Genomic DNA, 56,538 nt, shown 5'->3' on the forward strand with positions numbered 1-56,538 from the left:
TCAGCAGGTTCCGCAGCTGCCGCCGTCGCAGCGCGGCGATCCGCGGGTCGTCGCTCTCGCCCTCGGCCCCGCAGTTCCACGACCGGTTGTCGTTGGTGCCGTCCCGGTTGCCCTCGCCGTTGTCCTCGTTGTGCTTGCGCTCGTACGAGACCAGGTCGCGCAGGGTGAAGCCGTCGTGCGCCGTCACGAAGTTCACCGAGGCGTACGGCCGCCGCCCGCCCCAGGCGTACAGGTCGCTCGACCCCGACAGCCGGTACCCCAGGTCCCGTACGTCGGGCAGCGCGCCCCGCCAGAAGTCCCGCACGGCGTCCCGGTAGCGGTCGTTCCACTCCGTCCACAGCGGCGGGAACGCCCCCACCTGGTAGCCGCCCGAGCCCACGTCCCACGGCTCCGCGATCAGCTTGACCCGCCGCAGCACGGGGTCCTGGGCGATCACCGCGAGGAACGGGGAGAGCATGTCCACGTCGTGCATGGAGCGGGCCAGCGCCGCCGCCAGGTCGAAGCGGAAGCCGTCCACCCCCATCTCCGTGACCCAGTAGCGCAGCGAGTCGGTGATCAGCCGCAGCACGTGCGGCCGCCCGGCGTGCAGGGTGTTCCCGCAGCCCGTGTAGTCGGCGTAGCGGCGCTGGTCGGACTGGAGCCGGTAGTAGCCCCGGTTGTCGACCCCGCGCAGCGACAGGGTCGGGCCCAGCTCGCCGGCCTCCGCCGTGTGGTTGTAGACCACGTCGAGGATGACCTCGATCCCGGCCGCGTGCAGGGCGCGCACCATCCGCTTGAACTCGCCGACCTGCTGCCCGGCCGTCCCGCTGGCGGAGTACCCGGCGTGCGGGGCGAAGTAGCCGACCGAGTTGTAGCCCCAGTAGTTGCGCAGCCCCCGCCGCAGCAGGTGGTCCTCGTGCGCGAACTGGTGCACCGGCAGCAGCTCCACCGCCGTCACCCCCAGCCGCACCAGGTGCTCCACCGCCGCCGGGTGCGCCAGCCCCGCGTAGGTGCCGCGCAGCTCCTCGGGAACACCCGGATGGCGCATGGTGAACCCGCGCACGTGCAGCTCGTAGATCACCGAATCGGCCCAGGGCGTCTTCGGCCGGACGTCGTCCGCCCAGTCGTCGTCATCGTGGACGACGACCCCCTTCGGGACGAACGGCGCCGAGTCCCGGTCGTCGCGCACGGTGTCGGCGATGTACTGCTGCGGCCAGTCCCGGACGTGCCCGTACACCTCCGCCGGCAGGGAGAAGTCCCCGTCCACGGCCCGCGCGTACGGGTCCAGCAGCAGCTTCGCCGGGTTGTACCGGGCCCCCGTCCAGGGGTCCCAGCGCCCGTGCACCCGGAACCCGTACCGCTGCCCGGGCCGCACGCCGGGCACGAACCCGTGCCAGATCTCGTGCGTCAGCTCGCCCAGGGGGCAGCGGGTCTCCGTGCCCAGGGCGTCGAACAGGCACAGCTCCACCGCCTCCGCGCCCGGCGCCCACAGCGCGAAGTTCGTCCCCGCCACCCCGTCGGGGCCCACGTGGAAGCGGGCGCCCAGCGGGTGCGAGGATCCGGGCCACACCGGCGGTCCCGGGTGCGCGGCCGCCCGTAACACCCGCGCCTGGACCCGCTCCCGCACGGCCTCCATGTCGGGGCCGCCCCGCGGGGCGGCCCCGGTGGTATCGCTGGCGGCGGTATCCACCGCCTCTTGCTCGGCTGCGCTCGACACTGCCCGCCTCCACGGCTCCTGGGTACCGGCGGGGGGAGTGCGGCCCGGCGTCCCGGCCAGGGCCCGCCCCCGTCTGGTCCTTCACACTGTTCTGCCCGGACAGCCGTACCCGGAACGTGTCCGGCCCCCACGTTTCCCCCGGAGGGCCCCCGTCGTTGGACGGGGCGTGACACTTCTGACGAGGCGGGCAGGGGCGGGATGGGCCGCCGTGGCGGTGTGGGCGGTCCTGCTGGGCGGCCTCACCGGCTGCACCGGGGACGGCGGCTCCCCGGTCGAGGTGCAGCTGCCCGGCAAACCCCGCTCGCCCGACGAGGCCATCCGCATCACCCCCGACGACAACGCCAAGGGGGTCCCGGCCGACGGCCCGCTGCGGGTCAACGTCCCCGAGGGCCGGCTGGAGCGGGTCACGGTCACCAAGGTGGAGGACGCCCAGGAGGAGCAGGTCCCCGGCTCCATCGCGGCCGACGGGCTCAGCTGGAGCCCCGACCCGGAGGCGGGGCGGCTCGCGCTCGCCGCCAAGTACACCGTCGACGCCGTCGCCGTCGACGGGCACAACCGCCGCCAGGCCCGGCACACCACCTTCACCACCTACGTGCCCGAGGAGCGGTTCATCGGCTACTTCAAGCCCGAGAACCGCTCCACCGTCGGCACCGGCATGATCGTCTCCTTCAACTTCAGCCGGGCCGTCAAGAACCGCGCCGACGTCGAGCGCGCCGTCACCGTCACCTCCGAACCGGCCGTGCCCGTCGTCGGCCACTGGTTCGGCTCCGAGCGCCTGGACTTCCGGCCCAAGGAGTACTGGAAGCCCGGCACCCAGGTCACCGTGAAGATCAAGCTCCGTGACGTCGAGGCCGCCCCGGGGGCCTACGGCATCCAGGACAAGACCGTGAAGTTCACCGTCGGCCGCTCCCAGGTCTCCACCGTCGACGCCGCCTCGCACACCATGGAGGTCCGGCGCGGCGGCGCGCTGCTGTCCACCATCCCCATCAGCGCCGGCGCGCCGAAGAACACCACCTACAACGGCAAGATGGTGGTGATGGAGATGTTCGACGTCACCCGCATGAACGGCGCCACCGTCGGCTTCACCAGCGAGGACGGCAAGGGCGAGTACGACATCCCGGATGTCCCGCACGCCATCCGGCTCACCGCCTCCGGCACCTTCCTGCACGGCAACTACTGGGCCAGCCCCGACACCTTCGGCACCACCAACACCAGCCACGGCTGCGTGGGCCTGCGCGACGACAAGGGCGGCGGCTCCGACACCCCGGCGGGCTGGTTCTTCGACCGGACCCTGATCGGGGACGTGGTGGAGGTGGTGAACTCCCAGGACAAGACCGTGGCCCCGAACAACGGCCTGGGCGGCTGGAACATGTCCTGGGCCGACTGGGTCGCGGGCTCCGCCATCAGCTGACCCGCCGCGGCCCGCCCCGCCGGCCCGCGCTGCAATCGAGTGATCGTCAGACCGGAATGACGTAGCCCGGGAGTGTCTTCGGTCCGCCACGCCGGGCCCCGCCCGCAGCCTGGCAGGGCCATCAGCGCAGGCGATGGCCGGATTTCGTGGACGGAGCGTCATGTCAGCAAGGAACTGGACCCTCGGGCTGGCCGTGGGAGCCGTACTCGCGGCCGCCGCCGGGGCCCCCTCGGCCCTCGCGGCCGGCCCCGGCACCGCCCCGCCGCCGGCCCGCGCCCTGCGGGCCCCGCTGCCCGGCGGCCTCGGTCCGTGCGTCCCCGGCGGCACCGGCCCGGGCCAGGGCTGCCCGCCCGTATGGCCCGACCCCAACAACGGCGCCTTCACCGGCCGGGACAACGGCATCAACCTCTTCGTCGGAGGCGACATGCTGGTGCGCCGGGGAGCCGCCGAGGCCGAGGGCAAGGTCGTGGTCCTCGGCGACTTCGACATGAACAAGTCCGCCGGCGGCAACGTCTACAACGTGGGCATCGCCGGCGTCGGCTCCCGGGTCCCCCCGGCGGACGGCTCGGACTTCCTGACCACCGGCGACGACATCACGGTCGCCTCCGGCCAGCGGCTCCTCGCCGACGGCGGCGTCGTCCGCTACGCGGGCACCCTCACCGGCACGGTGACCGGCACCCTCACCCACGACACGAACGCCGCCGCCCCCTACGCCGCGCTGCGCGGGCAGCTCGGCGCCGCGAGCACCTGCTACGCCTACCCGCGGGGCGTCCCGCGCACCGCCACCGGGCGGGCCGTCTGGAGCGCGCAGGAGACCGTCTTCACCGGCGACGGCACCTCCATGCTCCAGGTCTTCAACGTGGACTTCGACCTCTCGGGCCCCGGCACCGCCCAGCAGTCCATCCGCTTCGCGGGCATCCCGGCCGGCGCCACCGTCCTGGTCAACGTCACCGGCGAGGCCCGCGCGCTGCGCGTCAACAACGTCATGCTGCCGCCCGGACTGCGCGAGCGGCTGCTGTGGAACTTCCCCGACGCCCAGGCCGTCGGCCTCGCCGGCTCGGCCCAGCTCGGCGGCAGCGTGCTCATCGGCCAGGACGCCTCCGTCGCCACGGTCTCCGTCATCGGCGTCAACGGCCGCTTCTTCACCGCGGGCAACGTCACCCACACCAGCCCCACCGAGACCACGGGCCTCGGCGCCGAGTTCCACGCCTACCCCTTCGACGGCGACCTGCCCGAATGTGCCCCCAACCCGGCCGTCACCGGCCGGGTGTCCGTGCTGAAGACCGACGACGAGGGGCGTCCGCTGCCCGGCGCCCGCTTCGAGCTGTGGCGCGAGAGCAACGGAGTGGCGGGCCTGCAGACCGCGGGCGCCAACCCCGACACCCGCGTGAGCGACTGCACCACCCCCGCCGACGGCACCTGCACCCGAGAGGAGGAGCTCGGCGGCTACTACTGGCGCGAGACGGCCGCGCCCGCCGGGTACGAGCTGCCAGCCGACCCGGTCTTCCCGCTCGTCCTGACCCGGGAGAACGCCGAGCGGGGAGTGCGCGTCACCGCCCAGAACCGCCGCACGACACCCCCCGAGCCCAGCGCCCGGGTGGTGCTGCGCAAGGTCGACCTGGAGAGCGGCGAGCCCGTGCCCGGAGGCCGCTTCGAGCTGTGGCGCGAGACCAACGGCGTCCCCGACCTCCAGACGGGCGGTCAGGACCCGGACACCCGGCTCGGCGGCGCCTGCGTGACCGACACCCAGGGCAGCTGCACGGTGGAACTGCCCGTCGGCGAGCGCTACTACTGGCGTGAGGTCGGCGTCCCCTACGGCTACGAGCGCCCCGCCGACCCGGTCACCGCCTTCGACCTGGAGGACGGCGACATCGCCCAGGGGCTCGTCGTCACCATCCGCAACCAGCGCAGGGACGTGGAGCACCCCGGCTCCATCACGGTCGTCAAGAAGGACGCCAAGACCCGCAAGCCGCTGGCCGGCGGCGTGTTCCAGCTGTGGAAGGAGACCAACAACACCGAGGGCCTGCAGACCGGGGGCCAGTACCCCGACGAGCGCATCGGTGAGCCCTGCACCACCGGCGGCAACGGGGCCTGCGCGTTCGACCGGCTCGCCCCGGGCTCGTACTACGTCCTGGAGACCGCGGCCCCCGACGGCTACGCCCTGCCCGCCGACCGGGTCACGGGTCCGCTGAAGCTGGACGGCGCCGCCGGCCGGGAGATCGTGGCCCTGGTCTTCAACAAGCGGGACAGGCACGGCAAGCCGGACCACCACGAGCCCGGCCACGACAAGCCGGGCCACGAGGAGCACGGCGAACACGACGGTCCCGGCCGGCCGGGCCACGACGAGCCCGGTCACGACGAGCACGACGAGCACGACAGGCACGGCCTCCCGGGCCTCGGCGGCGGCTGGACCGCCACCCGCGGCCGGAGCTGACGCACCGACGGCCGGTGCGCCCCGTGCACCGGCCGTCCGCAGGTCCGCCGGGTCCCCGGCGTGGCGGCGGTTGGGACGGAACGGTGACATGACCGTGCCTATTCGTAATCCCCCCATGTGATTTCCTGTCGGCAAGCGCGCGACTGTCCGTGCGCGGGGGACATGGGGAGAACACAAGTGAACGTGCAGCCGATACGCGGCCGCGTCCGCACCGGCCTGCCGGCCCTGCTGCTGGGCGCGGCCCTTCTGCTGACCACGGCGTGCAGCAACGGCGGTGACGCCGCGGGCGGCGGTGGCGACAACGGGAAGCCCGGCGGCGGCAACGCGGCCAAGGCCAACACCGAGGCCTCGAAGGCCGTGGTCAGCGTCAAGCCGGACGACGGCGCCAAGGAGGTCGCCACCAACGGCGTCCTGAAGATCTCCAGCACCGGCGGCAAGCTGACCACCGTGACGGTCGCCGACACCAAGGGCAACGCGGTCGAGGGCAAGCTGACCCCCGACGGCTCCGGCTGGGAGCCCGCCCGCAACCTGGCCTCCGCGACCGAGTACAAGGTGCACGCGGTCGCCAAGGACGAGGCCGGCCGGGAGTCCGCCAAGGACACCACCTTCACCACCCTCACCCCGCAGAACACCTTCGTCGGCCACTACACGCCCGAGGACGGCTCGACCGTCGGCGTGGGCATGCCGGTGTCGATCAACTTCACCCGCGGCATCACCAACACCGAGGCCGTCGAGAAGGCCATCACGGTCACGGCCGAGCCCTCCGTCCCGATCGAGGGCCACTGGTTCGGCAACGACCGCCTCGACTTCCGTCCGGAGAAGTACTGGGCCGCCGGCACCAAGGTCACCGTGAAGCTCGCCCTCGACGGCGTCGAGGGCCGCCCCGGGGTCTACGGCAAGCAGACCCGTACGGTCACCTTCACCGTCGGCCGCTCCCAGGTCTCCACGGTCGACGCGACGGCCAAGACGATGGAGGTCGTCCGCGACGGCCAGGTCATCAAGAACCTGCCCATCACCGCCGGCGCCCCCGCCACGACCACCTACAACGGTCAGATGGTCATCAGCGAGAAGTACAAGGTGACCCGGATGAACGGCGCCACCGTCGGCTTCGGCGGCGAGTACGACATCTCGGACGTCCCGCACGCGATGCGCCTGTCGAACTCCGGCACCTTCGTCCACGGCAACTACTGGGCCGCCTCCAGCACGTTCGGCAAGGAGAACGTCAGCCACGGCTGCGTCGGCCTCGAGGACGAGCGCGGCGCCGGAGACCCCAACACCCCGGCCGCCTGGTTCTTCGACGAGTCCCTGATCGGCGACGTGGTCATCGTGAAGAACTCCAAGGACAAGCAGATCGCCCCGGACAACGGCCTCAACGGCTGGAACATGGACTGGGCGGAGTGGAAGAAGTAGGAGGGTCGGCTCCCTGACCCGGTGGCCCGGTGCTGTGACCCACAGCACCGGGCCACTTCTCGTTAACCGCCGCTAACCTTCCCCGTATGACCATCTCTCTCGAAGTCTCCGAAGGCGTCGGCACCATCCGGCTGGACCGCCCGCCCATGAACGCCCTGGACATCGCCACCCAGGACCGGCTGCGCGAGCTCGCCGTGGAGGCGACCGACCGCGCCGACGTGCGCGCCGTCGTCATCTACGGCGGGGAGAAGGTGTTCGCGGCCGGCGCGGACATCAAGGAGATGCAGACCATGGACCACGCGGCGATGGTCGCCCGGTCCCGCGGACTGCAGGACGCCTTCACGGCCGTGGCCCGCATCCCCAAGCCGGTCGTCGCGGCCATCACCGGCTACGCGCTCGGCGGCGGCTGCGAGCTCGCGCTCTGCGCCGACTACCGGATCGCCGCCGACAACGCGAAGCTCGGCCAGCCCGAGATCCTGCTCGGCCTGATCCCCGGCGCGGGCGGCACCCAGCGGCTGTCCCGGCTGATCGGGCCCTCCAGGGCCAAGGACCTCATCTTCACGGGCCGCATGGTCAAGGCAGACGAGGCGCTCACCCTCGGACTGGTGGACCGGGTGGTGCCCGCCGCCGAGGTGTACGAGCAGGCGCACGCCTGGGCCGCGAAGCTCGCCCAGGGCCCGGCGATCGCCCTGCGCGCGGCGAAGGAGTGCGTGGACGCGGGCCTGGAGGCCGACATCGACACCGGCCTGGCCATCGAACGCAACTGGTTCGCGGGGCTGTTCGCCACCGAGGACCGCGAGCGCGGCATGCGCAGCTTCGTCGAAGAGGGCCCGGGCAAGGCCAAGTTCGTATGAGCGCAGCCGTATGAACACAGCCGCGTGAGTGAACCCCTGCGGGTGGTTTAGCGGGGCCTTAAGGCAGCCTTAAGGCGAAACGGTTGATCAACGCAGGGTGATCGGCCCCGTGCGCGCCGTCACCGCAGGTCAATGCGGGGCGCGGCGTGTCCGGTTGCCCCTCGCATATGCCCGTGCGCCCCCTCGGAAGCCTCGATTCCGCGGGGGCTATTCCCGTGGAACGGCCCGGGCGGGCGCGGTGGCCGTCCATGATGGGTGCATGGCGGGCCTGGAGGGTGTGGAACAGCCGCGGCAGCGCGCGAGCGCTATGGCCGTACGGCTTGCGGTGGCGGTCGAGGACGAGCAGGGCCTCACGGTGCTGGAGTCGTACGGCAACCCGGCGGAGGCGGAGGTGACCCTGCCGTCCATGCCGGAGTCGGCGAGCACGGCCCGCCGGCTCACCCAGAGCGTGGTGGTGCGCTATTGGGGCCTGTCGCCGCAGATCGCCGAGCACGCCGTCCTGCTGGTCTCCGAGCTCGTCGGCAACGCCGTGCGCCACACCGGGGCCCGTTCCTTCGGTTTACGGATGCTGCGCCGTCGCGGCTGGATCCGCGTCGAGGTGCGCGACCCCTCGCGGGGGCTGCCCTGTCTGATGCCGGTGCACGAGCTGGACACCACCGGCCGGGGGCTCTTCCTCGTGGACAAGCTGTCCGACCGCTGGGGCGCCGACCTGCTGCCGCGCGGCAAGATCACCTGGTTCGAGATGCGGGTCGCGGACCGCTGACCCCCGGAACGCCGGAAACCCCCTGTCGCCGAGGTGGGGCGCTGCGGGGGTTTCGTGGGCGCCGAGGACCGGTGGGGTGTGTGGCCCTCGGCGGGTGGGCTTCGCTCGGGTCAATGGGAAGCCGTGATTCCGACTATGGCAGACGTGGGCCCAAACGCCAAAAGTCCCGACTCGGACATAAGTGTGCATATCCTAAGAGTTTCCATCTAAATCTTAGGTGAGGTGGGCCACTCGCCTCGTAATCCATGAATGAATATCCACCCCTCCGCGTAATTCATTGATCGCAGAGTGAACGTTCCACCCTCGGGGCGCCACTTCCGAAGGTCCCAAACTGGGTCAATCAATACCTTCGGGGGCGTTCGCCACTTAAATGGGCAGGTGCTCTGTTACCCAGACCGCCGGACCGCCCTGCGCGCCACTGCGGCGGTCGCCGCCGGTGCCCTCACCGCGGCCTGCGGCACGGGCGGCGCCCCCATGGCTCCCCGGCCCGTCCAGGACGCTCCCGCCCGGCCCGATGCCGCCAAGCCCGCTCCGGCGCCGGCCCCCGCCCCCCGCCGGTTCCCCGGGCAGCCCGTGGAGATCGTGCACGGCCCGCGCGAGCGGCCGGAGGTCGCGCTCACCTTCCACGGCAACGGGGACCCCGCCATCGCCCGCGCCGTGCTCGCCGAAGCCGAGAAGGCGGGCGCGCACGTCACCGTCCTGGCCATCGGCACCTGGCTCGACGACCACCCCGACATGGCCCGCCGGATCCTCGACGGCGGCCACGAGCTCGGCAACCACACCCACCACCACCTCGCGATCAACTCCCTGCCCGAGGCGGAGGCCTACGCCGAGATCACCGGCTGCGCCCAGCGCCTCAAGCGCCTCACCGGCTCCATCGGCACCTGGTTCCGTCCCTCGCAGACCCAGAACGCCAGCCCCCTCGTCCAGAAACTGGCCCAGCGGGCCGGCTATCCGCACGTCCTCTCCTACGACGTGGACTCCCTCGACTTCACCTCGCCCGGCGCCGCGACCGTCGTCAGCAACGTCACCGGGACGATCCACGGCGGATCGGTGGTGAGCCTGCACTTCGGCTACGCGGACACGGTCGACGCGATGCCGCCCCTCCTCGAAGAACTCGCGCGCCGCAAGCTGCGCGCGGTGACCACCACGGAGCTGCTGACCCCATGACGACCACCCGCCTTCCCCGGAAGGCCACCGTGCTGCTGGCCGGTCTGGTCCTCGCCGCCCTGGCCGGCTGCGGATCGGCCGACAAGGCGCCCGCCGAGGCACTCGGCTCCAAGGGGCCGGCCAACCCCGTCAAAGCCGTGCCCGCCGTACCGCCGGGGCTGGCCGGGATGCCCCCGGTGCTCGACCCGGCCGACGTGTACGCGGCGGACCGGCCGAACAAGCTCTCCCCGGTGGTCAAGGGCTTCCCGTCGCGCGTCTACGTGCCGAACACCAACTCCAACACGGTGTCCGTCATCGACCCGGCCACCTACAAGGTCGTCGACACCATCCCGGTCGGCGTCCAGCCCCAGCACGTGGTGCCCTCCTGGGACATGAAGACCCTCTGGGTCAACAACAACCGCGGCCACACCCTCACCCCCATCAACCCGGCCACCGGCGAGGCGGGCGAGCCGGTCGAGGTCCACGACCCGTACAACCTCTACTTCACCCCCAACGGCAAGTACGCCATCGTGATGGCCTCCATGGACCGCGAGCTGGTCTTCCGCGACCCGCACACCATGAACCGGGTCAAGACCGTCCCCGTGACCTGCTTCGGTGTCAACCACGCGGACTTCTCCCTCGACGGCCGCTACTTCATCGTCAGCTGCGAGTTCTCCGGCGAACTGCTCAAGGTCGACACCGAGAAGATGGAGGTCATCGGGCAGCAGAAGCTCCCGTTCGAGGGCGCGATGCCCCAGGACGTGAAGATCTCGCCCGACGGGAAGACCTTCTACGTCGCCGACATGATGGCGCACGGCATGTGGGTGCTCAGCGGCGACAAGTTCGACGTCCCCAAGCTGCTCCCCACCGGCAAGGGCTGCCACGGCCTCTACGTCAGCCGCGACTCCCGCGAGATGTACGTCTCCAACCGCGGCGAGGGCAGCATCTCCGTCTTCGACTTCAAGAAGAACCAGCTCACCAAGAAGTGGGAGCTGCCCGACGGCGGCAGCCCCGACATGGGCGGGGTCTCGGCCGACGGCAAGGTGCTGTGGCTGTCCGGCCGCTACAACTCCGAGGTCTACGCGATCGACACCACCACCGGCAAGGAGCTGGCGAAGATCCCCGTCGGCAGCGGCCCGCACGGCCTGGCCGTCTACCCGCAGCCCGGCCGCTACTCGCTCGGCCACACCGGCATCTTCCGCTAGGCCCGCCTGCCCGGACGGGAACGCGACGGCGTCCTGGGAGCCCGCCCACGGCTCCGGGGACCCGTGGGCGGGGACGGCCCCCGGTGCGGCTACCCTGAGCCGGTCAACAAGCACCAGGAAGGGGTGGCCCAGTGGCGGACATCGACAAGGCACGTGAGACGTTCGACCGGTTCGACGCGAACGGCGACGGCGTCATCACGGCCGACGAGTACAGCGCGGCCATGAAGGCGATGGGGGACGCGTTCGTCACCCCCGCGGTCGCCGACGCGATCATCGCGGCGAAGGACCTCAACGGCGACAAGCTGCTGAGCTTCGACGAGTTCTGGGCCGACCTGAACAAGTAAGGCCCCGCCGAACGGGCGCCGCGCCCGCCTCCGTCCCGCCCGCCGGGACGGGGGCGCGTCAGGCCCCGCTCGGACCCGTCATGTCCTCGACCTCTGCGAGGGCCTCCTCCAGCCAGCCGAGCCAGAAGCCCTCCAGGGCGATCCCCCCGTGCAGCACGAGCCGGCGCAGCCGGTCCGGGTCGGCGTTGCGCCCCGCCGGGAAGTCCTTCGCCTCGATGGCCTCGTACTCCGCCAGCTGTGCCCGGTGCAGCTCCAGGTGCCGCCGCAGCTCCGCCCCGAGCCCCTGCGGCCCCACCACGGCCGCCGCCCGGATCCGCAGCAGCAGCGCGTCCCGCATCGGCTTGGGATCCTGCCGCTCGTCCACCCACCGCGCCAGCTCCGCGCGGCCGTCGGGCAGCACCTCGTACTCCTTCTTCTGCCCCCGCACGGGCGCCTCGCTGGGCAGCGCCCGGATCAGCCCGGCCTCCTCCAGCCGCCCCAGCTCCCGGTAGATCTGCTGGTGCGTCGCGGACCAGAAGTAGCCGATCGACTTGTCGAACCGCCGCGTCAGCTCCAGCCCCGACGAGGGCTTCTCCAACAACGCGGTGAGAATGGCATGCGGCAACGACATGCGGCCATCCTAGGTGTGGGCAATCGTCCCGCAGGGGCGATGGGGGTCCCCCCTGCTCGAGCGAAGCCGAGAGCTTGGGGGAGGGTGGGCACACCGGGACACCCCGCCGGGAGGCCCGACCCCGCCCCGCCCCCGGCCCCGCCCCGCCCCCGACCCCGCTCAGCCCAGCGCGCCCAGCTCCTCCGGCGTCCGCGGCCCCGGAACCCCGTCCGCCAGCATCCCCCTGCCCCGCAGGAACGCCCCCACCACCGGCGCCCAGGCAGCCCGCAGCCCCGCGGACGCCAACAGCTCCGGATCCGACAGCAGATCCCCCGCAGGCCCCACCCGCACCCCGGAGGGCGTCAGCACAGCGGCGTCGTCCGCCCACCGGACCGCCAGGTCCACGTCGTGGGTGGCCATCACCACCGTGGTCCCCGCCGCCCGCAGCCCGGCCAGGACGTCCAGCAGCCGTTCCTGCCCGTCCGGGTCGAGCCCGGCCGTCGGCTCGTCCAGGATCAGCACCCGCGGCGCCATCGCCACCGCACCCGCGATCGCCGCCCGCTTGCGCTGCCCGTACGACAGCAGGTGCGTCGGCCGGTCGCGCAGCGCGGTGATGTCGAGGGCGGCCAGCGCGGAGTCCACCCGCTCGCGGACCTCGGCCTGCGCCAGCCCGAGGTTCATCGGGCCGAAGGACACGTCCTGCTCCACCGAGGCCGCGAACAGCTGGTCGTCGGGGTCCTGCACCACCAGCTGGACGGTGGTGCGCAGCCGCGTCAGCCCCCGCCGGTCGTAGGACACCGGCGTACCCTCCAGCCGCAGCGCCCCCGACGCGGGCCGCAGGCCCCCGCTCAGCAGCCGCATCAGCGTGGTCTTGCCGCTGCCGTTGCGGCCCAGCAGCACCAGCGCCCGCCCCTCGGCGATCGCGAAGTCCACGCCCGACAGCACGGCCGGGCCGTCCTCGTACGCGTATCCCGCGCCGGCCAGTTCCACCAACGGGGTCACAGCCCCAGCTCCTTCAGTACGAGGGTCCCCGCGACCAGGGCGGCCAGGAGGGCGGCGGCGGCCGCCAGGAACCGCCGGGACAGCCGCGCCGGCGGGACCAGCACCCGCAGCGCGCCGTCGTAACCCCGCCCCGCGAGCCCCTCCTGGAGCCGGGCGGCGCGGTCGAAGGCCCGGACGAACGAGGTCGCCGCGAGCCCGGCCACCGAACGCCAGGCGGCGGCCCGCCCGGCCTGCCCGAGCCGGGCCGCCTGGGCCCGGCGGACCTGGGCGAGGGAGTCCAGCAGCAGGAAGCCGATCCGGTACATGACCAGGGCCACGTCCACCACCGGCGCGGGCACCCCGGCCCGCACCAGCCGCGGCAGCACGTCCGAGACGGGCGTGGTGAAGGCGAACAGCAGCACTCCCAGCGAGGCGGCCGAGGTGCGCAGCAGCAGGTCCAGCGCGTGCCGGGGCCCGTCCGGGGCCGGCGCGAGGAGCCCGTCGGGACCGCCCACCGACACAAGCAGCGGCAGCGCGCCGGTGACGCAGAACCCCAGCGGGACCCGGAAGGCCCGCCACAGCCGGCGCCCGGACACCCCGGCGGGCCCCAGCAGCACTGCCAGGGTCGCTGCGGCCACCAGCGGCCCGCCGGGCCACGGGGGCAGGCACACCGCGGTGACGGTCAGCCCGAACCCGAGCAGGGCCTTCTCCAGCGGATGGCGGCCCCGCCAGCGGCTGGAGTGCGCCGCGACGTCGATCGGCAGCACCGGCTACGGCTCCCGCGCGGGCTCGGCGGGGGCCTGCGCCCCGGCTCCGGCCGCCGTCTGCGCCAGGGCCTGGGCCGCGCCCTGCCGGCGGCCCCTGCGGACCCCGAAGTAGTACGCGAGCACGCCCGCGCCCAGGGCCGCCTGGAGGGCGAACAGGGCGGACTCCACCTCGCCCGACGGAGGCTCGTACAGCGGGGAGAACCAGGGCTCGTAGTCCGGCTCCAGCTCGGTGATGGCCGACTCCGCCTGGGCGTCGGCGCCCGCGAAGGGCTCCTCCTTGCCCTCGCCGAGCCCCAGCGCGAGCGGCAGCACGGCCAGTGCGGCCACCAGGAGCAGCAGCAGGGTGTTGATCTTGGCGTTCCGGCTCATCAGGCTGCCGCCCCCTCGGTCCGCTTGGCTCCGGTCAGCTTGGCGACCCCGAGCCGGACCAGGTCCGACTTGCTCGACTGCATCAGCAGCCGCATCACGAGCACCGTCAGCAGCCCCTCGCTGACCGCGAGCGGGATCTGGGTGAGGGCGAAGATGCCCGCGAACTTCTCCAGGGAGCCCGGGAATCCGCTCGACGGGTCCGGGAAGGCGAGGGCCAGCTGGACCGAGGTCACGCAGTAGGTGACCAGGTCGGCGAAGAAGGCGCCGAAGAAGACGGTGACCATCAGCGGGGCGCCGGACCTGCGCAGCAGCTTGTAGACCGCGTACCCGGCCCAGGGCCCGGCGATGGCCATCGAGAAGACGTTGGCGCCGAGGGTGGTGAGCCCGCCGTGCGCCAGCAGCAGGGCCTGGAACAGCAGGGTGATCGTGCCGAGCACCGCCATGATGGGCGGCCGGAAGAGGACGGCGCCGAGCCCGGTCCCCGTGGGGTGCGAGCAACTGCCCGTCACCGAGGGGATCTTCAGGGCGGACAGGACGAAAGTGAATGCACCGGACGCGCCGAGGAGCAGTGTGCTCTCGGGGTGGGACTTGACCTCGCGGGTCAGCGCGCGGACCCCGTGGACGACGAACGGGGCGGACGCGGCGCCCCAGGCGGCCGCGTGCAGCGGGGGCAGGAACCCCTCGGCTATGTGCATGAGTCGGGAGACCTCTCCAGCACCTCGTGGATGGACGTACGCGCCCCGGCCGGTCTCCTGGCTGACGGGTACTGCCGCCCCGGCTCCGCCTTCCCGGGTCCCTGCGGTCTCCCGCACGGTCCCAGTGGCTCCCGCGAGGGGTGGAGCTGGACTTCCCGATCACAGTGGCGAGGGCCGCACCGGTTTTCCACCGGTTTCCCGAACACCAAGGCCAGCTGACCCTAGTCGCCCGCACGGACCGGTATCAACCCGGACCGATCCGGCCGATCGGATGGCTCAATTCCGCTTCGCCCCCCGGAAGGGTGCCGAACGCTGGCGCGGGCGGCGGCGGCCCCGCAGGGTGGGGGCGTGGCCGCCTACGACTACTCCGACCTGTCCGCCGTCTACCTCAACTGCACCCTCAAGCGCTCGCCCGAGACCAGCAACACCGAGGGGCTGATCTCGCGGAGCCGCGCCGTCATGGAGTCGGCCGGCGCGCGGACCTCGCTGATCCGCGCCGTCGACCACGACATCGCCACCGGCGTCTGGCCGGACATGACCGACCACGGCTGGGAGAGCGACCAGTGGCCGGTGCTCTACAGCCAGATCATGGACGCCGACATCCTCGTCCTCTGCGGCCCCATCTGGCTCGGCGACAACAGCTCGGTCATGAAGCAGGTCATCGAGCGGCTCTACGCCTGCTCCTCGCTGCTGAACGACCGGGGCCAGTACGCCTACTACGGGCGGGTCGGCGGCGCGCTGATCACCGGCAACGAGGACGGCGTCAAACACTGCGCCATGAACGTCCTCTACAGCCTCCAGCACCTGGGCTACGCCATCCCGCCGCAGGCGGACGCGGGCTGGATCGGCGAGGCCGGCCCCGGCCCCTCGTACCTCGACCCGGGCTCCGGCGGCCCCGAGAACGACTTCACCAACCGCAACACGACGTTCATGTCCTGGAACCTGATGCACCTCGCGGCGCTCCTCAAGCGCGCCGGGGGCGTCCCCGCCCACGGCAACCAGCGCTCCGAGTGGGACGCCGGCTGCCGTTTCGACTTCCCGAACCCCGAACACCGCTGAGGGTGTCCGGCGTCCGGCGTCAGCAGGTGTTCGGATGGGCGATGTCCACCACGAGCCGCTCGGGCGCGTGCAGGACGGAGGTGCTGTAGGCGGGCGGGGTGTCGAAGGCGGCCCCGAAGGTCACGTACCCCTCGAAGTCACCGGTCAGGGCCAGGCCCTTGAGCTTGCTGAGGCTGATCTGCTGGAGCTTGGGGCCCTGGTAGACGTTGTTGCCCGCGTCGTCGTGGCCGGCGGCCGGGTGCAGGCGGATCTCCAGGAAGTACTTCCCCGGCAGCGGGACCGGCTTGCCGGAGCCGTCGTAGACCAGCTGGGAGACGGGAGTGACGGTGAAGGAGGGCACGGAGCCCTGGAGGTCGATCACGATCCGGTCGTACGTGCAGTGACCGCCCCAGCGGGCGTTGACGACGAGCGGGGTCGTGGAGCGGACGGCGGCCGGTGCGGCCGCCGAGGCCGGTGCGGCGAGCGCGAGCCCTGCGGTCAGCAGGGCACCTGTGGCCAGGGCCACGAACCGGCGGCGGTGCGGGTGGTGACGCATGGCGTCCCCCCGATCCTCTGAGACGGGGAATGACTGTCATCCGGTATGACATTCCCGGGGGCCCCGTGGTTGCACGGGGCGGCCCGCCGGCTCAGAAGGTCAGCAGTGCGCTCAGCTCGGCGTCCAGGTCGTAGTGGCGCTGCTCCTGCCCCCGTGGGACCAGCTCGGTCATCCGCCGGCACAGCCCGCGCAGGTCCTTGGCCCGCACGGAGACCACGCAGCCCCGCTCGCCGTTGCTCAGGGCCAGCAGGACGCGGGGCTCGGTGCCCGTCCACCGCGGCCACACCTGTATGTCGCCCTCCCCGGTGGCGCAGGTCTGCCCGTCGATCAGCAGCTCCCGCGAGAACACCCAGCGGGCGATCCGGACGCCGGCGCCCTGGAACTCCACGGCGACCTCGTAGGGCCGGTCCGTGCGGTAGACGAAGACGCCCTCCAGGGGGACCGGCAGCGGTGCGGCCTCCAGCCGCAGCGGCAGGACACGGTGTTCGGTGATGGCCATGGCGGCTGCCTCTCTTCGCGGGGTAACAGCGCCCCCCGAAGCACGCTAGTGCACGTACCGCCCGCCGCCCGGGGGCCGAAGGTCCCGACCCGGGCGGGCCGTGGGACCCCTCTTCCCCGGACGCGCGCAGGGGCCCGGCGCACCCGCGCCGGGCCCCTGCTCACCTCGTCACGCTGCGCCGAGCGGTCAGCACTCGATGACGTTGACCGCGAGACCGCCGCGCGCGGTCTCCTTGTACTTGACCTTCATGTCGGCGCCGGTCTCCTTCATGGTCTTGATGACCTTGTCCAGGGAGACCTTGTGGCTGCCGTCGCCGCGCATCGCCATCCGGGCCGCCGTGACGGCCTTGACCGCCGCCATGCCGTTGCGCTCGATGCACGGGATCTGCACCAGGCCGCCGACCGGGTCGCAGGTCAGGCCCAGGTTGTGCTCCATGCCGATCTCGGCGGCGTTCTCCACCTGCTCCGGGGAGCCGCCCAGCACCTCGGCCAGGGCGCCCGCCGCCATGGAGCAGGCGGAGCCGACCTCGCCCTGGCAGCCGACCTCGGCGCCGGAGATCGAGGCGTTCTCCTTGAAGAGCATGCCGATCGCGCCCGCGGCCAGCAGGAAGCGCACCACGCCGTCCTCGTCCGCGCCGGGCACGAAGTTCACGTAGTAGTGCAGGACGGCCGGCAGGACGCCCGCGGCGCCGTTGGTGGGCGCGGTGACGACGCGGCCGCCCGCCGCGTTCTCCTCGTTCACGGCCATCGCGTAGATCGTCGTCCACTCGCTGCGGTGCAGCAGCGGGTCGCCCTCGGTGCGCAGCTGGCGCGCCGTGGCGGCGGCCCGGCGCTTGACGCGCAGCCCGCCCGGGAGGATGCCCTCGCGGGACATGCCGCGCGAGACGCAGGACTGCATGACCCGCCAGATCTCCAGGAGGCCCTCGCGGATCTCCTCCTCCGTCCGCCAGGCCTTCTCGTTCTCCATCATCAGGGAGGAGATCGACAGGCCGGTCTCGTTCGCGAGACGGAGCATCTCGTCACCGGAGCGGAAGGGGTACTTCAGCACGGTGTCGTCGAGCTTGATCCGGTCCTCGCCGACCGCGTCCTCGTCCACGACGAAGCCGCCGCCGACCGAGTAGTAGGTCTTCTCCAGCAGCGGGGCGCCGGAGGCGTCGTAGGCGAAGAGGGTCATGCCGTTCGCGTGGTACGGCAGCGAGCGGCGGCGGTGGAGGATCAGCTGGCTGGGCTCGTCGAAGTCGATCTCGTGGACGCTCCCTATCTCGGTCCCGAGCAGGCGCAGCTTCCCGGTCCGGCGGATCCGCTCCACCTCGTCGTCGGCGCTCTCCACGTCCACCGTGCGCGGGGAGTGGCCCTCCAGGCCGAGCAGGACCGCCTTGGGGGTGCCGTGGCCGTGGCCGGTGGCGCCGAGGGAGCCGAAGAGCTCCGCCCGGACGGAGGCGGTCTGGGCGAGGAGGCCGTCCTTCTTCAGCCGCGACACGAACATGCGCGCGGCGCGCATCGGGCCGACCGTGTGGGAGGAGGAGGGGCCGATACCGATGGAGAAGAGATCGAAGACGGAGATGGCCACTGGCGGACTCCCTTGTCGGCTCGTGGGGTGGGGAGGGGGGCAGGGGTGTGGTGGAGCGGGGTGGTGCGCGGGGGATCTGCGGATTTTGTCCGGCAGACGAGCGTAACGCGTGGAGATGAACGTTTCGCCTCGTGGAAGGGTCCGCGGGACGTGAGTCAGCTCGCGTTCCGGTGTCCCGGCGGGGAAACGGGCCGGGAAGAAGACAGGAAGGGGCCCGGCCCTGTGCGGAACAAGGCCGGGCCCCTCCTGGCCCGTGACTACAGCGACGGGTAGAGCGGGAACTTCGCGGCGAGCGCGGAGACGCGCGCCTTGAGGTCGTCCGCGTCGAACGCCGGCTTCAGGGCCTGCGCGATGATCTCGGCGACCTCGCGGAAGTCCTCGGCGCCGAAGCCGCGGGTGGCCAGCGCCGGCGTGCCGATGCGCAGGCCCGAGGTGACCATCGGCGGGCGCGGGTCGTTCGGGATGGCGTTCCGGTTGACCGTGATGCCGATCTCGTGGAGCCGGTCCTCGGCCTGCTGGCCGTCCAGCTCGGAGTTGCGCAGGTCGACCAGGACCAGGTGCACGTCGGTGCCGCCGGAGAGGACGGACACGCCCACCTCGGTGACGTCCGGCTGGACCAGGCGCTCGGCGATGATCTTGGCGCCCTCCAGGGTGCGCTCCTGGCGCTCCTTGAACTCGGGCGAGGCCGCGACCTTGAAGGAGACGGCCTTGGCCGCGATCACGTGCTCCAGGGGACCGCCCTGCTGACCGGGGAAGACCGCGGAGTTGATCTTCTTGGCCAGCTCCTGCGTCGACAGGATGACGCCGCCGCGCGGACCGCCGAGGGTCTTGTGCGTGGTGGTGGTGACCACGTGGGCGTGCGGCACCGGGTTCGGGTGCAGGCCCGCGGCGACCAGGCCCGCGAAGTGGGCCATGTCGACCATCAGGTACGCGCCGACCTCGTCCGCGATCCGGCGGAAGGCGGCGAAGTCCAGCTGGCGCGGGTAGGCGGACCAGCCGGCGACGATCAGCTGCGGCTTGGACTCCTTGGCCAGGCGCTCGACCTCGGCCATGTCGACCTGGCCGGACTCGTCGACGTGGTACGGGACCACGTTGTAGAGCTTGCCGGAGAAGTTGATCTTCATGCCGTGGGTCAGGTGACCGCCGTGGGCCAGGTTCAGGCCCATGATCGTGTCGCCCGGCTTCAGCAGCGCGAACATCGCGGCGGCGTTGGCCTGCGCACCGGAGTGCGGCTGGACGTTCGCGGCCTCGGCGCCGAACAGCGCCTTGATGCGGTCGATCGCGATCTGCTCGACCACGTCGACGTGCTCGCAGCCGCCGTAGTAGCGGCGGCCGGGGTAGCCCTCGGCGTACTTGTTGGTCAGGACCGAGCCCTGGGCCTCCATGACGGCGACCGGAGCGAAGTTCTCCGACGCGATCATTTCCAGGGTCGACTGCTGGCGTACGAGCTCGGCGTCGACGGCGGCGGCGACGTCGGGGTCGAGCTCGTGGAGGGGGGTGTTCAGTACGGACATCAGGATCCCCTGGGGTGTCAGTTACCGGTGGTGAGGGCGGTGTACTCGTCGAAGGAGAGCGCGTCCTTGGGCTCCTCCGACAGCTTCACCTTGAACAGCCAGCCACCCTCGAACGGGGCGGAGTTCACGAGGGCCGGGTCGTCCACGACGTCCTGGTTGAACTCGACGATCTCACCGGAGACGGGGGAGTACAGGTCGCTGACCGACTTGGTCGACTCCAGCTCGCCACAGGTCTCGCCCTCGGTGACGGTGTCGCCGACCTCGGGGAGCTGGGCGTAGACGACGTCACCGAGTGCGTCGGCGGCGAAGGCCGTGATGCCGACCGTCGCGACGCCGTCGACGGCGTCCGACAGCCACTCGTGCTCCTTGGTGTAACGCAGCTGCTGGGGGTTGCTCATGACCTGATTCTCCTGGATGCGGTGCGGTGGATACGAACGGTGGTCTTGCGGGCCGGAGGGTGGCCGGCGGGGCGGGGTCCCGGGGACCCGGGGGTCACTTCTGCCGCTTGTAGAACGGCAGGGCCACGACCTCGTACGGCTCATGCGTACCGCGAATGTCCACGCCGACCCCGGAGGTTCCGGGCGCGGCGTGCTCCGCGTCCACGTATGCCATGGCGATCGGCTTGCCCAGCGTCGGCGACGGGGCGCCGGAGGTGACCTCGCCGATCACCTTGCCGCCGGCGACCACGGAGAACCCGGCGCGCGGGACGCGGCGGCCCTCGGCGATCAGACCGACCAGCTTGCGCGGGGCCCGGCCGGCGGCGCGCTCGGCGGCGGCCTCCAGGGCGGCGCGGCCGACGAAGTCGCCCTCCTTCTCGAACTTCACGACCCGGCCCAGCCCGGCGTCGAAGGGCGTGAGGGACGTGGTCAGCTCGTGCCCGTACAGCGGCATGCCCGCCTCCAGGCGCAGGGTGTCGCGGCAGGACAGGCCCGCCGGGACCAGGCCGACGCCCTCGCCCGCCTTGGTCAGCGCCTGCCACAGCTCCACGGCGTGCTCGGGGGAGACGAACAGCTCGAAGCCGTCCTCACCGGTGTAGCCGGTACGGGCGATCAGCGCGGGCACGCCCGCGACGGTGCCCGGCAGGCCGGCGTAGTACTTCAGCCCGTCCAGGTCGGCGTCGGTCAGCGAGGCGAGGATGCCGGGGGACTCCGGGCCCTGGACGGCGATCAGCGCGTACGCGTCGCGGTCGTCACGGACCTCGGTGTCGAAGCCGGCGGCGCGCTCGGTGAGCGCGTCCAGCACCACCTGGGCGTTGGAGGCGTTGGCGACGACCATGTACTCGGTCTCGCCGAGGCGGTAGACGATCAGGTCGTCGAGGATCCCGCCGTCCTCCTGGCAGATGTGCGTGTAGCGGGCGCGGCCGACGCCGACGGTGGAGATGTTGCCCACGAGCGCGTAGTCCAGCGCCTTCACGGCCTCCGGGCCGGTCAGGGTGATCTCGCCCATGTGGGAGAGGTCGAACAGACCGGCCTTGGTGCGCACGGCGTTGTGCTCGTCGCGCTCACTGGCGTAGCGCAGCGGCATGTCCCAGCCCGCGAAGTCGGTCATGGTCGCACCGAGCGAACGGTGCAGCGCGTCGAGCGCGGTCAGGCGGGGGGCAGTGCTCATGGGTGTGGCTCCCGGGTCCCAGGGCATGACATGACGAGGACGATCCTCCCCATCTGTCATCGGAACCTGAGAGGTTCGCCGGGAGTTCCCACGGGGGAACGCCGACTTGCACCTTGGGTGGAGCTGGCGGACAGCTCGCTTTTCAGATCTGCCTCATCCACGCGGTACGGGGCCTGAGAGATTCAAGGGAGGTACTTGCTCCTTCGGCGCCCGGGCACGGCCTCGCGGCCAGCCGGGACTCTCCCGCGCGGATTCAAGCGGCCGGTATGCAGTTGGTGTCCAGATGGCGCACATCATTGCACGGGTCGGGCGGAAGCGGGCAGCGGGGCCCGGAAGAAGGTACGGAACGCCCGTGCCCCCTGCGCTCCCGGGTGCTGGACGCCGGGCCCGGAACCGACCGGCGCGGATTACCGTCTCTTTACATTCAGCGGGCATGGGGCCCTCGCGGTCCGACTCGGGGGGAGACGATCACGGTGCGGAGATTCGGAGTGGCGACCAGTACGGGAACGGTGGACGAGCCCCGGGCGCGGCCCCTCGCGTCCCGCACGGCCCCGGCCGCCGGCACGGTCCGCGACCTGCGCGGACGCGTGGCCCGGGGCCCCCGGCGGCTGAGCTTCCCCGCCGGGGACATCGTGGTGGTGTCCGGTCTGCCGGGCGGCGGGAAGAGCACCCTGATCAAGCGGGCCGTGCCGGGCGGGGGCATCGACTCCCAGGACGTCCGCGAGCGCTGGGAGGGCCGGATGCCGCGGGCGCTGCCGTACGGGGTGTACCGGCCGCTGGTCCGCGCGTCCCATTACCGGACGCTCTGGCGCGAGCTGCGCTCCGGCACCTCTCTGGTCGTCCACGACTGCGGCACCCAGACCTGGGTCCGGGCCCTCCTGGCGGCCTCCGCCCGGCGGCGGGGCCGCCGGCTCCACCTCCTCCTGCTGGACGCCTCCCCGGAGGAGGCCCTCGCGGGCCAGGCCTCGCGCGGCCGGGGCGTCTCGGCGTACGCCTTCGCCCGCCACCGCGCGGCGGTCGGCCGGCTGCTGTCGGCGGCCGAGGCGGGCCGCTCCCCGAGGGGCTGCGCCTCCACCACCCTCCTGGACCGCCGCGCGGCCGCCGCCCTGACGGGCATCACCTTCGACGCCTGACCCGCCCCGGGTGCGCCGCCGCGCGGGGTCTGGGGCGGAGCCCCAGTGAGCGGGGGAGGGGCGGGTAGGGGACCGGCCCCGCGCAGCGGCTCCCGCCCCCGGCGGAGCCGCCCGGTAGCCTCGGGGCGGTAATTCGCCATGGAAACCCCAACGGAGAGCAGGCGCACATGCACGGCAACGGCTGGCCGGCGAACGAGTTGGAGCAGGTACTCGGAACGGCCCTCGGGCAGCCGGACGCGGGCCCCCGCATCCTGGAGGCCCTCGGCCGCAGCCAGGTCTGGGTCCCGCTCCCGCAGGGCGGCGGCCCCGACAGCCCCTCCCTCGACCTCCCCACCATGCTGATCGCCGGCGAGGCGTACGTCCCCGTCTACAGCTCCGAGGCCCAGTTCCGCTTCGCCGCCGGCCCCGCCATGGACTTCGCGATAGCCCCCGCGGTGGAGTTCGCCCGCGGCCTGCCCCCGCAGCTCGGCATCGCCGTGAACCCCGAGGGCGCCGTCGGCGTCCCCCTGCCCCCCGCCGCCGTCGCCCAGCTCTGCCGGGCCGGCCGCACCGAGCTCGACGGCCCCGCCAGCGGCGCCCGCGTCCGCCTCTTCGAGCCCGACTGGCAGGACGACCCCGTCGACTTCCTCTCCGCCGCCGCCGAGGAGTTCCGCGCCACCGGCGTCGTCCGCGCCGCGCACCGCTGCCTCGCCAGCGTCGAGGGCAAGGACCCCGAGCTCTACATCGGCGTCCAGCTGGTGGGATTCGACTCCGGCAGCCGGACCGCCCCGCTGGAGGCGCTCGGCCGCGCCCTGGCGCGCGTACCGGCGCCGTGGCCCGTGCAGTTGATCCTGCTCGACGCCGCCGAGGACCCGGTCACGGACTGGATTCGTGAGCGCGTGCGCCCCTTCTACCTCCCGTAGCGCCGCTTAAGCTGTTCGGGACGTGGAGACGACGGGCGGACGAAGACGAAGAGGGGTAGCCGGGTGAGTGCGTCAGGCACGGCCGCGGCCGGGCAGGTCGAGCACATGCTGCGCCAGGTGACTCCCGGGCGCTATGAGAACTACGAGTCATTCCTGCACGCCCTCGCCGAGGGCCGGCTGTGGATGCTGCTCTGGCAGGGGCAGCCGGGCTCACCGGACGCCCAGTACGGCGGCATGGAGGTCGAGGGCCTGGGATACGCGCCCTGCGTGACCTCCCCGCAGGAGCTGGCCGCCAGCGGCTGGAACCGTGGCTACGAGGTGGTCACCGGCCGGGACATCGCCCGCGCCCTCTACCCCGACCGCTGGGGCCTGTGGGTCAACCCGCACGCCCAGGGCGGCGGCCTCGGCATCCCCTGGGCCGACCTGCGCCGGGTCGCCACCGGCCTGGACCGGATGCCGGCCGGACCGCTGCGGCTGTCCGAGCCCGCCCTGGAGCTCCCGCAGTTCTACGGGCTGCTGACCCAGCACGCCCACCGCACCCCCGCCGTCCGCTCGCTGCGCCGCGCCTGGGTGCAGCCCGCGCTGGGGTCGGCGTACCTCGCCGTCGGGCTCGACCTGTACGACGCCTCCGCGCCCGCGCTGGAGTCCGTACGGGAGATGATGCGCCAGTCGGTCGGCGCGGTGCCCGAGGGCGTTCCGGTGTGCACGGTCGCGCTGGCGGACGAGCACGATCCGGTGGCCATGTGGCTGCGCGCGCAGACCCGCCCGTTCTACGACCGGGAGGGCCAGGCGGCCGCCTACTGAGCCGCCGGGCCTGTTACAGGGACATTTCAGGGTATGCCCGCACTGTGAGACGGGCCGTCCAGGGCGAACCTCGGGCCGTCGGGAAACACCGTTCCCGGCGGCCTTCGCCTTGTCCGGATTTCACCCCCGATGGGCGTCCAATTGGCGCAGCCGACCGCCGAGTTGGGCGCCATGTCCGTTTGGATACCGAACGGACGGTGTTGCTCCGCTGAGCCGAGAGCCGAGTCCGGATAACGGGAACTCAAGCCTCAGATCACGGTTGCGCATCCTTTCATCTGCGGGTCTGGCGGCTGGTCGAGCGCCCGATGAAGACTCCCCACCCAAGAGCCGGTCAGTCCTCCAGGACCCGGCTCGGCACGTGCCATCCGCGTGTCGCTCCGCACAGCTCTTCCCGCACTTCCGCACGTCAGCAGTCTTCGCATTCCTCGCGCACCGCCCTGCACTTCCCGCAGTTCCGCACCGCCCGCACCTCCCGCAGTTCCTGCACCTCCCGCAGTTCTCGCAGTACTCACGCACCTCCCGACGCGGCCCGGCCGTGTCCCACCGCGTCCCGAGCACTCCGAGCGCCACTCCGCACCAACGCCGCCACAGCGGCGGGCATGGGCCGACCACCCGTCGGCCGAGAGGGGTCCCCACCACGATGACGGCACCACTGCACGACACGAGCGCGGAAACGCCCGCACCCGTGTCCGTAGCCGACGTCCCTGCCAAGGCCATCGAAGGCCGCTCGCCCGGACGCATCGCCTGGATGCGGCTCAAGCGCGACAAGGTCGCGCTGACCGGCGGCGTGGTCGTGATCCTGCTGATCCTGGTGGCGATCTTCGCGCCGCTGATCGTGAAGCTGCTGGGCCACGACCCCAACGAGTTCCACGAGGACCTGATCGACCCCGACCTGGGCACACCGCTCGGCTCCTTGGGCGGCATCAGCTCCGACTACCTGCTGGGCGTCGAACCGACCAACGGCCGCGACGTCTTCAGCCGGATCGTCTACGGCGCCCGCATCTCCCTGATCGTCGCCTTCCTGGCCGCCTTCGTCTCGGTGGTCCTCGGCAGCTTCCTCGGCGCTCTCGCCGGCTTCATCGGCGGCTGGGTCGACGGCCTCATCAGCCGCGTCATGGACCTGCTCCTGGCCTTCCCGCAGCTGCTGTTCACCATCGCCCTGGTCTCCGTCGTGCCCAACTCCGTCTGGGGCTTCGAGGGTTCGGGCGTGCGGATGGGCGTGCTCATCCTCGTCATCGGCTTCTTCGGCTGGCCGTACATCGGACGCATCGTCCGCGGCCAGACGATCTCCCTGCGGGAACGCGAGTACGTCGAGGCGGCGCGCAGCCTCGGCGCCGGCCGCGGCTACATCCTCGTCAAGGAGCTGATGCCGAACCTGGTCGCGCCGATCCTCGTCTACACCACGCTGATCATCCCGACCAACATCCTGACGGAAGCGGCCCTCAGCTTCCTGGGCGCCGGCGTCAAGCCCCCCACCTCTTCCTGGGGAAAGATGCTCTCCGACGCCGTCCCCATCTACCAGGACGACCCCATGTACATGGTGGTCCCCGGTATGACGATCTTCATCACCGTCCTGGCGTTCAACCTCTTCGGGGACGGGCTGCGTGACGCACTCGACCCCAAGGGCAGCTGAACCGCTTCTTCGCTTCACCACCTATGGAGGTTGGACAACCGTGATCCGCAGAAAGCAGGCTCTCGCGATCGCCGCCGTGATCGCCGCCCTGTCGATGACCGCCGCGTGCGGTGGCAACGGGGACAAGAAGGACGACAAGGCGGACGCCGCCGAGAGCGCCAAGGGCTACAGCGGTGCCGCCGAGGGCGTCATCAACGCCTCCGACGCCAAGGGCGGCGAGCTCAAGCTCTGGTCCCCCCAGGACGTCGACTACCTCGACCCGCAGCGCGCCTACTACGGCTTCGTCTGGGACATCCAGCGCCTGTACGTCCGCAGCCTGCTCGCCTACGACTCGAAGCCGGGCAAGGACGGCACCAAGGCGGTCCCGGACCTCGCCGAGGCCCTGCCGGTGGTGACCAACGACGGCAAGACGTACACCCTGAAGCTCAAGGACGGGGTGAAGTTCGAGGACGGCACGCCGATCACCTCGAAGGACGTCAAGTACGGCATCGAGCGCGTCTTCGCGCAGGACGTGCTCTCCGGCGGCCCGACCTACCTGATCGACATCCTCGACCAGGGCCAGAAGTACCCCGGCCCGTACAAGGACACCGACCCGGACAAGATGGGCCTGAAGTCCGTCCAGACGCCGGACGACAAGACCATCGTCTTCAACCTGGCGAGCGCCAACGCCGACTTCAGCTACCTGCTGGCCATGCCGACCTCCTCGCCGGTCCAGGCGGGCAAGGACACGGGCGCCACCTACACCAACAAGCCGGCCTCGACCGGTCCTTACAAGGTGGAGAGCTTCACCGCCGGCAAGGGCGCGACCTTCGTCCGCAACGAGAACTGGGACCCGAAGACGGACCCGATCCGCAAGGGCCTGCCGGACAAGGTCTCCTTCACGGTGACCACCAACCCGGACGACATGGACCAGCGCCTGCTCTCCGGCGACATCGACCTCGCCATCGACGGCACCGGTGTGCAGCAGGCCGCCAAGAACAAGATCCTCAAGGACGGGAACCTCAAGAAGAACGCGGACAACCCGTTCACGGGCTACATCCGCTACTTCGCCTTCCCGACGACGGTCGCGCCGTTCGACAACATCGAGTGCCGCAAGGCCGTCATCTACGCGGCCGACCCCAAGTCCCTGCAGACCGCCCGCGGCGGCCCGACCAGCGGTGACCTCGGCGCGAACATGCTGCCGCCCGGCGTCCCCGGCTCGGACAAGGCCTACGACCCGTTCGGTCTGACGAAGGGCAAGCCGCAGGAGGCCAAGGCCAAGGAGGCCCTCAAGGCCTGTGGCAAGCCTGACGGCTTCGAGACCACCATCGCCGTGCGCAACAACAAGGCGCCCGAGGTGAAGACGGCCGAGTCCCTCCAGGCCTCGCTCGCCAAGGTCGGCATCAAGGCGACGATCGACCAGTACGACGGCAAGCTCAACTCCTCCGTGATCGGTTCGCCCGAGAACGTGAAGAAGAAGGGCTACGGCATCATCGTCATGGGCTGGGGCGCCGACTACAACTCCGGCTCGGGCTTCCTCCAGCCGCTGGTCGACGGCTCGTTCATCCTGCCGAACGGCAACAACAACTACACGATGATCAACGACCCGGAGATCAACGGCCTCTTCAAGACGGCCGCCACCAAGTCTCCGGAAGAGGCCGCGCCCTTCTACACGCAGATCAACCAGAAGGTCATGGAGAAGGCGCTCTACCTCCCGATCAACTTCGACAAGGCGCTCGTCTACCACAACCCGCGCCTGACGAACGTCTACTTCAACGAGTCCTTCGGCAAGATCGACCTCGCCACCGTGGGCATCAAGCAGTAACAGCACCGGCCGGCCCCCGGCCCGAGTCGTCACGTACCACGTAACACCACAGGCAAGTGCCTTCACCGCACATGCGCTAGTCCGAAGGGCAGGTGAAGGCCGCAGGCGGTGGCCGCCGACCCCCACGAGGGGCGGCGGCCACCCGCGCCGGGCGGCCGACTGCAGTGCTCGTCTACCTCATACGGCGGCTGTTCAACGTCGCCGCCACGCTGCTGGTGGTCTCCGTGGTCACCTTCGGCATCTTCTTCGCGGTCCCGAAGCTGACCGGCAGCGATCCCGCGCTCATGTACGCCGGACGCGAGACCAACGAGACCGCCCTGGCGGGCATCCGCGTGAAGATGGGCTTCGACAAGCCGATCTCCGAGCAGTACCTGCTCTTCGTCAAGGGAATCTTCGCCGGCCGCGACTACGACGGCGGCACGGGCGTCACGCACTGCGCGGCTCCGTGCTTCGGCTACTCCTTCAAGACCGAGGCGCCCGTCTGGGACACCATGATGGACCGCATCCCGGTCACCCTCTCGCTCGCCCTCGGCGCGGCGGTCATCTGGGTGATCGCGGGCGTGGCCACCGGCGTCGTCTCGGCACTCAAACGCAGGACCGCCATCGACCGGACCGTGATGGTCGGCGCCCTCGCCGGCGTCTCCCTGCCGATCTTCTTCACCGGCATGGTCGCCCCCGCGATCTTCGTCTACAGCCTCGGCTGGCTGGACGTCTCCAACTACAAACCCCTGACCGAGGACCCACTGGCCTGGCTCAACAGCCTGATCCTGCCCTGGGTCACCCTCGCCTTCCTCTTCGCCGCGACCTACGCCCGCATCACCCGGGCGACCATGCTGGAGGTCCTGGGCGAGGACTACATCCGCACCGCCCGGGCCAAGGGCCTCAAGGAGGGCGTGGTCATCCGCAAGCACGCCCTGCGCTCCACCCTCACCCCGATCGTCACCATGTTCGGCCTGGACCTCGGCGGCCTGCTCGGCGGTGCGGTGCTCACCGAGACCACGTTCAACTTCCAGGGCCTGGGGACGGCGGCCGTCGCCGCCATCAGCCAGGGCGACCTGCCCGTGATCATGGGAGTCACCCTGCTCGCCGCGCTGTTCGTGGTGCTGGCCAACCTGATCGTGGACCTGCTGTACGCCGTCATCGACCCGCGCGTGAGGCTGACGTGACCGAGAACCAGAACAACGGCGCGCCCGCCTTCGTGCCCGAGCAGGCAGGCCCCGGCGACGGGGCGCCCTTCCTGTCCGTGCGCGACCTGAAGGTGCACTTCCCCACCGACGACGGCCTCGTGAAGTCCGTCGACGGCCTCTCCTTCGACCTCGAACGCGGCAAGACCCTCGGCATCGTGGGCGAGTCCGGCTCCGGCAAGTCCGTCACCTCGCTCGCCATCATGGGCCTGCACCGCACCGGGAACGCCCGCAGCCGCCCGCACATCTCGGGCGAGGTCGTCCTCGACGGCGAGGAACTCGTCGGCGCCGACGCCGACCACGTCCGCCGGCTGCGCGGCCGCAAGATGGCGATGGTCTTCCAGGACCCGCTCTCCGCCATGCACCCGTACTACTCGGTGGGCAAGCAGATCATCGAGGCCTACCGGACCCACCACGACGTCGACAAGAAGACGGCCCGCACCCGGGCCGTCGAGATGCTCGACCGCGTCGGCATCCCCGAGCCCCACCGGCGCGTGGACGCCTACCCCCACGAGTTCTCCGGCGGCATGCGCCAGCGCGCCATGATCGCCATGGCCCTGGTCAACAACCCCGAACTGCTCATCGCGGACGAGCCGACCACCGCCCTCGACGTCACCGTCCAGGCGCAGATCCTCGACCTGATCCGCGACCTGCAGAAGGAGTTCGGCTCCGCGGTCATCATGATCACGCACGACCTCGGCGTGGTCGCCGAGATGGCCGACGACCTCCTCGTGATGTACGGCGGCCGCTGCGTCGAGCGGGGCTCCGCCGAGAAGGTCTTCTACGAGCCCCGCCACCCCTACACCTGGGGCCTGCTCGGCTCCATGCCGCGCATCGACCGCGACCAGACCGACCGGCTCATCCCGGTCAAGGGCTCGCCGCCCAGCCTCATCAACATCCCGAGCGGCTGCGCCTTCAACCCCCGGTGCCCCTACGCCGACGTGCCCAAGGGCGGCATCACCCGCACCCAGCGCCCCGAGCTGACCGAGGACGGCAGCCGGCACTGGTCCGCCTGCCACATGTCGCAGGAGGAGCGGACCCGGATCTGGACCGAAGAGATTGCGCCGAAGCTGTGACCGATGCGACCGACATGAACAAGGACTCCGCCAAGGACTCCGCCAAGGACTCCGCGCAGGCCGCCGAGGCCGACGCGCTCCTGAAGGTGACCGGACTGGTCAAGCACTTCCCCCTCAACAAGGGGCTGCTGCGCCGGGAGAGCGGGGCGGTCAAGGCCGTCGACGGGATCGACTTCGAGGTCCGGCGCGGCGAGACCCTCGGCGTCGTCGGCGAGTCCGGCTGCGGCAAGTCGACGATGGGCCGCCTCATCACCCGCCTGCTGGAGCCGACCGGCGGCCGCATCGAGTTCGAGGGCCGGGACATCACCCACCTCGGCGTCTCCCAGATGCGCCCGCTGCGCCGCGACGTGCAGATGATCTTCCAGGACCCCTACGGCTCCCTGAACCCGCGCCACACGGTCGGCGCGATCGTCTCGGCCCCCTTCAACCTCCAGGGGGTCACTCCGGAAGGCGGGGTCAAGGCGGAGGTCCAGCGCCTCCTGTCCCTGGTCGGCCTGAACCCGGAGCACTACAACCGCTACCCGCACGAGTTCTCCGGCGGCCAGCGCCAGCGCATCGGCATCGCCCGCGCCCTGGCCCTCAAGCCGAAGCTCGTCGTCGCGGACGAGCCGGTCTCGGCACTGGACGTCTCGATCCAGGCCCAGGTGGTCAACCTGCTGGACGACCTCCAGCAGGAGCTCGGCCTCACGTACGTGATCATCGCGCACGACCTCTCGGTCATCCGGCACGTCTCGGACCGCATCGCGGTGATGTACCTCGGCAAGATCGTGGAGCTGGCCGACCGCAAGTCCCTGTACGAGTCCCCGATGCACCCGTACACGAACGCCCTGCTCTCCGCCGTCCCGGTCCCGGACCCCAGGCGCCGCGGGGTCAAGAGCGGCCGCATCCTCCTCAAGGGCGACGTCCCCTCCCCGATCTCCCCGCCGCCCGGCTGCCGTTTCCACACGCGCTGCTGGAAGGCCACGGAGGTCTGCAAGACCCAGGACCCGCCGCTGGTCGCCCTCAAGACGGGCCACCAGGTGGCCTGCCACCACCCGGAGAACGCCCCGGCGACGGCGGAATCCAGCCCCGCCGACGCCCCCAGCCCCGCCGGCGTCTGAGGCGGAAACGGTGAAAGGGCGGGTCGGGGACCGCTCCGCGCAGCGGCCCCCGACCCGACCCGCCCCACCCACCGGCGGAGCCCCTGGCAGGCGCGCCCCGCCCGCCGGGCGACAATGAGACGTGCTCCACGATCTCTTCCCGCCCGGCATCCAGCACGCTTTGGACCTCGCGGGCATCTTCGTCTTCGCCCTGGCCGGCGCCCTCCTCGCCGTCCGCAAGAACTTCGACGTCTTCGGCATCGCCGTGCTCGCCCTCGTCACCGCCCTCGGCGGCGGTCTCTTCCGCGACCTGTGCATCGGCGCCGTCCCGCCCGCCGCCTTCAGCGAGCTCAGCTTCTTCGTGACGCCGCTGCTCGCCGCCGCGCTGGTCTTCTTCCTCCACCCCGAGGTCCAGCGCATCAACCGGGCCATCAACGTCTGTGACGCAGCCGGCCTCGGCCTGTTCTGCGTGTCCGGCACCACCAAGGCCTACGAGTACGGCCTCGGCCTGACCTCCTCCGCCGCCCTGGGCGTGGCCACCGCCGTCGGCGGCGGCGTCCTGCGCGACGTCATCGCCAACGAGGTGCCCTCGCTGCTGCGCGACCGCGAGATGTACGCCGTCCCCGCCGTGGTCGGCGCCTCGATGGTGGCCCTCTTCATCAGCTTCGACGTGCTGAACCCCCTGACGAGCGCCCTGGCGACCGTCACCACCTTCGTCCTGCGCATCCTGGCGATGCAGTTCCACTGGCGGGCCCCGCTGGCCTGGAACCGCCGCTCCTCGGTGGCCGAAGAACCCTAGGTCCTCCACCCCCAAAACAAAAGCTACCGCTTAGTAGCTTCCGCGTGTACCGTCGTTTTCATGTCACATGCAGCGGCCAAGGCATCCATCGGCGACAGCGAATTCGACCGCGACACCACCATCACGCCCCGCGCGGGCGAGCCCGGGGTGTACGACGCGGAACTCTCCGCCGGCTGGACGATCATCACCGCCGTCAACGGCGGCTACCTGCTGGCCCTGGTCGGCCGGGCCCTGTCGGCGGCCCTGCCGCACCCGGACCCCTTCACGGTCTCGGCCCACTACCTGACCTCCTCCGTGCCCGGCCCCGCCGTGATCCGCACCGAGGTCGTCAGGGTCGGCCGCACCCTCTCCACCGGCCAGGCCTCCCTCTTCCAGTACGACGAGAACGGCGCCGAGGTCGAGCGCATCCGCGTCCTCGCCTCGTACGGCGACCTCGCGACGCTCCCCGACAGCGTCCACACCGTGGCCCGGCCGCCCGTCATGCCCGCCTACGAGGACTGCCTCGGCGCCGAGGCCGGGCCGGCCCCGATCCCGGGCAGCAGCGCCATCGTGGACCGGCTCCGGCTGAGGCTGGACCCGGCGACGGCGGGCTGGGCCGTCGGGGCGCCCTCGGGCAAGGGCGAGATGCGGGCCTGGTTCGAGCTGGCCGACGGCCGCGACGCGGACCCCCTGTCCCTGCTCCTCGCGGTGGACGCCCTTCCCCCGACCGCCTTCGACCTCGGCCTCCTGGGCTGGGCCCCGACAGTCGAACTCACCACCCACATCCGCCACCGCCCCGCCCCCGGACCCCTGCGCATCGGCATCGTCACCCGCAACCTCGCGGGAGGCTTCCTGGAGGAGGACGCGGAGGTCTGGGACGCGGAGGACCGCCTGGTGGCCCAGTCCCGCCAGCTGGCCCGCGCACCGCGGTAGGGGCCCGCGCGCCCGCCCCGCCCCGCCCCGTGGCCGGACCAACCCGACCCGGGCGGGGCCCGGCGGGCCGGGCGGCTCGTAGAATCAAAAAACCATGGCCTACCTCGACCACGCCGCGACCACACCGATGCTCCCGGAAGCCGCCGCGGCGATGACCGCGCAGTTCGCCGCCACCGGTAACGCCTCCTCCCTGCACGCCGCAGGCCGCCGCGCCCGCCGCACCGTCGAGGAGGCCCGCGAAGCCCTCGCCGAAGCGCTCGGCGGCCGCCCCAGCGAGGTGGTCTTCACCGCCGGCGGCACCGAGGCCGACAACCTCGCCGTCAAGGGGCTCTACTGGGCCCGCCACGACGCCGACCCGGCCCGCACCCGTGTCCTCGCCAGCCCCGTCGAGCACCACGCCGTCCTCGACGCCGTCCACTGGCTCGCCGAGCACGAAGGGGCCGACGTCGAATACCTGCCCGTCGACTCCTACGGCCGCGTCCGCCCCGAGGCCTTCCGCGAGGCCGTCGAGCGCGGCCCCGACGACATCGCCCTGGCCACCGTGATGTGGGCCAACAACGAGATCGGCACCGTCATGCCGGTCCGCGAGCTGGCCGCCATCGCCCGGGAGCACGGCGTCCCGCTGCACTCGGACGCCGTCCAGGCCGTCGGACAGCTCGACGTCCGCTTCGGCGACAGCGGCCTCGCCGCGATGACCGTCAGCGGCCACAAGATCGGCGGCCCCTACGGCATCGGCGCGCTGCTCCTCGGCCGCGACCAGAGCCCGGTCCCCGTCCTGCACGGCGGCGGCCAGGAGCGGCACGTCCGCTCCGGGACCCTCGACGTGCCCGCCATCGCCGCCTTCGCGGTGGCCGCCGTACTCGCCGCCGAGCGGCGCGAGCGGTTCGCCGCCGAGATCGGCGCGCTCCGCGACGAGCTGGTCCGCGCCGTCCTGGCGGCCGTCCCCGACGCCGTCCTCGGCGGCGACCCCGAGGACCGGCTCCCGGCCAACGCCCATTTCAGCTTCCCCGGCTGCGAGGGGGACTCCCTGCTGCTGCTCCTGGACGCGCAGGGCATCGAGTGCTCGACCGGCTCCGCCTGCACCGCGGGCGTCGCCCAGCCCAGCCACGTCCTGCTCGCCACCGGCACCGACCCCCAGCTGGCCCGCGGCACCCTCCGCTTCTCGCTGGGGCACACCTCCACCAAGGAGGACGTGGCCGCCGTCGCGGCGGCCATCGGCCCGGCGGTGGCCCGCGCCCGCACGGCCGGCCTGAGCTAGTGCTGTGGCCGGAAAGGTTTGCCGGTTCGCGGTGTCCGGTGCGGTGCATCGCAAGGCGGAGGGCCGCGGCTCGTACTGGACGTACTTGCGCGGTCCGACAACGCAGCGAGGTGCCGTGCCGGGCGCCGTGAGGCGGTGAACCTTTCCGGTCACAGCACTAGGTGTATTGCCCTGGGAGGTTGTGGACGGGTGACGCAGGTCTCGGCTGAGGGATCTTGAACGGGTGAGGGCCTTCCGGGTTCGGTGTGGATTGCGACGTCTACACCGACCAGCAGAAGGCCCTCATGCCCCACCGTAATGCACCCCTGACCGAGACCGGACGCCTTCGCCTGGCCCGCTGCGTGGTCGAGGACGGCTGGCCGCTGCGCCGGGCGGCCGAGCGATTCCAGGTCTCGCCCACCACCGCCCAGCGGTGGGCGGCCCGCTACCGGGCCGGGGGTGAGGCCGGAATGACCGACCGGTCCTCGCGCCCGCACACCAGCCCGCGCCGGACCCCGACCCGCATCGAGCGGCGGATCATCAAGGTCCGCCTCGCCCGCCGGTGGGGGCCCGCCCGCATCGCCCACCTGCTCAACCTGGTGCCCTCGACGGTGCACCGGATCCTGACCCGGTTCGGCCTGGCCCGTCTCACGCACCTGGACCGCGCCACCGGCGCCGTCATACGCCGCTACGAACGCGACCGTCCGGGCGAGCTGGTCCACGTGGACATCAAGAAGCTCGGCAACATCCCCGACGGCGGCGGCCACAAGACCCTCGGCCGCCAGGCCGGCCGCAAGAACCGCTCCAGCGCCGGCTACAGCTACATCCACACCGCCGTCGACGACCACTCCCGCCTCGCCTACAGCGAGATCCACGCCGACGAGAAGAAGGAGACCGCCACCGCCTTCTGGGCCCGGGCCCAGGCCTACTTCGCCGGCGTGGGCATCACCGTCGAACGGGTCCTGACCGACAACGGCGCCTGCTACCGCTCCCGCGACTGGCGCGACGCCCTGACAGCGGCCGGGATCGCCCACAAGCGAACCCGGCCCTACCGGCCCCAGACCAACGGCAAGGTCGAACGCCTCAACCGGACCCTGCTCGAGGAGTGGGCCTACGCCCGCCCCTACCAGTCAGAGCAGGAACGACGCGACGCCTTCCCTGGCTGGCTCCACACCTACAATCACCACCGCGGACACACCGCACTCGCAGGCAAACCACCCGCCAGCCGCGTCCCCAACCTCACAGGGCAGTACAACTAGGCCGGGCCGGGCAGGGCCGGCCCCAGGTCGGCCATCCCGGCCCGGCCGCCGTAGGCCCTAGCCGGACTTGGGGGGACCGGTCCGGGCCAGTTCCTCCCGGACCATGCGCAGGTAGCGGTCCCAGTCCCAGTGCGGTCCCGGGTCGGTGTGGTCGGCGCCCGGGACCTCCGAGTGCCCCAGGAGGTGCTTGCGGTCCACCGGTATGCCGTACCTCCGGCAGACGTCCGCCGCCAGCCGCGCCGACGCCGCGTACAGCGCGTCCGTGAAGTCCTGCGGGCGGTCGATGAAGCCCTCGTGCTCGATGCCGATGCTGCGCTCGTTCATGGACCGGTTCCCGGCATGGAAGGCGACGTCCAGCTCGCGGACCATCTGCTCCACATGCCCGTCCTGGCGGACTATGTAGTGCGCCGACGCCTTGTGGAACGGATTCTGGAAAGCGCCCACCGACGAGGCGAAGTCCCCCTGCGTGACATGCACGACGATCCGGTCCACCCGGTAGTCGTCGGGCCGGTCCGCCAGCCTCCAGTTCGCCGGCGAGGCCGCCGTCCAGCCCACCCCCGGGAAGTCCACCGCCCCCTCGACGCGCGGCTTGCTCACCCCCGGCAGCAGCCACCAGGCCCGCCTGATCTCGTCCTGCGCCGCCAGGGCCCCCACCGCGAGCGCCCCGAGCCCGCCGAACAGCACCGCCCGCCGGGTCCGGCCCCCGCCCTTCCCCTTCTCGGCCATGTGATCCACCCCCCACCGCCGATAACGCGCTGTGACCCCGCGCGGTTCCCCGTACCCTGGAAGGCGCTATGACTGAGAACCTGCCGCGCACAGCCCGCCCCCTCCGCGTCCTCGCCGCCATGTCCGGCGGCGTGGACTCCGCCGTCGCCGCCGCGCGCGCGGTCGAGGCCGGGCACGACGTCACGGGCGTCCACCTGGCGCTCTCCGCGAACCCGCAGTCCTTCCGGACCGGCGCCCGCGGCTGCTGCACCATCGAGGACTCGCGCGACGCCCGCCGCGCCGCCGACGTCATCGGCATCCCCTTCTACTGCTGGGACCTCGCCGAGCGCTTCCGCGAGGACGTCGTCGAGGACTTCGTCGCCGAGTACGAGGCCGGGCGCACCCCGAACCCGTGCCTGCGCTGCAACGAGAAGATCAAGTTCGCGGCCCTCCTCGACAAGGCCCTCGCCCTCGGCTTCGACGCCGTGTGCACCGGCCACTACGCGACCATCGTGGAGAAGGAGGACGGCACGCGCGAGATGCACCGTGCCTCCGACCTTGCCAAGGACCAGTCCTACGTCCTCGGCGTCCTCGACGAGAAGCAGCTGGCCCACGCCCTCTTCCCGCTCGGCGACACCGTCACCACCAAGGACGAGATCCGTGCCGAGGCCGAGCGCCGCGGCCTGGCCGTGGCGAAGAAGCCCGACAGCCACGACATCTGCTTCATCGCCGACGGAGACACCCAGGGCTTCCTCGCCAAGCGCCTCGGCAAGGCCGAGGGGGACATCGTCGACGAGGCGACCGGCCAGAAGGTCGGCACCCACGACGGGGCCTACGGCTTCACCATCGGCCAGCGCAAGGGCCTGCGCATCGGCCACCCGGCCCCCGACGGCAAGCCCCGCTACGTCCTCGACATCTCCCCGGTGAACAACACCGTCACCGTCGGCCCCGCCGAGGCCCTCGACGTCACCGCGCTCACCGCGATCCGCCCCCGCTGGTGCGGCGCCACCGAGGCCGCCGCGGGCACCTACACCGCCCAGCTGCGCGCCCACGGCGGCGAGACCGAGGTCTTCGCCGAGGTCGTGGACGGCGAGCTGCGCGTCCGCTTCACCGAGCCGGTCCGCGGCGTGGCCCCCGGCCAGGCGATCGTGCTCTACGACGGCACCCGCGTGGTCGGCTCCGCCACCATCGCCACCACCACCCGGGCCACGACCGCAGCCTCCGCCTCCGCCTGAGGCTCGGGTCAGACCACCGTCAGGACGATCTTGCCGGTGGTCCGGCCCCGCTCGCCGAGCTCGTGGGCGCGGGCGGCCTCCTCCAGCGGGAGGACCGTGTCGATGACGGGCCGCAGCTTCCCCTCCTCGACCAGTGCGGCGATCTGGACCAGGCCCCGGTAGTCGGGCTCCACCAGCGTCCAGCCGGTGTGGACGCCCTGCGCGTCCGCAGGGACGTCGTCGGGCGAGGGCAGGGTGACCAGGTGCCCGCCGGGCTTGAGGACCTTCAGCGAGCGGTGCCCGTAGTCCCCGCCGATCGAGTCGATCACCACGTCCACGTCCGACACCGCCTCGGTGAAGTCCGTGGTCCGGTAGTCGATCAGCTCGTCGGCGCCCAGCTCGCGCAGCAGCCCGTGCTTGCCCGCGCTCGCGGTGCCGATCACGTACGCCCCGCGCGCCTTGGCGATCTGCACGGCCAGGTGCCCGACCCCGCCGGCCGCGGCGTGCACCAGCACCCGCTGTCCGGCCCCGACGCGGGCGGTGTCCACCAGCGCCTGCCAGGCCGTCAGCGCCGCGAGCGGCAGGGCGGCCGCGCCGACGTGGTTGATGCCCTTCGGCTTCCAGACGAACTGCCGGGCCGGGGCGGTCACGTACTCGGCGTACGCGCCCGCCTGGTGGGGGAAGCGGGGCATGCCGAAGACCTCGTCGCCCGGGCGGAAGAGGGTGACCCCGCCGCCCACCGCCTCGACGGTCCCGGACACGTCCCAGCCCACCGCCGGGACGGGGCCCCAGGTGATGAGCCCGCCGCTCTCGCGGGTCTTCCAGTCCACCGGGTTGACCCCGGCCGCGTGGACCCGCACCAGGATCTCGCCCGGCTGGGGTTCCGGCCGGTCGGTCTCGGTCGCGGTGAGCACCTCGGGTCCGCCCCACCGGCTGACGACGACGGCACGCATGGATGTCTCCTCTGGTCGTACTGCGGCCCCGTACTGCTGGTACCGGGCCGTCGTGCATGGTTTCGCATGGTTTCGCCCGGGTTCTCCGGGCGACGACACCAGACTGGCTGGCGGAGGAGGCGTATGGTGGTGGCCAGACAGCCACTATGCGACAGGATCTGGCCATGGAGAGCAGCACGCCCGCACGGCACCGGATCGCGGTCCTCGCCCTGGAGGGCGTCCCGCCCTTCGAGCTCGGCATCCCCTCACGGGTCTTCGGCAACGCCTTCGACAACGCCGGGCAGCCGCTCTACGAGATCACCGTCTGCACCGCCGACGGGCAGCCCGTCGCCAGCGACGCGGGCTTCACCGTGGGCGTCGCGGCCGGCCCGGAAGCCCTCGCCGCCGCCGACACCGTGATCATCCCGCCCACCCACGCCATGGACGAGCTCGCGCACGGCGCCCCGCTCCCGCAGGCCCTGGTGGACGCCCTCGCCGCCATCCGGCCCGGCACCCGCCTGGTGTCCATCTGCACGGGCTCCTACGTCCTCGCCGCCGCCGGACTCCTCGACGGCCGCCCCGCCACCACCCACTGGCTGCACGCACCCGAGTTCCAGCGGGCCTTCCCGCGCGTCCGGCTGGACGACGAAGTGCTCTTCGTAGACGACGGCGACGTCCTCACCTCCGCCGGAGTGGCCGCGGGCGTGGACCTCTGCCTCTACCTGGTCCGCCAGGACCACGGCACCGCCGTCGCCAACCGCGCCGCCCGGCTGTGCGTCGTACCGCCCTGGCGCGACGGCGGGCAGGCCCAGTACATCGACCGCCCCGTCCCCGCCCCCACGGTCGCCACCACCACCGCCACCCGCGCCTGGGCCCTGGAACGGCTCGCCGAGCCGGTCACCCTCGCCGAGCTCGCCGCCCACGCCCGGATGAGCCTGCGCACCTTCACCCGGCGCTTCCGCGACGAGGTCGGCATGACCCCCGTCCAGTGGCTCACCGGCCAGCGCCTGGAGGTCGCCCGCCAGCTGCTGGAGTCCAGCGACCTGCCCGTCGACCTGGTCGCGCACCGGGCGGGCTTCGGCACCGCCAACTCCCTGCGCCAGCACATGCGCACGGCCCTCGGCGTCTCTCCTGTCGCCTACCGCAGGACCTTCCGGCCCGCCGCCCCGGCCGGCCGGCCCGGATGACCCGCCATGACCCCGGGGGTAATCGACCGGCCCGCCCCGCCCTGCCAGGATGAGATCAACAAGCCGTCCGGACAAGGGAATCGGGAGCCAGACATGACTGCCTACGCCATCGGCCACATACGTCCCGAGACGATGAACGAGGAGATCCTCCGCTACATCGAGACCATCCAGGCCACGATGGACCCCTTCGAGGGCCGCTTCCTCGTCCACGGCAACCCGGTCGAGGTCCTGGAGGGCTCCTTCCCCGGCGACCTCGTGATCATCGCCTTCCCGGACATCGAGCGCGCCCGCGCCTGGTACGCGTCCCCCGCCTACCAGGAGATCCTGCCCTTGCGCACCCGCCACATCAGCGCCGACATCCTCCTGGTCGAGGGCGTCCCGGCGGGCTACGACGCCACGAAGACGGCCGCGGCCCTCCGCGAGTCCGCCGGGCTCTGACGCCGCCCGCGCCGGCCGGCCCCGGGTGGCGGGGCCGGCGGCGGGCGCGGGGTGCGAGCATGGCCGTATGCCTACTCACCTGATCACCGGCGCCGGCTCCGGCATCGGCGCCGCAGTCGCCGCCCGCCTGCACGCCCGCGGCGACGACCTCGTCCTGCTCGCCCGTGACGCCGGCCGCGCCCGGCAGCTCGTCGAGCGCTACCCCGGCGCGCGGACCCTCGTCGGCGACCTCGCGGACCCCGACCGGCTGTCGTGGGCCTTCTCCAAGCAGCCGATGCCCGAGCGGATCGACTCCCTCCTGCACATCGCCGGGATCGTCGACCTCGGCCCCGTCGGCGAGCTGCGCCCCAAGACCTGGCACCAGCAGCTCAACGTCAACCTGATCGCCCCCGCCGAGGTCACCCGCCTGCTGCTGCCCACCCTGCGGGCCTCCAAGGCGACCGTCGTCTTCGTCAACTCCGGCGCCGGCCTGACCGCCCACGCCGACTGGAGCGCCTACGCGGCCTCCAAGCACGGCCTCAAGGCCCTCGCCGACTCCCTGCGCGGCGAGGAGAAGGCCAACGGCATCCGCGTCACCTCCGTCTACCCCGGCCGCACCGCCAGCCCCATGCAGGCCAAGGTCCACTCGCAGGAGGGCAAGGAGTACGACCCCGCCGACTGGATCGACCCCGAGTCGGTGGCCACCACCATCGTCATGGCCGTCGACCTGCCGCGCGACGCCGAGGTCAACGACCTGAGCGTCAGGCCCGGCCGATGACCGGGGGTGCCACCGGCGTCGGATCCCTGCCGGGCGGCGACGCCCGCGAGGCCGCCAAGACCGCCACGGGCTCCTTCGAGGACTTCCCGTACCTGCCCGAACTCCCCGCCCGCGGACCCGGCGCCGACATGATCGGCCGCTCCCTCGGGCTGCTCGTCGACCTCTACGCCCACGTCGAGCCCAGCGGCTGGCGGATCAGCGACCGCCCCGGCCGCGACACCCGGCGGGCCCGCTCCTGGCTCGGCGAAGACCTCGACGCGCTGGAGGAGTTCACCCAGGGCTACACCGGCAGGCTCAAGGTCCAGGCCGTCGGCCCGTGGACCCTGGCCGCCGCCCTCGAACTGCACGGCGGTGAGGCCGTCCTCCAGGACGCCGGAGCCTGCCGCGACCTGGCCGCCTCCCTCGCCGAGGGCCTGCGCGGCCACCTCGCCGATGTCCGCAAGCGCGTCCCCGGCGCCGAGATCGTGCTCCAGTACGACGAGCCCTCGCTCACCGCCGTGCTGAGCGGCCGGGTGCGCTCCGCCAGCGGCTACCGCACCTACCGGGCGGTGGACCGGCAGGTCGTCGAGAGCACCCTGCGCGACCTCTTCTCCGTCCACGACGGCGAGGTCGTCGTGCACTCCTGCGCGCCCGGCGTGCCCTTCGCCCTGCTGCGCCGGGCCGGCGCAGCGGCCGTCTCGTTCGATTTCTCCCTGCTCACCGAGCGCGAGGACGACGCCATCGGCGAGGCCGTCGAGGGCGGCATGAAACTCTTCGCCGGAGTGGTGCCGGGCACCGACGGCCCGTTGTCGGACCCGGGCGGTAGCGTCATGGGTGTCAGGAAGCTTTGGCGCAGGCTGGGGCTGGCCCCGGGGACTCTCGCCGAGTCCGTCACGGTCACCCCGTCGTGCGGCCTGGCGGGCGCCTCGCCCGCGTACGCCCGCGCGGCGCAGGCCCACTGCGTCAGGGCGGCGAGGTCACTCGCCGACAACCCTGAGTGACGGTCGAGGACGGGCCACGGGAGGACACGGCATGGCAGCCGAACAGCAGGACACGGCAGTACCGACGGCGGCGCGCGAGCAGCACCAGCTGCTCGCGGAGCAGGTCGAGGAGCACCGCTTCCGGTACTACGTGAACGACCAGCCGGTCGTCAGCGACGCCGAGTTCGACCAGCTGCTGCGCTCACTGGAGGCCCTGGAGGAGCAGTACCCCGAGCTGCGCACGCCCGACTCGCCCACCCAGAAGGTCGCCGGGGCGTACGAGACGGACTTCGCCTCGGTCGAGCACCGCGAGCGGATGCTCTCCCTCGACAACGCCTTCGACGACGAGGAGCTGTCCGCCTGGGCCGAGCGGGTCGCCAGGGACGTGAACACCCCGGACTACCACTACCTGTGCGAGCTCAAGGTGGACGGCCTCGCGGTCAACCTCACCTACGAGAACGGCCGCCTGACCCGCGCCGCCACCCGTGGCGACGGCCGCACGGGCGAGGACATCACGCCCAACGTCCGCACCATCGCCGAGATCCCGGACCGCCTCAAGGGGGACCGGATCCCGGCGCTCGTGGAGATCCGCGGCGAGGTGTACTTCCCGATGGAGAAGTTCGAGGAGCTCAACGCCCGCCTGGTGGAGGCCGAGGGCAAGCCCTTCGCCAACCCGCGCAACGCCGCGGCCGGGTCGCTGCGCCAGAAGGACCCCAAGGTCACCGCGACCCGTCCGCTCCACATGGTCGTGCACGGCATCGGCGCCCGCGAGGGCTTCGAGATCGAGCGCCAGTCGCAGGCGTACGAGCTGCTGCGCGAGTGGGGCCTGCCCACCGCCCGGCACAACGAGGTGGTGTCCTCCCTGGAGGAGGTGCGCGCGTTCATCGCCCGCTTCGGCGAGAACCGGCACTCCGTGGAGCACGAGATCGACGGGGTGGTCGTCAAGCTGGACGAGATCGCCCTCCAGGGCCGCCTCGGCTCCACGGCCCGCGCCCCGCGCTGGGCGATCGCCTGGAAGTACGCCCCGGAAGAGGTCAACACCAAGCTGATCGACATCAAGGTCGGCGTCGGCCGCACCGGGCGCGTCACCCCGTACGCGCAGGTCGAGCCCGTGACGGTGGCCGGCTCCGAGGTCGAGTTCGCGACGCTGCACAACCAGGAGGTCGTCAAGGCCAAGGGAGTCCTCATCGGGGACACCGTCGTGCTGCGCAAGGCGGGCGACGTCATCCCCGAGATCCTGGGCCCGGTGGTGGACCTGCGCGACGGCAGCGAGCGGGAGTTCGTGATGCCGGCCGAGTGCCCCGAGTGCGGGACGCCCCTGCGCCCGATGAAGGAGGGCGACATCGACGTCCGCTGCCCCAACGGGCAGAGCTGCCCCGCCCAGTTGCGCGAACGGCTGTTCTACCTGGCCGGGCGGCAGTCCCTGGACATCGAGAACTTCGGCATGGTGGCCGCCGCCGCCCTCACCGGGCCGCTGGAGCCGGCGCAGCCGCCGCTGCGCGACGAGGGCGACCTCTTCGACCTCACCATCGAGCAGCTGCTGCCCATCAAGGCGTACGTCCTCGACCAGGACAGCGGGCTGCCCAAGCGGGACCCGAAGACGGGCGAGGAGAAGATCGTCACGGTCTTCGCCAACCAGAAGGGCGAGCCGAAGAAGAACGCCCTGGCCATGCTGGAGAACATCGCCGCCGCCAAGCAGCGCCCGCTGGCCCGGATCATCAACGGCCTCTCCATCCGGCACGTCGGCCCGGTCGCCGCGGAGGCCCTGGCCCGCGAGTTCCGGTCGATCGACCGCATCGAACAGGCCACCGAGGAGGAGCTGACCGCGACCGAGGGCGTCGGCGCGATCATCGCCGCCTCCCTGAAGGAATGGTTCGCCGTCGACTGGCACCAGGAGATCCTCCGCAAGTGGCGGGCGGCCGGCGTGCGCATGGAGGAGGAAGGTTCCGGCGAGGAGGAGGGCCCGCGCCCGCTGGAGGGCCTGACCGTCGTCGTCACGGGCACCCTCCAGAGCCACACCCGTGACGGCGCCAAGGAGGCCCTGCAGAGCCGGGGCGCCAAGGTGACCGGCTCGGTGTCGAAGAAGACCTCCTTCGTCGTGGCCGGCGACAACCCCGGCTCGAAGTACGACAAGGCCGTCCAGCTGAAGCTCCCCATCCTCGACGACGCCGGTTTCGCCGTCCTGCTCGAACAGGGGCCCGACGCGGCCCGCGAGGCGGCGCTCCCGCTGGACGGCGCGGCCCAAGGGGAGTAAACACCGCGAACGGATGCGCGGCGGGCGGCCGTACGGGCGGGCGCACGCCCGGCGCGGCGCCCGGTGGTAAACGGCCGGTACACGGCTGGTCGAAGGCCGGTGAGCTGTCGGATCATCGGAGGGGTGACGGGGGGGTCCTGGTCCAAACTCACCCGTTCGGCGGATACCGTACTGATGAGGATGGCTGGGTCGCATTCGGGCAACCACCGCCGACTGCTGCCCCTGGGAGCCTCTCCCGTCCTACTGTTGTGGGGTGCGCCTGTCGTGCGCGGCTGCCTGAGGTGCCTTCCAGCCGTGAGGGCATGACATCGGGGCCATCGCGCGACATCGGCATCGCCGGCTGTGAGAGGGACGGGCATGAAACCCACCGAAAGCGCCGACCCGTCACCTGAATTCGGCGGGGAACACCCGTCCTTGCGGGCGGCCCGGCTCGGTGTCCTGGGTGCCAGGACACCGCAGACCCGTCCCCTGGACAGCGGAGCGGGGCAGCAGCGGCGCACCGTGCTGCCCGCGGCCGTCGTGGGCGTCGCCGCCGTGGTGCTCGCGGGCGGGATCGCCGCCGCGCTGACCGCCCGTCAGGCGCTGTTCCCGGGCGGCCCGGTCGGCTGGGCGCTGGCCCTGCTCACCGGCATCATCGTCGGCCACCTCGTCGCCCTCGGCCGGGACCGCTGGTGGGGCGGTACGGGCTCGGGCGCCGCCCTCACCCTCGGCGTGCTCATCCTCTACGGCTGGGTCCCCGCCGGACTGGTCTCGCTGGCGGTGGTCTCCCTCGTCGGGGCCGCGCGCCGGCACCGCTGGCGGCAAGGGCTGCTGCACGGCTGCGTCGACATCCTCGGCATCGGCGCCGGCGCCCTCGTCCTGGCGGCCTTCGGGGACGCGCCCAGCGTGGAGTCGCCGTGGCTGCCCACCACCTGGGACCTGGCCGCCGAGCCCGAGGTGGCCCTGGTGGCCGTCGCCTACCTCCTCGTCACCCGGGTCCTGCTGTGGTTCGCGCTCACCCCGCCCGGCGGCGGTCTGCCCACGGTGGCCCGCACCGCCCTCCTGCGCCAGGCCCTGGTGGCGGCCGCCCTGCTCGGCATCGCCCCGCTGATCTGCGTGGTCGCCAGCACCCAGCCCGTGCTGCTGCCGCTGTTCGCCGTACCGCTCATCGCCCTCGACTCCACGCTGTGGATCGCCCGGGCCCGCGCCGAGGAGCAGCTGCGCGACCCGCTGACCGGGCTGCCGAACCGGCAGTGGCTGCTGGAGCGGACCTGGACCGCGCTGGACGAGGCTGAACGTTTGGGCACCCGGTCAGCTCTTGTGCTGATCGACCTGGACCGCTTCCGCGCCGTCAACGACACCCTCGGCCACCTCGCCGGCGACCGGCTCCTCCTCCAGATCGCCGCCCGCCTGCGCCAGGCCCTCCCGCAGGATGCGGAGGCGGCCCGACTCGGCGGCGACGAGTTCGCGGTCCTCCTGCCCACCACCGACTCCACCACCAGCGCCCAGCGGGTCGCCCGCCACCTGGTCGCCGAGCTCAGCTCCCCGCTGGACCTGGACGGGCTGACCCTCGTCCTGGAGGCCAGCGCGGGCCTCGCCGTCTTCCCCGAGCACGCCCTGGACGCGGAAGGCCTGCTGCGCCGGGCCGACGTCGCCATGTACCAGGCCAAGCGGGACCGCACGGGCGTGGAGGTCTACGAGTCCAAACGCGACAGCAACACGCCCGACCGCCTCGGGCTCCTGGGCGACCTGCGCCGCGCCCTGGACGCGGGCGAGGTGGAACTCCACTACCAGCCCAAGGTCCGCTTCGACGGCCAGGTGGCCGGCCTCGAAGCCCTGGTCCGCTGGGTCCACCCGGAACGCGGCCGGGTCCCTCCCGACGAGTTCATCGCCATCGCCGAGACCTCCGGCCTGATGCCGCACCTGACCGAGTACGTCCTGGAGACCGCCCTGGCCCAGGTCGCCCGCTGGCGCGCCCAGGGCCTGAAGGTCCCGGTCGCGGTCAACGTCTCCCCGCGCGACGTCCACACCCCCGGCTTCGCGGGCGCCGTGGCGGCCCGCCTGGCCCGCCACGGGGTGCCGGCGAGCGGCCTCCAGCTGGAGATAACGGAACACGTCCTGCTGGAGGACCCGCAGCGCGCGGCCGACACCATGGCGGGCCTCACGGGCCACGGCGTCAAGATGTCGCTGGACGACTTCGGCACGGGCTACTCCTCCCTCGTCCACCTGCGCCGCCTCCCGGTGAGCGAGCTGAAGATCGACCGCTCGTTCGTGGCCCGGCTGGCGGTCGACGCCCAGGACGCGGAGATCGTCCGCTGCACGGTCGACCTGGCCCACTCCCTGGGCCTCCTGGTCGTCGCGGAGGGCGTCGAGGACGACGAGACGTGGGAACGCCTGCGGGACCTGGGCTGCGACGCGGTCCAGGGCTGGCTGGTGGCCGCCGCGATGCCGCCCCAGGAGGCCACGGCCTGGCTCCTGGCCCGGGGCGAACGCGGCTGGCGCCGCCCGGCGGACATCACGGCGGAACTCGCCGCCGCAGCCGACACCCCGGCCCCGTGACGTCGCCGCTGCGCGGGGCTGTCTATAGCCTCGCCGGCGTTTGAGGCGCGAGGTCTGGGGCGGAGCCCCAGGAAACGGAGAAAGGGCGGGGCGGGGAGACGGCTCCGCGCAGCGGCACGCCCCCCGTGCCCCGGCCCACCGGCAAACCGTTTACCAGGTCCAGGGCCGGGCCCCATAGGATTGGGTCCGAAACCACACACTCACCACCCCCAGAGGATCGCTGCATGCCTGGCATCACGCGCGAGGAGGTCGCCCACCTCGCTCGGCTGGCACGTCTGGAGCTGAAGAGCGAAGAGCTCGACCACTTCGCCGGACAGCTCGACGACATCATCGGCGCGGTCGCCCGCGTTTCCGAGGTCGCCGACCAAGACGTCCCGCCGACCTCCCACCCGCTCCCGCTGACGAACGTCATGCGCGCGGACGAGGTCCGTCCCTCGCTCACCCCCGAGCAGGCGCTTTCCGGCGCTCCCGCCCAGGAGCAGCAGCGTTTCAAGGTGCCGCAGATCCTGGGGGAGGACTAATCACCATGGCTGACACCCACATCATCAAGCTGACGGCCGCCGAGACCGCCGAGAAGATCGCCTCCGGCGAGCTGACGGCCGTCGAGGTCACCGAGGCCCACCTCGCCCGTATCGACGCGACCGACGAGAAGGTCCACGCCTTCCTCCACGTCGACCGCGAGGGCGCCCTCGCGCAGGCCCGTGCCGTGGACGCCAAGCGCGCCGCGGGCGAGAAGCTCGGCCCGCTGGCCGGCGTCCCGCTCGCCCTCAAGGACATCTTCACCACGGTCGGCGTCCCGACCACCGTCGGTTCGAAGATCCTCGAAGGCTGGATCCCGCCCTACGACGCCACCCTGACGCGCAAGCTCAAGGAAGCCGACGTCGTCATCCTCGGCAAGACCAACATGGACGAGTTCGCCATGGGGTCCTCCACCGAGAACAGCGCGTACGGCCCGACCGGCAACCCGTGGGACCTCACCAAGATCCCCGGCGGCTCCGGCGGCGGCTCCGCGGCCGCCCTGGCCGCCTTCCAGGCCCCGCTCGCCATCGGCACGGACACCGGCGGCTCCATCCGCCAGCCCGCCGCCGTCACCGGCACCGTCGGCGTGAAGCCCACCTACGGCGGCGTCTCCCGCTACGGCATGGTGGCCTTCTCCTCCTCCCTGGACCAGGGCGGCCCGTGCGCCCGTACGGTCCTGGACGCGGCCCTCCTCCACGAGGTCATCGCCGGCCACGACCCGCTCGACTCCACCTCCATCGACGCCCCGGTCCCGCCGGTCGTCGAGGCCGCCCGCAACGGCTCCGTCGTCGGCATGCGCGTCGGCGTGGTCAAGCAGTTCCGCGGCGAGGGCTACCAGGCCGGCGTCGTGCAGCGCTTCGACGAGTCGGTCGAGCTCCTCAAGGAGCTCGGCGCCGAGATCGTCGAGCTGGACTGCCCGTCCTTCGACCTCGCCATGGCCGCGTACTACCTGATCGCGCCGTCCGAGTGCTCCTCCAACCTGGCCCGCTTCGACGCCATGCGCTACGGCCTGCGCGTCGGCGACGACGGCACGAGGTCCGCCGAGGACGTCACCGCCCTGACCCGCGAAGCCGGCTTCGGCGACGAGGTCAAGCGCCGCATCATCCTCGGCACGTACGCGCTCAGCTCCGGCTACTACGACGCGTACTACGGCTCCGCCCAGAAGGTCCGCACGCTCATCTCGAAGGACTTCGAGAAGTCCTTCGAGCAGGTCGACGTGATCGTCTCCCCGACGACCCCGACCACCGCCTTCGCCATCGGTGAGCGCACCGACGACCCGCTGGCGATGTACCTCGCGGACCTGTGCACCATCCCGACCAACCTGGCCGGCAACTCCGCCATGTCGCTGCCCTGCGGCCTGGCACCGGAGGACGGCCTGCCGGTGGGTCTGCAGATCATCGCCCCGGCGATGAAGGACGACCGTCTCTACAAGGTCGGCGCGGCCGTCGAGGCCGCCTTCGTCGAGCGCTGGGGCCACCCGCTGCTTGAGGAGGCTCCGTCGCTGTGAGTTCCAGTGCACTGTCCAAGGCCAAGGGCTTCAAGAAGTCGAAGGCCGGGACCTACCTGTCGATGGGCACCACCGCCTTCGGTGCCTTCAGCGTGATCAAGCAGGCCCGCAAGGCCCGCACCGAGCACGACACGCTGCAGCTCGTCGACGCCGTCGTGTCCGCCGCCGCCATCGTCACCGGCCTCGCGATCCTGTACCGCGAGCTGAAGCGCCTGGGCGACGACGACGTCCTGCTGGGCTGAGAGGGAAAGTTTCACCGTGACCACCTTCACCGAACTGCTGTCGTACGAGGACGCCCTCGCGTCGTACGACCCCGTCATGGGCCTTGAGGTCCATGTCGAGCTCGGCACCAAGACCAAGATGTTCTGCGGCTGCTCCACCGAGCTGGGCGCCGAGCCCAACTCGCAGACCTGCCCCACCTGCCTCGGTCTCCCCGGCTCGCTCCCGGTCGTCAACGCGATCGGCGTCGAGTCCGCCGTCAAGATCGGTCTCGCGCTGAACTGCGAGATCGCCGAGTGGTGCCGCTTCGCCCGGAAGAACTACTTCTATCCGGACATGCCGAAGAACTTCCAGACCTCCCAGTACGACGAGCCGATCGCCTTCAACGGCTACCTGGACGTCCAGCTGGAGGACGGCGAGGTCTTCCGCGTGGAGATCGAGCGCGCCCACATGGAGGAGGACACCGGCAAGTCGCTGCACGTCGGCGGCGCCACCGGCCGTATCCACGGCGCGTCCCACTCCCTGCTGGACTACAACCGCGCCGGCATCCCCCTCATCGAGATCGTCACCAAGCCGATCGAGGGCGCCGGCGAGCGGGCCCCCGAGGTCGCCAAGGCGTACGTGGCGGAGCTCCGCGAGGTCATCAAGGCGCTCGGCGTCTCCGAGGCCCGCATGGACAAGGGCCAGATGCGCTGCGACGTCAACCTGTCGCTGCGCCCGAACGGGACGAAGGAATTCGGCACCCGTTCGGAGACGAAGAACGTCAACTCGCTGCGCTCCGTCGAGCGCGCGGCCCGCTTCGAGATCCAGCGCCACGCGGCGGTGCTCTCGTCGGGCGGCTCCATCGTGCAGGAGACCCGGCACTTCCACGAGGAGGACGGCTCCACCACGGCCGGCCGCATCAAGGACAACGCCGAGGACTACCGGTACTTCCCGGAGCCCGACCTGGTCCCCGTCGCCCCGGCCCGCGCCTGGGTCGAGGAGCTGCGCGCCGCCCTCCCGGAGATGCCGCGCGTGCGCCGCAACCGCCTCCGCGAGGAGTGGGGCGTGAGCGAGCACGACATGCAGTCCATCCTCAACGCGGGCGCGGTGGACTCCATCGTCGCCACGATCGAGGAGGGCGCCGACTCGGCCGCCGCCCGCAAGTGGTGGATGGGCGAGCTGGCCCGCAACGCCAACGAGCAGGGCGTCTCGGTCGACGAGCTGCCGATCACCCCGGCCCAGGTGGCCCGTGTCGCGGCCCTGGTCGCGGCCGGCGACCTGAACGACAAGCTGGCCCGCCAGGTCATCGAGGGCGTCCTCGCCGGCGAGGGCACCCCGGACGAGGTCGTCGAGAAGCGCGGCCTGAAGGTCGTCTCGGACGAGGGCGCGCTGGGCGCGGCCGTGGACGAGGCCATCGCGGGCAACGCGGCCATCGCCGACAAGATCCGCGGCGGCAAGATCGCCGCCGTCGGCGCCCTGGTCGGCGCGGTCATGAAGACCACCCGCGGCCAGGCCGACGCGGCCCGAGTCAAGGAGCTCATCCTGGAGAAGCTCGGCGTCTCCGAGTAGTTCAGGACGGCTGTGAGGCGGCGGCCCGTACCGATCGACCCGATCGGCACGGGCCGCCCCCGTTTGCGCGGAGGGGGATGCGGGTGGAGATCGGGGCGATGGTCATCGCCGTCGTGGGCGTGGCGGGGACGCTGGGCGGGGCGCTGCTCACGCAGCGGGGAGCCGAGCGGGCGAAGCGGCGGGAGATAGAACTCGTGCGGGCGCACGAGGAGGTACGGGAGAACCTGGCGCTGCGGCGCGCCTGCTACACGGCCCTCAACCGGGACTCCCGGCAGTTCACCACCGCGCTCAACCGCCACCTGCACGCGATGCGGGAGCGCGGCATCGAGGACGCGGACCGGGAGGCGCTCGACGCGGCGAAGGCCGCGCACCGGGACACGTACTCGGAGGCGCAGATGATCGCCCCGGACTCCGTCCTCGGCCCCGCTACCGCCGTCAACCACGCCCTGAACCTGGTCTACGGGCAGGTCAAACGCCTGGAGCGGGACGCCCCCGAGGAGGGCGAGACCATGGAGACGGTCTCCCGGGCCCAGCAGGCGATCTGGGACCTGCTCCGGGAGATGCGCGCGGCCATGCGCGCGGACCTCGGGGTGTCGTCCGGCTGAGCGGGCGGGCTCAGCGGGTGGTGCTGCCGACGAAGGCCGCCCAGGTGGTGGGCGCCACCGTCAGGACGGGGCCGTCGGTGACCTTGGAGTCACGGATGTGCACGGCGGCGGGGTGGGCGGCCACCTCGACGCATGCACCGCCCGCATCGCCGCTGTAGCTCGACTTCCGCCAATGGCAGGCGACTTCGACGCATGCGCCCCCCGCGTCACTGCTGTAGCTCGACTTGAACCAGACCAGTTGGTGCGTCATGACTCTCCTAGCAGATCGTCCAGCAGGCTCTTGCTCTGCTCGATGGAGAGCGCCTGCGAACGCAGCATCCCATACTTGAGATGGAGGAGATGGACCTCGTCCGGGTCGTCCTGGAGGAAGCTGACGTGCTGCCCTTCCAGGTAGCCGAGTTGGTCGTGGTCGGGGGTCTCCAGGAGGATCATGGGGCCGTTGAGGCCCGCGTGGGTCTCGCGGTCGGTGCGCATGATCTGGATGGTCACGAAGGGGAGTTCGGCCATCTCGCGCAGGTGGCGCAGCTGTCCGCGCAGGACCTCCCGGCCGCCGATCGGCCGCTCCAGCACGGACTGTTCGATGATGAAGTGCATGACCGGCGGCTGTGGTGTGCGGTGGAAGAGGCTCTGCCGGGCGATCCGGTCTTCGGTCGACTGGGCGATCTGGTCGGCGGGCATGGGCGGATAGAAGTTCGAGAAGACCGCCTCCGCGTATTGTGGAGTCTGGAGCAGGCCGGGGACGGCCGCGTTCTCGTACCAGAGCAGACTCAGCGCCTCCGCCTCGTGTTCCATGTACTCCCGTGCGAACGCCGGATATCGCTCCCGGCGCGGGATGGCCGCCGCTGACTTGAACAGGGCCCCGTTCGCGTCGAGGTGGGTCTCCAGGACCTGGGCCATCTTCACGGACAGGGGTCGACGGCCCTGTTCCACCGAGGCGATGGATTCGACGTCGCAGTGGGCCTGTTCGGCCAGTGCGGCCTGGGTCAGTCCGGCGAGCTTGCGCTGATGGGCCAGCAGGACGCCGACGACCTTCCAAGAGCCGTTGCGCTGGGGCCTGTTGCGTTGGGGCATGCCGGACACTTTCCCCTCTTGCGGTGCCTCTGACTCGCGAACCGCACGTACACCACCCGTACAGAATCCTTGTACGGGTTATTTCTGTAGCGATCGATAGGGAATCTGTGTATCGTTCAATCTGCAACGACCGCTACAGAAATGCAGAGGATCCGCCATGTCCGTCATCACCACCGCCCCCTACGCCCGCACCGTCCGCAAGGAGAGCGGCGGTCCCGGTCTGCTGCTGGCCCACGGTGGGGGCGGCGCCGTCGAGAGCAACTTCGGGGCGATCCTCGACGAGCTCGCCGCCGGGCACAGCGTCGTCGCCGTCGACTACCCCGGCGCCGGGAACACCCCGGTGGCCGAGGGGCCGCTCCGGCTGGACGAGCTCGCCGACCAGTTGGTCGCCGCCGCCGACGCCGAGGGGCTGGAGACCTTCGCGGTGCTCGGGTACTCCCTCGGGGGGAACGTGGCGCTCAGGGTCGCCGCCCGCTACCCCGAGCGGGTCACGGCGCTGGTGCTCACCGCCAGCTTCGTCCGCGCGGGGAACCGGCTGAAGCAGGTCGCCGACCTGTGGTCGGGGCTGGCCGCGCGGGGTGAGAACGAGATGCTGGCCCGGCTGATGGTGCCGCTGGCGCTCAACCCGGCGGTGTTTGAGGGGCTGAGCCCGGAGGAGGCCGAGGAGGTGGTGCGGGCGACCGCCGCTTCCGTGCCGGCCGGCACGGTGGGGCAGGTCGACCTGGTCAAGGGGGCCGATCTGCGCGCGGAGGCCGCGGGGGTCTCCGTGCCGGCCCTGGTGATCGCGACCACCGAGGACCGGCTCGTACCCCTGGAGCTCCAGCGCGAGCTGGCCGAGGCCGTGCCGGGCGCCCGGTACGCGGAACTGCCCACCGGGCACCTCCCCTTCGCCGAGCGCCCGGCGGAATGGGCCGCGCTGATCACGGAGTTCCTCAGTGAGCTGCGGGCCGGCTGAGGAAGGCCAGGCGGGCGGGCTTGGCCGGGAGGTAGACCTCGGGGAGGTCGATCTCCGGGAGTTCCACCTCCGGGCCGAGCTCGAAGCCCGTGCGTTCCAGCAGGGCGATGGCCTTCGCGTTGCGGGCGTCGGGTTCGCCGACGATCCGCAGCGCGCCGCCGTCCGTGAACAGGTAGGTGAGGAAGGCCTCCATGAGGGCCCCCGTGAAGCCGCGCCGGGCCGATCCCCGGGTGGGGGCGAGCAGCAGGTGCACGCCGACGTCCCCCGGGCGGACCTCGTAGCACTCGCCGACCCGGTCCTCGGCGCAGTCGTACGTCTGGAAGAGGGCGACCGGCTCCCCGTCGAGGGCGACCATGAACGCGTGGTGGGTGGTGCGGCGGTCCACGTCCTCGTAGATCTCCTGCACCAGCTCGCGGCTCGCTTCGCCCATGCCCCAGAAGCGTGCGCGCTCCTCGGTGACCCAGCTGTGGATCAGCGCGGCGTCGGCGGCGGGGTCGACCGGGGCGAAGGAGACCGTGCCGAAGCCCTCGACGCGGTGGGTGTAGACCGGGGTGCGGGTCATGAGGGTTCCTTGGTGAGGCGGGTCCAGTCGGTGACGACCGGGACGAGTTCGCAGCGCGCCCAGAGCGGGAGCTGGTCGCGGTGGTGGGGGGAGCCGGTGACGCCGTCGGCCCCGAGCGGGACGGCCCAGAGGCTGTTCTCCCGGTCGGCCAGGTCCCAGACGTAGCGGGCCGCCGAGGCGCGGGCCACGGTGTCGGTGACGCCGGGGACGGAGGAGGTGGCGTTCACGCAGTCGTGGTCCCCGCCCAGGCCGGGCCATTCGGCCTCCGGGTCCGGTACGGCCTGCCAGGGGGTCAGGCGGTGGGCGACCGACCAGGGGGCCTCGGGCGCGTCGGCCGCCGCCGTCTCCTCCAGGGCGGCGCGGACGTGCGCCGCGCGGTCCAGGCCGGGCAGGAGGGGCGTGGTGAGGAGGCCCTCCAGGGCGTAGCCGACCCGGGGGAGCAGGTACAGCCAGGGGTGGAACACCTCGGGGCCCGTGGGGGCGCCCGCCAGGGCCGCGAAGGCCGGGTCGGCCGCGAGAAGGCGTACGACGGCCGTGCGGAAGGCCGCGAAGACGGCGGCGTCGGTGCTGTCGGCCTCCATGTGCCGGTCCCAGGCCAGCAGCCGGTCACGGAGTCCGGCCGCGGCGGGGGAGAGGGTGCCGAGGCCCGGCAGCAGGGCGAGCAGCGGTTCGGCGGAGGCCAGGTAGGTGTCGCGGTGGACCTCGGCCATGGCCTGGGGGGACCAGTAGGCGGACCCGCCGAGCAGGGCCCGGATCCGGTCGGCGCGGTGCGGGGGAGCGAACTCCACGCCGAGCGGGGACGCGATCCCGCGCGCGTTCGCCATCACCGCGAAGCCCTGCACCGGCTCGGCGGGGGTCTCGGCCCAGCCCCGCCAGGCGTGCCGGGCCTCCCAGGCGGGCACCGGGCGCAGGCGGTTGGCGGCCTCGCGCAGCGGGACGGCGCCCGCGACCCGGTGCAGCAGGCCGCCCTGGGTGTCGGCGGCGTGCACCACGTTGACGGGCTCGGCCCAGCCGTCGAGGGCGCGGTCCACATCGGCGACGGTGCGGGCGCGCAGCAGGGCGGGCAGGGCGGCGAAGCCGAGGTCGGCGCGGACGCGGGGCGGGTAGCGCAGGGAGAGGGTGGCGGAGTCGTCGTTGACGATCACCGGGCCGCGGGCGGTCTCCAGGACCTCCACCTCGACGTCCTCGGCGCCGGCCACCGTGATGGTCTCGGTGTGGCGGGCGACGGGCTCCCACGCGCCGCCGGGGCCCAGCGCCTCGACGCCGTAGGCCGCCGGGCGCAGCCGCTCGGTGTAGAGGTCCTGGTAGTCGGCCATGGCGTTGGTGATGGCCCAGGCGACGGAACCGGCATGGCCGAAGTGGGCCAGGCCCGGGACGCCGGGGACGGCCAGGCCGAGGACGTCGTACTCCGGGCAGGCGAGGCGGATCTGCTGGTAGACGCCCGGGTCCTCGATGAACCGGTGCGGGTCGCCCGCGATGATCGCGGCGCCGGTGGCGGTGCGGTCGCCCGGGACCAGCCAGCCGTTGCTCCCGGCGGTGCCCGGGCCGTCGGTGGCGAAGAGGGTGGCGGCCCCGTCGCCCAGGGCGCGGGCGACGCGGTCGCGCCAGAGCTTGGTGGCGAAGCCCGCGAACAGGATGTGGGTGCCGATCCAGACCGAGAGCGGGACCCACGGCTCCCAGGGGGCCGGGGTGTGGCCGGCGGCGGCGAAGCGGTCGTCGCGGGCCGCGCCCTCGGCCAGGCCCGCGTTGACCCCGTCGACGTAGGCGGCGACCCAGGCGGCGGTGTCCGGGTCCAGGGACTCGAAGCACCGGCGGGCCGTGTCGTCGAGGCGGGCCTGGCGGGCGAAGCGGTCCCAGGGCACGCAGTCGGCCCCGAGGAACGAGGCGCTGGAGCCCTGCGCGCGGTGCCGCTCCACCTCCAGCTGCCAGGCCCGGTCGCGGGCGGTGATCCGGCCCTGGGCGTAGGAGAGGCGGAGCGGGTCGGACGCGAGCAGGTGCGGGACGCCCCAGCTGTCGCGGTAGACCTCGTAGGCCTCGGTGGTCACGGCGCTCACGCTCTTCCCCCAGTGTCTTAGGTTAGGCTGGCCTAACTATAAGGGGGTCCGGGGGAGGAGTGGCCGCCAGGTCCGGTCAGGCGCCGACGGTGCCGTCGATCGCCTCCCGGAGGAAGTCGGCGTGACCGTTGTGGCGGGCGTATTCGTGGATCATGTGCAGCATCACCAGGCGCAGCGAGGCCTCCTCCTCCCACTTCGGCACGTACGCCGTCACGTCCAGCGAGTCGGCGGCCGCCTCCACCGCGCGCGCGTGCGCCACCTCCGCCTCCCAGGCGGCGAAGGCCTCGGCGCGGGTCGCGCCGGAGGCGTCGTAGGCGGCCTGGAAGTCACGGCTGTCCGACCACAGGTGGGGGACCTCCGTGTCACCGCCGATCGTGCGGCGGAACCACTGGCGCTCCACCTCCGCCATGTGCCGGACCAGGCCCAGCAGGGAGAGGGAGGAGGGAGGGGAGGCCTGGCGCCGCAGCTCCTCGTCGGTGAGTCCGTCGCACTTCCAGGCGAGGGTGGCGCGGTGGTAGTCGAGGAAGGCGCGGAGGGTCTCGCGTTCGTCCCCGGTCAGGGGCGGGCCGATGCGTTCCGTGATGTCCATGGGCGCGATCTTGCCGTGTCCGCGGCCGCCCGGGAAGCGGATTCGCGGCCGGGGGGCGGCGGGCCGCCGGCGAACCCCTCCGCTCCGGCGGCCGCCGTACGCCTCCTCAGCCCTGCCAGATGTAGGGCACGGTGACGCCCAGCACCCCGAAGCCCAGCCGCTCCAGGATCGGCCGGCTGTCGTCCATGGCATCGACCTGGAGGTACGGGATCCCCCGCTCGGCCGCGATCCGGGCGCGGTGCGCCACGAGCAGGCGGTAGATGCCCCGGCCCCGCCACTCGGGGTCCGTGCCGCCGCCCCACAGGCCGGCGAAGGCACTGCCCGCCCGGAACTCCATCCGGGCCGAACTGACGGGGACCTCCCCGGCCATCGCCACCACGACCTCGATCGAGCCCGGGTCCTCGCGCAGCTGGGCGAGCACGCCCTCCCTGAGCCGGGGCCGCTCGACCCCGAAGGCCCGGTCGTGCGCCTGCGCCATCAGGTCCACGCCCGCCTCGTCCGTCACCCGCAGCAGGCTGATCCCCTCCGGCGGCTCCACCGGCAGGCCGGCCAGGTCGGCCGTCCGGCCCACCATCAGCGTCTCCGGCGGCTCCGGGACGAAGCCCGCCGCGCGCAGCCGGTCGCCCAGGTCGGCCGGGCGGTCGTGCGT

Annotated in this window: 54 protein-coding genes and 2 riboswitches (2 of these 56 cut by a window edge); of the genes, 34 read left to right on the forward strand and 20 right to left on the reverse strand. The window is 72.2% G+C overall.

Annotated elements, in window-relative coordinates; genetic code table 11:
• On the reverse strand, nt 1-1,615 hold the 5' portion of the coding sequence (gene glgX, locus BX286_RS25530; protein WP_237293360.1) for a glycogen debranching protein GlgX. The gene continues 590 nt to the left of window position 1, outside the view; only the first 1,615 of its 2,205 coding nucleotides appear in the window; its start codon is at nt 1,613-1,615; its stop codon lies off the left edge, out of view.
• Between the two features lie 247 nt (nt 1,616-1,862).
• Here glgX and BX286_RS25535 point away from each other — a divergent pair, with 247 nt between their 5' ends.
• From BX286_RS25535 to BX286_RS25570, 8 genes are all read left to right on the forward strand, one after another.
• Nucleotides 1,863-3,107 (forward strand): Ig-like domain-containing protein, encoded by a 1,245-nt coding sequence (locus tag BX286_RS25535; protein ID WP_079429867.1) that lies wholly within the window; start codon nt 1,863-1,865, stop codon nt 3,105-3,107.
• Between the two features lie 160 nt (nt 3,108-3,267).
• Nucleotides 3,268-5,541 (forward strand): choice-of-anchor A family protein, encoded by a 2,274-nt coding sequence (locus BX286_RS36725; RefSeq protein ID WP_187344190.1) that lies wholly within the window; start codon nt 3,268-3,270, stop codon nt 5,539-5,541.
• 162 nt (nt 5,542-5,703) lie between these two features.
• Nucleotides 5,704-6,951: an Ig-like domain-containing protein gene (locus BX286_RS25545; protein WP_079429869.1), complete on the forward strand. Its 1,248-nt coding sequence runs from the start codon at nt 5,704-5,706 to the stop codon at nt 6,949-6,951.
• 86 nt (nt 6,952-7,037) lie between these two features.
• A complete protein-coding gene (locus tag BX286_RS25550) occupies nt 7,038-7,805 on the forward strand; it encodes an enoyl-CoA hydratase/isomerase family protein (RefSeq protein ID WP_079429870.1) in 768 nt (255 codons plus the stop codon).
• 259 nt (nt 7,806-8,064) lie between these two features.
• Complete coding sequence (locus BX286_RS25555) at nt 8,065-8,568, forward strand: anti-sigma regulatory factor (RefSeq protein ID WP_121016420.1); 504 nt, start codon at nt 8,065-8,067, stop codon at nt 8,566-8,568.
• A 378-nt stretch (nt 8,569-8,946) separates the two neighbouring features.
• The gene (locus tag BX286_RS25560) at nt 8,947-9,738 is read left to right on the forward strand and encodes a polysaccharide deacetylase family protein (protein ID WP_100862831.1); all 792 of its coding nucleotides are present in this window, start codon (nt 8,947-8,949) and stop codon (nt 9,736-9,738) included.
• Nucleotides 9,735-10,922, forward strand: a complete 1,188-nt coding sequence (locus BX286_RS25565; RefSeq protein WP_079429873.1) for a YncE family protein — start codon at nt 9,735-9,737, stop codon at nt 10,920-10,922. The genes BX286_RS25560 and BX286_RS25565 overlap by 4 nt, the downstream gene beginning before the upstream one ends.
• A 131-nt stretch (nt 10,923-11,053) precedes the next feature.
• Complete coding sequence (locus BX286_RS25570) at nt 11,054-11,266, forward strand: EF-hand domain-containing protein (protein WP_079429874.1); 213 nt, start codon at nt 11,054-11,056, stop codon at nt 11,264-11,266.
• A gap of 58 nt (nt 11,267-11,324) precedes the next feature.
• Here BX286_RS25570 and BX286_RS25575 read toward each other — a convergent pair whose 3' ends face one another.
• The 5 genes from BX286_RS25575 to BX286_RS25595 all read right to left on the reverse strand — a co-directional run bounded on the left by BX286_RS25575 (nt 11,325) and on the right by BX286_RS25595 (nt 14,667).
• On the reverse strand, nt 11,325-11,876 hold the full coding sequence (locus BX286_RS25575) for a PadR family transcriptional regulator (protein WP_100862830.1): 552 nt from the start codon (nt 11,874-11,876) through the stop codon (nt 11,325-11,327).
• A 159-nt stretch (nt 11,877-12,035) separates the two neighbouring features.
• The gene (locus BX286_RS25580; RefSeq protein ID WP_079429876.1) at nt 12,036-12,857 is read right to left on the reverse strand and encodes an ATP-binding cassette domain-containing protein; all 822 of its coding nucleotides are present in this window, start codon (nt 12,855-12,857) and stop codon (nt 12,036-12,038) included.
• Nucleotides 12,854-13,603 (reverse strand): cobalt ECF transporter T component CbiQ, encoded by a 750-nt coding sequence (gene cbiQ, locus BX286_RS25585; RefSeq protein WP_079429877.1) that lies wholly within the window; start codon nt 13,601-13,603, stop codon nt 12,854-12,856. Before cbiQ ends, BX286_RS25580 begins: the two co-directional genes overlap by 4 nt.
• Nucleotides 13,604-13,606: 3 nt before the next feature.
• A complete protein-coding gene (locus BX286_RS25590) occupies nt 13,607-13,972 on the reverse strand; it encodes an energy-coupling factor ABC transporter substrate-binding protein (RefSeq protein WP_079429878.1) in 366 nt (121 codons plus the stop codon).
• Entirely contained in the window at nt 13,972-14,667 is a 696-nt protein-coding gene (locus BX286_RS25595; protein ID WP_079429879.1) for an energy-coupling factor ABC transporter permease, read from the reverse strand. Before BX286_RS25595 ends, BX286_RS25590 begins: the two co-directional genes overlap by 1 nt.
• 29 nt (nt 14,668-14,696) lie before the next feature.
• Nucleotides 14,697-14,892: riboswitch (cobalamin riboswitch) on the reverse strand.
• 123 nt (nt 14,893-15,015) lie between these two features.
• On the opposite strand from BX286_RS25595, the gene BX286_RS25600 reads away from it, so the two are divergent.
• Complete coding sequence (locus BX286_RS25600; protein WP_079429880.1) at nt 15,016-15,726, forward strand: flavodoxin family protein; 711 nt, start codon at nt 15,016-15,018, stop codon at nt 15,724-15,726.
• A gap of 19 nt (nt 15,727-15,745) precedes the next feature.
• On the opposite strand, the gene BX286_RS25605 is transcribed toward BX286_RS25600, so the two are convergent.
• The 6 genes from BX286_RS25605 to gcvT all read right to left on the reverse strand — a co-directional run bounded on the left by BX286_RS25605 (nt 15,746) and on the right by gcvT (nt 21,451).
• Nucleotides 15,746-16,261, reverse strand: coding sequence for a hypothetical protein (locus tag BX286_RS25605; protein ID WP_121016422.1), 516 nt, complete (start codon nt 16,259-16,261; stop codon nt 15,746-15,748).
• Between the two features lie 91 nt (nt 16,262-16,352).
• The gene (locus BX286_RS25610; protein ID WP_121016424.1) at nt 16,353-16,760 is read right to left on the reverse strand and encodes an SsgA family sporulation/cell division regulator; all 408 of its coding nucleotides are present in this window, start codon (nt 16,758-16,760) and stop codon (nt 16,353-16,355) included.
• 186 nt (nt 16,761-16,946) lie between these two features.
• Entirely contained in the window at nt 16,947-18,329 is a 1,383-nt protein-coding gene (locus tag BX286_RS25615) for an L-serine ammonia-lyase (protein WP_079429883.1), read from the reverse strand.
• A gap of 257 nt (nt 18,330-18,586) precedes the next feature.
• Nucleotides 18,587-19,843 (reverse strand): serine hydroxymethyltransferase, encoded by a 1,257-nt coding sequence (gene glyA, locus BX286_RS25620; RefSeq protein WP_042811644.1) that lies wholly within the window; start codon nt 19,841-19,843, stop codon nt 18,587-18,589.
• Between the two features lie 17 nt (nt 19,844-19,860).
• Entirely contained in the window at nt 19,861-20,241 is a 381-nt protein-coding gene (gene gcvH, locus BX286_RS25625; RefSeq protein ID WP_079429884.1) for a glycine cleavage system protein GcvH, read from the reverse strand.
• Between the two features lie 94 nt (nt 20,242-20,335).
• The gene (gene gcvT, locus BX286_RS25630) at nt 20,336-21,451 is read right to left on the reverse strand and encodes a glycine cleavage system aminomethyltransferase GcvT (protein ID WP_079429885.1); all 1,116 of its coding nucleotides are present in this window, start codon (nt 21,449-21,451) and stop codon (nt 20,336-20,338) included.
• 152 nt (nt 21,452-21,603) lie between these two features.
• Nucleotides 21,604-21,707, reverse strand: a riboswitch (glycine riboswitch).
• 232 nt (nt 21,708-21,939) lie between these two features.
• Between gcvT and BX286_RS25635 the strand changes: the two genes are divergently transcribed.
• The 12 genes from BX286_RS25635 (at nt 21,940) to BX286_RS25690 (ending at nt 35,273) form a co-directional block, all read left to right on the forward strand.
• A complete protein-coding gene (locus tag BX286_RS25635) occupies nt 21,940-22,584 on the forward strand; it encodes an AAA family ATPase (protein ID WP_398898804.1) in 645 nt (214 codons plus the stop codon).
• Nucleotides 22,585-22,751: 167 nt separating this feature from the next.
• A complete protein-coding gene (locus BX286_RS25640) occupies nt 22,752-23,486 on the forward strand; it encodes an enhanced serine sensitivity protein SseB (RefSeq protein ID WP_079429887.1) in 735 nt (244 codons plus the stop codon).
• Nucleotides 23,487-23,549: 63 nt separating this feature from the next.
• The gene (locus BX286_RS25645) at nt 23,550-24,290 is read left to right on the forward strand and encodes an enhanced serine sensitivity protein SseB C-terminal domain-containing protein (RefSeq protein WP_079429888.1); all 741 of its coding nucleotides are present in this window, start codon (nt 23,550-23,552) and stop codon (nt 24,288-24,290) included.
• 640 nt (nt 24,291-24,930) lie between these two features.
• A complete protein-coding gene (locus BX286_RS25650; RefSeq protein ID WP_079429889.1) occupies nt 24,931-25,923 on the forward strand; it encodes an ABC transporter permease in 993 nt (330 codons plus the stop codon).
• Nucleotides 25,924-26,017: 94 nt separating this feature from the next.
• Entirely contained in the window at nt 26,018-27,727 is a 1,710-nt protein-coding gene (locus tag BX286_RS25655) for an ABC transporter substrate-binding protein (protein WP_237293362.1), read from the forward strand.
• 164 nt (nt 27,728-27,891) lie between these two features.
• A complete protein-coding gene (locus tag BX286_RS25660; RefSeq protein WP_100862825.1) occupies nt 27,892-28,893 on the forward strand; it encodes an ABC transporter permease in 1,002 nt (333 codons plus the stop codon).
• A gap of 32 nt (nt 28,894-28,925) precedes the next feature.
• Nucleotides 28,926-29,987, forward strand: a complete 1,062-nt coding sequence (locus BX286_RS25665) for an ABC transporter ATP-binding protein (protein WP_162501101.1) — start codon at nt 28,926-28,928, stop codon at nt 29,985-29,987.
• A gap of 14 nt (nt 29,988-30,001) precedes the next feature.
• Nucleotides 30,002-31,087, forward strand: coding sequence for an ABC transporter ATP-binding protein (locus BX286_RS25670; RefSeq protein ID WP_079431964.1), 1,086 nt, complete (start codon nt 30,002-30,004; stop codon nt 31,085-31,087).
• A gap of 121 nt (nt 31,088-31,208) precedes the next feature.
• A complete protein-coding gene (locus BX286_RS25675; RefSeq protein ID WP_079429893.1) occupies nt 31,209-31,865 on the forward strand; it encodes a trimeric intracellular cation channel family protein in 657 nt (218 codons plus the stop codon).
• Between the two features lie 60 nt (nt 31,866-31,925).
• On the forward strand, nt 31,926-32,777 hold the full coding sequence (locus BX286_RS25680) for a thioesterase family protein (RefSeq protein ID WP_079429894.1): 852 nt from the start codon (nt 31,926-31,928) through the stop codon (nt 32,775-32,777).
• Between the two features lie 94 nt (nt 32,778-32,871).
• Entirely contained in the window at nt 32,872-34,035 is a 1,164-nt protein-coding gene (locus BX286_RS25685; RefSeq protein WP_079429895.1) for a cysteine desulfurase family protein, read from the forward strand.
• Between the two features lie 284 nt (nt 34,036-34,319).
• Entirely contained in the window at nt 34,320-35,273 is a 954-nt protein-coding gene (locus BX286_RS25690) for an IS481 family transposase (protein ID WP_100864803.1), read from the forward strand.
• Nucleotides 35,274-35,330: 57 nt separating this feature from the next.
• On the opposite strand, the gene BX286_RS25695 is transcribed toward BX286_RS25690, so the two are convergent.
• Nucleotides 35,331-35,999 (reverse strand): N-acetylmuramoyl-L-alanine amidase, encoded by a 669-nt coding sequence (locus BX286_RS25695; RefSeq protein ID WP_100862824.1) that lies wholly within the window; start codon nt 35,997-35,999, stop codon nt 35,331-35,333.
• 68 nt (nt 36,000-36,067) lie between these two features.
• Here BX286_RS25695 and mnmA point away from each other — a divergent pair, with 68 nt between their 5' ends.
• Nucleotides 36,068-37,213: a tRNA 2-thiouridine(34) synthase MnmA gene (gene mnmA / locus BX286_RS25700; protein WP_079429896.1), complete on the forward strand. Its 1,146-nt coding sequence runs from the start codon at nt 36,068-36,070 to the stop codon at nt 37,211-37,213.
• 8 nt (nt 37,214-37,221) lie between these two features.
• On the opposite strand, the gene BX286_RS25705 is transcribed toward mnmA, so the two are convergent.
• Complete coding sequence (locus BX286_RS25705; RefSeq protein ID WP_079429897.1) at nt 37,222-38,145, reverse strand: NADP-dependent oxidoreductase; 924 nt, start codon at nt 38,143-38,145, stop codon at nt 37,222-37,224.
• 164 nt (nt 38,146-38,309) lie between these two features.
• Here BX286_RS25705 and BX286_RS25710 point away from each other — a divergent pair, with 164 nt between their 5' ends.
• The 11 genes from BX286_RS25710 (at nt 38,310) to BX286_RS25760 (ending at nt 50,658) form a co-directional block, all read left to right on the forward strand.
• Nucleotides 38,310-39,311, forward strand: coding sequence for a GlxA family transcriptional regulator (locus BX286_RS25710; RefSeq protein WP_237293117.1), 1,002 nt, complete (start codon nt 38,310-38,312; stop codon nt 39,309-39,311).
• A 93-nt stretch (nt 39,312-39,404) separates the two neighbouring features.
• Nucleotides 39,405-39,749, forward strand: coding sequence for a DUF1330 domain-containing protein (locus tag BX286_RS25715; protein ID WP_079429899.1), 345 nt, complete (start codon nt 39,405-39,407; stop codon nt 39,747-39,749).
• Nucleotides 39,750-39,816: 67 nt separating this feature from the next.
• A complete protein-coding gene (locus tag BX286_RS25720; protein WP_079429900.1) occupies nt 39,817-40,506 on the forward strand; it encodes an SDR family oxidoreductase in 690 nt (229 codons plus the stop codon).
• Complete coding sequence (locus BX286_RS25725) at nt 40,503-41,486, forward strand: methionine synthase (protein ID WP_079429901.1); 984 nt, start codon at nt 40,503-40,505, stop codon at nt 41,484-41,486. Before BX286_RS25720 ends, BX286_RS25725 begins: the two co-directional genes overlap by 4 nt.
• Nucleotides 41,487-41,517: 31 nt before the next feature.
• The gene (ligA, locus tag BX286_RS25730) at nt 41,518-43,719 is read left to right on the forward strand and encodes an NAD-dependent DNA ligase LigA (protein WP_079429902.1); all 2,202 of its coding nucleotides are present in this window, start codon (nt 41,518-41,520) and stop codon (nt 43,717-43,719) included.
• Nucleotides 43,720-44,076: 357 nt separating this feature from the next.
• Nucleotides 44,077-46,257: a bifunctional diguanylate cyclase/phosphodiesterase gene (locus BX286_RS25735; protein ID WP_261993512.1), complete on the forward strand. Its 2,181-nt coding sequence runs from the start codon at nt 44,077-44,079 to the stop codon at nt 46,255-46,257.
• A gap of 224 nt (nt 46,258-46,481) precedes the next feature.
• Nucleotides 46,482-46,778: an Asp-tRNA(Asn)/Glu-tRNA(Gln) amidotransferase subunit GatC gene (gatC, locus tag BX286_RS25740; RefSeq protein ID WP_007266718.1), complete on the forward strand. Its 297-nt coding sequence runs from the start codon at nt 46,482-46,484 to the stop codon at nt 46,776-46,778.
• 5 nt (nt 46,779-46,783) lie between these two features.
• On the forward strand, nt 46,784-48,283 hold the full coding sequence (gatA, locus tag BX286_RS25745; RefSeq protein ID WP_121016426.1) for an Asp-tRNA(Asn)/Glu-tRNA(Gln) amidotransferase subunit GatA: 1,500 nt from the start codon (nt 46,784-46,786) through the stop codon (nt 48,281-48,283).
• 62 nt (nt 48,284-48,345) lie between these two features.
• A complete protein-coding gene (locus tag BX286_RS25750) occupies nt 48,346-48,525 on the forward strand; it encodes a hypothetical protein (protein WP_237293363.1) in 180 nt (59 codons plus the stop codon).
• 16 nt (nt 48,526-48,541) lie between these two features.
• On the forward strand, nt 48,542-50,053 hold the full coding sequence (gatB, locus tag BX286_RS25755) for an Asp-tRNA(Asn)/Glu-tRNA(Gln) amidotransferase subunit GatB (RefSeq protein WP_079429905.1): 1,512 nt from the start codon (nt 48,542-48,544) through the stop codon (nt 50,051-50,053).
• Between the two features lie 77 nt (nt 50,054-50,130).
• Complete coding sequence (locus BX286_RS25760) at nt 50,131-50,658, forward strand: hypothetical protein (protein ID WP_237293121.1); 528 nt, start codon at nt 50,131-50,133, stop codon at nt 50,656-50,658.
• A gap of 10 nt (nt 50,659-50,668) precedes the next feature.
• On the opposite strand, the gene BX286_RS25765 is transcribed toward BX286_RS25760, so the two are convergent.
• Complete coding sequence (locus tag BX286_RS25765) at nt 50,669-50,908, reverse strand: DUF397 domain-containing protein (protein ID WP_121016428.1); 240 nt, start codon at nt 50,906-50,908, stop codon at nt 50,669-50,671.
• On the reverse strand, nt 50,905-51,729 hold the full coding sequence (locus tag BX286_RS25770; RefSeq protein ID WP_079429907.1) for a helix-turn-helix transcriptional regulator: 825 nt from the start codon (nt 51,727-51,729) through the stop codon (nt 50,905-50,907). Before BX286_RS25770 ends, BX286_RS25765 begins: the two co-directional genes overlap by 4 nt.
• A 157-nt stretch (nt 51,730-51,886) precedes the next feature.
• Here BX286_RS25770 and BX286_RS25775 point away from each other — a divergent pair, with 157 nt between their 5' ends.
• Nucleotides 51,887-52,684 (forward strand): alpha/beta fold hydrolase, encoded by a 798-nt coding sequence (locus tag BX286_RS25775; protein ID WP_079429908.1) that lies wholly within the window; start codon nt 51,887-51,889, stop codon nt 52,682-52,684.
• Here BX286_RS25775 and BX286_RS25780 read toward each other — a convergent pair.
• From BX286_RS25780 to BX286_RS25795, 4 genes are all read right to left on the reverse strand, one after another.
• Nucleotides 52,662-53,246, reverse strand: a complete 585-nt coding sequence (locus BX286_RS25780) for a GNAT family N-acetyltransferase (protein WP_079429909.1) — start codon at nt 53,244-53,246, stop codon at nt 52,662-52,664. The two genes, BX286_RS25775 and BX286_RS25780, sit on opposite strands and share 23 nt — an antisense overlap.
• Entirely contained in the window at nt 53,243-55,300 is a 2,058-nt protein-coding gene (locus BX286_RS25785; RefSeq protein ID WP_398898805.1) for a penicillin acylase family protein, read from the reverse strand. The genes BX286_RS25780 and BX286_RS25785 overlap by 4 nt, the downstream gene beginning before the upstream one ends.
• A gap of 76 nt (nt 55,301-55,376) precedes the next feature.
• Complete coding sequence (locus BX286_RS25790) at nt 55,377-55,889, reverse strand: DinB family protein (RefSeq protein ID WP_079429910.1); 513 nt, start codon at nt 55,887-55,889, stop codon at nt 55,377-55,379.
• A gap of 106 nt (nt 55,890-55,995) precedes the next feature.
• Nucleotides 55,996-56,538: the 3' portion of a GNAT family N-acetyltransferase gene (locus BX286_RS25795; protein WP_121017731.1), read on the reverse strand. 243 nt of this gene lie beyond the right edge of the window; the window shows 543 of its 786 coding nt (coding positions 244-786); the start codon falls outside the window, past its right edge; the stop codon is at nt 55,996-55,998.

This window comes from Streptomyces sp. 3211.6 (assembly GCF_003634815.1).
In the GTDB taxonomy this organism is placed as follows: Bacteria; Actinomycetota; Actinomycetes; order Streptomycetales; family Streptomycetaceae; genus Streptomyces; species Streptomyces katrae_A.

Bases quoted from the DNA above. Each gene is read 5' to 3' on its own strand.
- BX286_RS36725 (WP_187344190.1), top strand. From the start codon at position 3,268: ATGTCAGCAAGGAACTGGACCCTCGGGCTGGCCGTGGGAGCCGTACTC.
- BX286_RS25545 (WP_079429869.1), top strand. From the start codon at position 5,704: ATGGGGAGAACACAAGTGAACGTGCAGCCGATACGCGGCCGCGTCCGC.
- BX286_RS25550 (WP_079429870.1), top strand. From the start codon at position 7,038: ATGACCATCTCTCTCGAAGTCTCCGAAGGCGTCGGCACCATCCGGCTG.
- BX286_RS25555 (WP_121016420.1), top strand. From the start codon at position 8,065: ATGGCGGGCCTGGAGGGTGTGGAACAGCCGCGGCAGCGCGCGAGCGCT.
- BX286_RS25565 (WP_079429873.1), top strand. From the start codon at position 9,735: ATGACGACCACCCGCCTTCCCCGGAAGGCCACCGTGCTGCTGGCCGGT.
- BX286_RS25575 (WP_100862830.1), bottom strand. From the start codon at position 11,876: ATGTCGTTGCCGCATGCCATTCTCACCGCGTTGTTGGAGAAGCCCTCG.
- BX286_RS25590 (WP_079429878.1), bottom strand. From the start codon at position 13,972: ATGAGCCGGAACGCCAAGATCAACACCCTGCTGCTGCTCCTGGTGGCC.
- BX286_RS25595 (WP_079429879.1), bottom strand. From the start codon at position 14,667: ATGCACATAGCCGAGGGGTTCCTGCCCCCGCTGCACGCGGCCGCCTGG.
- BX286_RS25605 (WP_121016422.1), bottom strand. From the start codon at position 16,261: ATGCGTCACCACCCGCACCGCCGCCGGTTCGTGGCCCTGGCCACAGGT.
- BX286_RS25610 (WP_121016424.1), bottom strand. From the start codon at position 16,760: ATGGCCATCACCGAACACCGTGTCCTGCCGCTGCGGCTGGAGGCCGCA.
- glyA (WP_042811644.1), bottom strand. From the start codon at position 19,843: ATGTCCGTACTGAACACCCCCCTCCACGAGCTCGACCCCGACGTCGCC.
- gcvH (WP_079429884.1), bottom strand. From the start codon at position 20,241: ATGAGCAACCCCCAGCAGCTGCGTTACACCAAGGAGCACGAGTGGCTG.
- gcvT (WP_079429885.1), bottom strand. From the start codon at position 21,451: ATGAGCACTGCCCCCCGCCTGACCGCGCTCGACGCGCTGCACCGTTCG.
- BX286_RS25640 (WP_079429887.1), top strand. From the start codon at position 22,752: ATGCACGGCAACGGCTGGCCGGCGAACGAGTTGGAGCAGGTACTCGGA.
- BX286_RS25650 (WP_079429889.1), top strand. From the start codon at position 24,931: ATGACGGCACCACTGCACGACACGAGCGCGGAAACGCCCGCACCCGTG.
- BX286_RS25655 (WP_237293362.1), top strand. From the start codon at position 26,018: ATGACCGCCGCGTGCGGTGGCAACGGGGACAAGAAGGACGACAAGGCG.
- BX286_RS25670 (WP_079431964.1), top strand. From the start codon at position 30,002: ATGAACAAGGACTCCGCCAAGGACTCCGCCAAGGACTCCGCGCAGGCC.
- BX286_RS25680 (WP_079429894.1), top strand. From the start codon at position 31,926: ATGTCACATGCAGCGGCCAAGGCATCCATCGGCGACAGCGAATTCGAC.
- BX286_RS25685 (WP_079429895.1), top strand. From the start codon at position 32,872: ATGGCCTACCTCGACCACGCCGCGACCACACCGATGCTCCCGGAAGCC.
- BX286_RS25690 (WP_100864803.1), top strand. From the start codon at position 34,320: ATGCCCCACCGTAATGCACCCCTGACCGAGACCGGACGCCTTCGCCTG.
- BX286_RS25695 (WP_100862824.1), bottom strand. From the start codon at position 35,999: ATGGCCGAGAAGGGGAAGGGCGGGGGCCGGACCCGGCGGGCGGTGCTG.
- mnmA (WP_079429896.1), top strand. From the start codon at position 36,068: ATGACTGAGAACCTGCCGCGCACAGCCCGCCCCCTCCGCGTCCTCGCC.
- BX286_RS25705 (WP_079429897.1), bottom strand. From the start codon at position 38,145: ATGCGTGCCGTCGTCGTCAGCCGGTGGGGCGGACCCGAGGTGCTCACC.
- BX286_RS25710 (WP_237293117.1), top strand. From the start codon at position 38,310: ATGGAGAGCAGCACGCCCGCACGGCACCGGATCGCGGTCCTCGCCCTG.
- BX286_RS25715 (WP_079429899.1), top strand. From the start codon at position 39,405: ATGACTGCCTACGCCATCGGCCACATACGTCCCGAGACGATGAACGAG.
- BX286_RS25720 (WP_079429900.1), top strand. From the start codon at position 39,817: ATGCCTACTCACCTGATCACCGGCGCCGGCTCCGGCATCGGCGCCGCA.
- BX286_RS25725 (WP_079429901.1), top strand. From the start codon at position 40,503: ATGACCGGGGGTGCCACCGGCGTCGGATCCCTGCCGGGCGGCGACGCC.
- ligA (WP_079429902.1), top strand. From the start codon at position 41,518: ATGGCAGCCGAACAGCAGGACACGGCAGTACCGACGGCGGCGCGCGAG.
- BX286_RS25735 (WP_261993512.1), top strand. From the start codon at position 44,077: ATGAAACCCACCGAAAGCGCCGACCCGTCACCTGAATTCGGCGGGGAA.
- gatC (WP_007266718.1), top strand. From the start codon at position 46,482: ATGCCTGGCATCACGCGCGAGGAGGTCGCCCACCTCGCTCGGCTGGCA.
- gatA (WP_121016426.1), top strand. From the start codon at position 46,784: ATGGCTGACACCCACATCATCAAGCTGACGGCCGCCGAGACCGCCGAG.
- BX286_RS25750 (WP_237293363.1), top strand. From the start codon at position 48,346: ATGGGCACCACCGCCTTCGGTGCCTTCAGCGTGATCAAGCAGGCCCGC.
- BX286_RS25760 (WP_237293121.1), top strand. From the start codon at position 50,131: ATGCGGGTGGAGATCGGGGCGATGGTCATCGCCGTCGTGGGCGTGGCG.
- BX286_RS25765 (WP_121016428.1), bottom strand. From the start codon at position 50,908: ATGACGCACCAACTGGTCTGGTTCAAGTCGAGCTACAGCAGTGACGCG.
- BX286_RS25770 (WP_079429907.1), bottom strand. From the start codon at position 51,729: ATGCCCCAACGCAACAGGCCCCAGCGCAACGGCTCTTGGAAGGTCGTC.
- BX286_RS25775 (WP_079429908.1), top strand. From the start codon at position 51,887: ATGTCCGTCATCACCACCGCCCCCTACGCCCGCACCGTCCGCAAGGAG.
- BX286_RS25780 (WP_079429909.1), bottom strand. From the start codon at position 53,246: ATGACCCGCACCCCGGTCTACACCCACCGCGTCGAGGGCTTCGGCACG.
- BX286_RS25790 (WP_079429910.1), bottom strand. From the start codon at position 55,889: ATGGACATCACGGAACGCATCGGCCCGCCCCTGACCGGGGACGAACGC.